This window comes from Caballeronia novacaledonica, assembly GCF_900258035.1.
Taxonomy (GTDB): domain Bacteria; phylum Pseudomonadota; class Gammaproteobacteria; order Burkholderiales; family Burkholderiaceae; genus Caballeronia; species Caballeronia novacaledonica.
Map to the genome: position 1 here is coordinate 343,875 of NZ_OGTP01000002.1, position 55,454 is coordinate 399,328.

At 65.4% G+C, this 55,454-nt stretch carries 57 protein-coding genes (2 of these 57 cut by a window edge); 26 read left to right on the forward strand and 31 right to left on the reverse strand.

Annotated elements, in window-relative coordinates:
* The 9 genes from tssH to NOV72_RS05390 form a co-directional block, all read right to left on the reverse strand.
* On the reverse strand, positions 1-1,751 hold the 5' portion of the coding sequence (gene tssH, locus NOV72_RS05350) for a type VI secretion system ATPase TssH (protein WP_106853552.1). 856 nt of this gene lie to the left of the window's left edge; 1,751 of the gene's 2,607 nt are visible here — the first part of the coding sequence; the start codon lies at positions 1,749-1,751; its stop codon lies beyond the left edge, outside the window.
* Between the two features lie 4 nt (positions 1,752-1,755).
* Complete coding sequence (gene tssG / locus NOV72_RS05355; protein WP_106853553.1) at positions 1,756-2,772, reverse strand: type VI secretion system baseplate subunit TssG; 1,017 nt, start codon at positions 2,770-2,772, stop codon at positions 1,756-1,758.
* On the reverse strand, positions 2,757-4,610 hold the full coding sequence (gene tssF / locus NOV72_RS05360; RefSeq protein ID WP_106853554.1) for a type VI secretion system baseplate subunit TssF: 1,854 nt from the start codon (positions 4,608-4,610) through the stop codon (positions 2,757-2,759). Before tssF ends, tssG begins: the two co-directional genes overlap by 16 nt.
* Complete coding sequence (gene tssE, locus NOV72_RS05365; RefSeq protein ID WP_106853555.1) at positions 4,607-5,110, reverse strand: type VI secretion system baseplate subunit TssE; 504 nt, start codon at positions 5,108-5,110, stop codon at positions 4,607-4,609. The genes tssF and tssE overlap by 4 nt, the downstream gene beginning before the upstream one ends.
* 13 nt (positions 5,111-5,123) lie before the next feature.
* Positions 5,124-5,615 carry an Hcp family type VI secretion system effector gene (locus NOV72_RS05370; protein ID WP_106853556.1) on the reverse strand — a complete coding sequence of 164 codons (492 nt, stop codon included), beginning with the start codon at positions 5,613-5,615 and terminating at the stop codon, positions 5,124-5,126.
* Between the two features lie 51 nt (positions 5,616-5,666).
* Complete coding sequence (gene tssC / locus NOV72_RS05375; protein ID WP_181290850.1) at positions 5,667-7,175, reverse strand: type VI secretion system contractile sheath large subunit; 1,509 nt, start codon at positions 7,173-7,175, stop codon at positions 5,667-5,669.
* A 10-nt stretch (positions 7,176-7,185) separates the two neighbouring features.
* Positions 7,186-7,704 carry a type VI secretion system contractile sheath small subunit gene (tssB, locus tag NOV72_RS05380; protein ID WP_106853557.1) on the reverse strand — a complete coding sequence of 173 codons (519 nt, stop codon included), beginning with the start codon at positions 7,702-7,704 and terminating at the stop codon, positions 7,186-7,188.
* A 42-nt stretch (positions 7,705-7,746) separates the two neighbouring features.
* Positions 7,747-8,763 (reverse strand): type VI secretion system protein TssA, encoded by a 1,017-nt coding sequence (gene tssA / locus NOV72_RS05385; protein WP_106853558.1) that lies wholly within the window; start codon positions 8,761-8,763, stop codon positions 7,747-7,749.
* Positions 8,764-8,921: 158 nt separating this feature from the next.
* Positions 8,922-9,377, reverse strand: coding sequence for a DUF3455 domain-containing protein (locus NOV72_RS05390; protein ID WP_425428714.1), 456 nt, complete (start codon positions 9,375-9,377; stop codon positions 8,922-8,924).
* 230 nt (positions 9,378-9,607) lie between these two features.
* Here NOV72_RS05390 and NOV72_RS05395 point away from each other — a divergent pair, with 230 nt between their 5' ends.
* Positions 9,608-10,294: a hypothetical protein gene (locus NOV72_RS05395; protein ID WP_106853559.1), complete on the forward strand. Its 687-nt coding sequence runs from the start codon at positions 9,608-9,610 to the stop codon at positions 10,292-10,294.
* A 121-nt stretch (positions 10,295-10,415) separates the two neighbouring features.
* On the opposite strand, the gene NOV72_RS05400 is transcribed toward NOV72_RS05395, so the two are convergent.
* The 6 genes from NOV72_RS05400 to NOV72_RS05425 all read right to left on the reverse strand — a co-directional run bounded on the left by NOV72_RS05400 (position 10,416) and on the right by NOV72_RS05425 (position 15,314).
* Positions 10,416-11,690, reverse strand: coding sequence for a hypothetical protein (locus NOV72_RS05400; protein WP_106853560.1), 1,275 nt, complete (start codon positions 11,688-11,690; stop codon positions 10,416-10,418).
* Between the two features lie 159 nt (positions 11,691-11,849).
* Complete coding sequence (locus NOV72_RS05405) at positions 11,850-12,368, reverse strand: hypothetical protein (protein ID WP_106853561.1); 519 nt, start codon at positions 12,366-12,368, stop codon at positions 11,850-11,852.
* A gap of 38 nt (positions 12,369-12,406) precedes the next feature.
* Entirely contained in the window at positions 12,407-13,327 is a 921-nt protein-coding gene (locus NOV72_RS05410) for a CsgG/HfaB family protein (protein ID WP_106853562.1), read from the reverse strand.
* 16 nt (positions 13,328-13,343) lie between these two features.
* Positions 13,344-13,781: a curli assembly protein CsgF gene (locus tag NOV72_RS05415; RefSeq protein WP_106853563.1), complete on the reverse strand. Its 438-nt coding sequence runs from the start codon at positions 13,779-13,781 to the stop codon at positions 13,344-13,346.
* A 53-nt stretch (positions 13,782-13,834) separates the two neighbouring features.
* Complete coding sequence (locus NOV72_RS05420) at positions 13,835-14,458, reverse strand: CsgE family curli-type amyloid fiber assembly protein (protein ID WP_181290852.1); 624 nt, start codon at positions 14,456-14,458, stop codon at positions 13,835-13,837.
* A gap of 337 nt (positions 14,459-14,795) precedes the next feature.
* Entirely contained in the window at positions 14,796-15,314 is a 519-nt protein-coding gene (locus tag NOV72_RS05425) for a winged helix-turn-helix transcriptional regulator (RefSeq protein ID WP_106853565.1), read from the reverse strand.
* 190 nt (positions 15,315-15,504) lie between these two features.
* Between NOV72_RS05425 and NOV72_RS05430 the strand changes: the two genes are divergently transcribed.
* From NOV72_RS05430 to NOV72_RS05450, 5 genes are all read left to right on the forward strand, one after another.
* Positions 15,505-16,686, forward strand: coding sequence for an MFS transporter (locus NOV72_RS05430; RefSeq protein WP_181290854.1), 1,182 nt, complete (start codon positions 15,505-15,507; stop codon positions 16,684-16,686).
* Between the two features lie 46 nt (positions 16,687-16,732).
* A complete protein-coding gene (locus NOV72_RS05435) occupies positions 16,733-16,993 on the forward strand; it encodes a DUF1272 domain-containing protein (protein ID WP_106853567.1) in 261 nt (86 codons plus the stop codon).
* 124 nt (positions 16,994-17,117) lie between these two features.
* Positions 17,118-18,413 carry a sugar efflux transporter gene (locus tag NOV72_RS05440; RefSeq protein ID WP_106853568.1) on the forward strand — a complete coding sequence of 432 codons (1,296 nt, stop codon included), beginning with the start codon at positions 17,118-17,120 and terminating at the stop codon, positions 18,411-18,413.
* A gap of 59 nt (positions 18,414-18,472) precedes the next feature.
* On the forward strand, positions 18,473-19,384 hold the full coding sequence (locus NOV72_RS05445; RefSeq protein WP_106853569.1) for a LysR substrate-binding domain-containing protein: 912 nt from the start codon (positions 18,473-18,475) through the stop codon (positions 19,382-19,384).
* 82 nt (positions 19,385-19,466) lie between these two features.
* On the forward strand, positions 19,467-20,720 hold the full coding sequence (locus NOV72_RS05450; RefSeq protein ID WP_106853570.1) for an MFS transporter: 1,254 nt from the start codon (positions 19,467-19,469) through the stop codon (positions 20,718-20,720).
* Here NOV72_RS05450 and NOV72_RS05455 read toward each other — a convergent pair.
* The 7 genes from NOV72_RS05455 to NOV72_RS05485 all read right to left on the reverse strand — a co-directional run bounded on the left by NOV72_RS05455 (position 20,717) and on the right by NOV72_RS05485 (position 25,833).
* Positions 20,717-21,544: a serine hydrolase family protein gene (locus NOV72_RS05455; RefSeq protein WP_106853571.1), complete on the reverse strand. Its 828-nt coding sequence runs from the start codon at positions 21,542-21,544 to the stop codon at positions 20,717-20,719. The two genes, NOV72_RS05450 and NOV72_RS05455, sit on opposite strands and share 4 nt — an antisense overlap.
* Before the next feature lie 139 nt (positions 21,545-21,683).
* Positions 21,684-22,916 (reverse strand): MFS transporter, encoded by a 1,233-nt coding sequence (locus NOV72_RS05460; RefSeq protein ID WP_106853572.1) that lies wholly within the window; start codon positions 22,914-22,916, stop codon positions 21,684-21,686.
* A 179-nt stretch (positions 22,917-23,095) separates the two neighbouring features.
* Complete coding sequence (locus NOV72_RS05465) at positions 23,096-24,019, reverse strand: LysR family transcriptional regulator (protein ID WP_106853573.1); 924 nt, start codon at positions 24,017-24,019, stop codon at positions 23,096-23,098.
* A gap of 70 nt (positions 24,020-24,089) precedes the next feature.
* A complete protein-coding gene (locus NOV72_RS05470; protein WP_106853574.1) occupies positions 24,090-24,506 on the reverse strand; it encodes an organic hydroperoxide resistance protein in 417 nt (138 codons plus the stop codon).
* Positions 24,507-24,542: 36 nt separating this feature from the next.
* Complete coding sequence (locus NOV72_RS05475) at positions 24,543-24,815, reverse strand: hypothetical protein (protein WP_106853575.1); 273 nt, start codon at positions 24,813-24,815, stop codon at positions 24,543-24,545.
* 56 nt (positions 24,816-24,871) lie between these two features.
* Positions 24,872-25,090: a DUF4148 domain-containing protein gene (locus NOV72_RS05480; protein ID WP_106853576.1), complete on the reverse strand. Its 219-nt coding sequence runs from the start codon at positions 25,088-25,090 to the stop codon at positions 24,872-24,874.
* A gap of 212 nt (positions 25,091-25,302) precedes the next feature.
* Entirely contained in the window at positions 25,303-25,833 is a 531-nt protein-coding gene (locus NOV72_RS05485) for a thioredoxin family protein (RefSeq protein WP_106853577.1), read from the reverse strand.
* A gap of 239 nt (positions 25,834-26,072) precedes the next feature.
* Here NOV72_RS05485 and NOV72_RS32190 point away from each other — a divergent pair, with 239 nt between their 5' ends.
* The 4 genes from NOV72_RS32190 (at position 26,073) to NOV72_RS05500 (ending at position 30,571) form a co-directional block, all read left to right on the forward strand.
* Positions 26,073-26,216 (forward strand): hypothetical protein, encoded by a 144-nt coding sequence (locus tag NOV72_RS32190; RefSeq protein ID WP_181290856.1) that lies wholly within the window; start codon positions 26,073-26,075, stop codon positions 26,214-26,216.
* Positions 26,203-26,946 carry a response regulator gene (locus NOV72_RS05490; protein ID WP_106853578.1) on the forward strand — a complete coding sequence of 248 codons (744 nt, stop codon included), beginning with the start codon at positions 26,203-26,205 and terminating at the stop codon, positions 26,944-26,946. The genes NOV72_RS32190 and NOV72_RS05490 overlap by 14 nt, the downstream gene beginning before the upstream one ends.
* Entirely contained in the window at positions 26,943-28,271 is a 1,329-nt protein-coding gene (locus NOV72_RS05495; RefSeq protein WP_106853579.1) for a HAMP domain-containing sensor histidine kinase, read from the forward strand. The genes NOV72_RS05490 and NOV72_RS05495 overlap by 4 nt, the downstream gene beginning before the upstream one ends.
* A 287-nt stretch (positions 28,272-28,558) precedes the next feature.
* A complete protein-coding gene (locus NOV72_RS05500; RefSeq protein WP_106853707.1) occupies positions 28,559-30,571 on the forward strand; it encodes a glycoside hydrolase family 28 protein in 2,013 nt (670 codons plus the stop codon).
* Here the strand turns inward: NOV72_RS05500 and NOV72_RS05505 are convergent.
* The 6 genes from NOV72_RS05505 to NOV72_RS05530 all read right to left on the reverse strand — a co-directional run bounded on the left by NOV72_RS05505 (position 30,555) and on the right by NOV72_RS05530 (position 35,507).
* Complete coding sequence (locus tag NOV72_RS05505; protein WP_106853580.1) at positions 30,555-31,331, reverse strand: glycosyltransferase family 2 protein; 777 nt, start codon at positions 31,329-31,331, stop codon at positions 30,555-30,557. The two genes, NOV72_RS05500 and NOV72_RS05505, sit on opposite strands and share 17 nt — an antisense overlap.
* 61 nt (positions 31,332-31,392) lie before the next feature.
* Positions 31,393-32,202 carry a lysophospholipid acyltransferase family protein gene (locus tag NOV72_RS05510; protein WP_106853581.1) on the reverse strand — a complete coding sequence of 270 codons (810 nt, stop codon included), beginning with the start codon at positions 32,200-32,202 and terminating at the stop codon, positions 31,393-31,395.
* A complete protein-coding gene (locus NOV72_RS05515) occupies positions 32,195-33,037 on the reverse strand; it encodes a MipA/OmpV family protein (protein ID WP_106853582.1) in 843 nt (280 codons plus the stop codon). The genes NOV72_RS05510 and NOV72_RS05515 overlap by 8 nt, the downstream gene beginning before the upstream one ends.
* A complete protein-coding gene (locus NOV72_RS05520; protein ID WP_106853583.1) occupies positions 33,037-34,356 on the reverse strand; it encodes an NAD(P)/FAD-dependent oxidoreductase in 1,320 nt (439 codons plus the stop codon). The genes NOV72_RS05515 and NOV72_RS05520 overlap by 1 nt, the downstream gene beginning before the upstream one ends.
* 19 nt (positions 34,357-34,375) lie before the next feature.
* Positions 34,376-35,092, reverse strand: a complete 717-nt coding sequence (gene fabG / locus NOV72_RS05525; RefSeq protein ID WP_106853584.1) for a 3-oxoacyl-ACP reductase FabG — start codon at positions 35,090-35,092, stop codon at positions 34,376-34,378.
* Positions 35,093-35,246: 154 nt separating this feature from the next.
* The gene (locus NOV72_RS05530) at positions 35,247-35,507 is read right to left on the reverse strand and encodes a phosphopantetheine-binding protein (RefSeq protein WP_061145949.1); all 261 of its coding nucleotides are present in this window, start codon (positions 35,505-35,507) and stop codon (positions 35,247-35,249) included.
* Between the two features lie 421 nt (positions 35,508-35,928).
* Between NOV72_RS05530 and NOV72_RS05535 the strand changes: the two genes are divergently transcribed.
* The 10 genes from NOV72_RS05535 to NOV72_RS05580 all read left to right on the forward strand — a co-directional run bounded on the left by NOV72_RS05535 (position 35,929) and on the right by NOV72_RS05580 (position 46,316).
* Positions 35,929-36,582: a COG4648 family protein gene (locus tag NOV72_RS05535; protein ID WP_106853585.1), complete on the forward strand. Its 654-nt coding sequence runs from the start codon at positions 35,929-35,931 to the stop codon at positions 36,580-36,582.
* A gap of 20 nt (positions 36,583-36,602) precedes the next feature.
* Positions 36,603-38,264, forward strand: coding sequence for an ApeI family dehydratase (locus NOV72_RS05540; protein WP_106853708.1), 1,662 nt, complete (start codon positions 36,603-36,605; stop codon positions 38,262-38,264).
* A complete protein-coding gene (locus NOV72_RS05545; RefSeq protein WP_106853586.1) occupies positions 38,261-39,235 on the forward strand; it encodes a lysophospholipid acyltransferase family protein in 975 nt (324 codons plus the stop codon). Before NOV72_RS05540 ends, NOV72_RS05545 begins: the two co-directional genes overlap by 4 nt.
* A 4-nt stretch (positions 39,236-39,239) precedes the next feature.
* Positions 39,240-39,824, forward strand: a complete 585-nt coding sequence (locus NOV72_RS05550) for a LolA family protein (protein WP_106853587.1) — start codon at positions 39,240-39,242, stop codon at positions 39,822-39,824.
* A gap of 7 nt (positions 39,825-39,831) precedes the next feature.
* Positions 39,832-42,195: an MMPL family transporter gene (locus NOV72_RS05555; RefSeq protein WP_106853588.1), complete on the forward strand. Its 2,364-nt coding sequence runs from the start codon at positions 39,832-39,834 to the stop codon at positions 42,193-42,195.
* Positions 42,192-43,016, forward strand: coding sequence for a polysaccharide deacetylase family protein (locus NOV72_RS05560; RefSeq protein WP_106853589.1), 825 nt, complete (start codon positions 42,192-42,194; stop codon positions 43,014-43,016). Before NOV72_RS05555 ends, NOV72_RS05560 begins: the two co-directional genes overlap by 4 nt.
* A gap of 33 nt (positions 43,017-43,049) precedes the next feature.
* Positions 43,050-43,772 (forward strand): class I SAM-dependent methyltransferase, encoded by a 723-nt coding sequence (locus tag NOV72_RS05565; protein WP_106853590.1) that lies wholly within the window; start codon positions 43,050-43,052, stop codon positions 43,770-43,772.
* An 80-nt stretch (positions 43,773-43,852) separates the two neighbouring features.
* Positions 43,853-45,058 carry a beta-ketoacyl-[acyl-carrier-protein] synthase family protein gene (locus NOV72_RS05570; protein ID WP_106853591.1) on the forward strand — a complete coding sequence of 402 codons (1,206 nt, stop codon included), beginning with the start codon at positions 43,853-43,855 and terminating at the stop codon, positions 45,056-45,058.
* Positions 45,055-45,852: a beta-ketoacyl synthase chain length factor gene (locus tag NOV72_RS05575; RefSeq protein ID WP_106853592.1), complete on the forward strand. Its 798-nt coding sequence runs from the start codon at positions 45,055-45,057 to the stop codon at positions 45,850-45,852. Before NOV72_RS05570 ends, NOV72_RS05575 begins: the two co-directional genes overlap by 4 nt.
* Positions 45,849-46,316: a hotdog family protein gene (locus NOV72_RS05580; protein WP_106853593.1), complete on the forward strand. Its 468-nt coding sequence runs from the start codon at positions 45,849-45,851 to the stop codon at positions 46,314-46,316. The genes NOV72_RS05575 and NOV72_RS05580 overlap by 4 nt, the downstream gene beginning before the upstream one ends.
* Here the strand turns inward: NOV72_RS05580 and NOV72_RS05585 are convergent.
* From NOV72_RS05585 to NOV72_RS05595, 3 genes are all read right to left on the reverse strand, one after another.
* The gene (locus NOV72_RS05585) at positions 46,289-47,065 is read right to left on the reverse strand and encodes a class I SAM-dependent methyltransferase (protein ID WP_106853594.1); all 777 of its coding nucleotides are present in this window, start codon (positions 47,063-47,065) and stop codon (positions 46,289-46,291) included. The two genes, NOV72_RS05580 and NOV72_RS05585, sit on opposite strands and share 28 nt — an antisense overlap.
* Before the next feature lie 63 nt (positions 47,066-47,128).
* Positions 47,129-47,761, reverse strand: a complete 633-nt coding sequence (locus tag NOV72_RS05590) for a hypothetical protein (protein WP_245932908.1) — start codon at positions 47,759-47,761, stop codon at positions 47,129-47,131.
* A gap of 325 nt (positions 47,762-48,086) precedes the next feature.
* Complete coding sequence (locus NOV72_RS05595) at positions 48,087-48,668, reverse strand: flavin reductase family protein (RefSeq protein WP_106853595.1); 582 nt, start codon at positions 48,666-48,668, stop codon at positions 48,087-48,089.
* Positions 48,669-48,823: 155 nt separating this feature from the next.
* Here NOV72_RS05595 and NOV72_RS05600 point away from each other — a divergent pair, with 155 nt between their 5' ends.
* The 6 genes from NOV72_RS05600 to NOV72_RS05625 form a co-directional block, all read left to right on the forward strand.
* A complete protein-coding gene (locus NOV72_RS05600; RefSeq protein ID WP_425428712.1) occupies positions 48,824-49,555 on the forward strand; it encodes a PadR family transcriptional regulator in 732 nt (243 codons plus the stop codon).
* A 16-nt stretch (positions 49,556-49,571) separates the two neighbouring features.
* A complete protein-coding gene (locus tag NOV72_RS05605; RefSeq protein ID WP_106853596.1) occupies positions 49,572-50,402 on the forward strand; it encodes a siderophore-interacting protein in 831 nt (276 codons plus the stop codon).
* A gap of 70 nt (positions 50,403-50,472) precedes the next feature.
* The gene (locus tag NOV72_RS05610; RefSeq protein WP_106853597.1) at positions 50,473-52,218 is read left to right on the forward strand and encodes an IlvD/Edd family dehydratase; all 1,746 of its coding nucleotides are present in this window, start codon (positions 50,473-50,475) and stop codon (positions 52,216-52,218) included.
* A 185-nt stretch (positions 52,219-52,403) separates the two neighbouring features.
* The gene (locus NOV72_RS05615; RefSeq protein WP_106853598.1) at positions 52,404-53,240 is read left to right on the forward strand and encodes a hypothetical protein; all 837 of its coding nucleotides are present in this window, start codon (positions 52,404-52,406) and stop codon (positions 53,238-53,240) included.
* A 323-nt stretch (positions 53,241-53,563) separates the two neighbouring features.
* The gene (locus NOV72_RS05620) at positions 53,564-55,087 is read left to right on the forward strand and encodes a GGDEF domain-containing protein (protein ID WP_106853710.1); all 1,524 of its coding nucleotides are present in this window, start codon (positions 53,564-53,566) and stop codon (positions 55,085-55,087) included.
* A 110-nt stretch (positions 55,088-55,197) separates the two neighbouring features.
* On the forward strand, positions 55,198-55,454 hold the 5' portion of the coding sequence (locus tag NOV72_RS05625) for a LysE family translocator (protein WP_106853599.1). The gene runs 391 nt beyond the window's last position; only the first 257 of its 648 coding nucleotides appear in the window; the start codon lies at positions 55,198-55,200; its stop codon lies beyond the right edge, outside the window.

The following is a 55,454-nucleotide window of genomic DNA, read 5'->3' on the forward strand; positions in this document are numbered from 1 at the left end:
ATCATGCGCGTCGCGTGCTGCTGACCGACGATGCGGCGATCGAGCAATTCGTTGAGACGCAACACGTTGCCGATTTCGTTCTTCAGCATGTTGAGCACGGGCACGCCGGTCCAGTCCTGCACCACCGCCGCGACCGCGTGACGATCGACGCCCGGCAGAATCAGCGGCGTTTCGCCCTGATGTTCGGCGAGCCGCGTCTGACGTTCGCGCAGTGCCGCGAGATCCGCGCCGGGCGCGTTGTCGCGCAAGGCGTCGCGGCGCGCGAGAATGTCGCGCACCATGTCGCCCTCGATGCGCCAGCGCGCTTCCAGTTCGGCGAGACGCGCGCGCTCCTGCTCCAGCGCCGCCGCTGCCGCTTCGTGGCGCGCAGCCGTATCGATGCCGATGGCCGCCTCGCGCGCGATCACGTCGAGTTCCGTATTCAGCGTTTCGATGCGGCGTTGCGCATCGTCGACGGCGGGCGGCGTCGCGTGCTGGCTCACCGCGACGCGCGCGCAAGCGGTATCGAGCAGACTCACGGACTTGTCCGGCAACTGCCGCGCGGGCAGATAGCGATGCGAGAGCTTCACGGCGGCTTCGATGGCTTCGTCGAGAATCTGCACGCCGTGATGCGCTTCGAGCGCGGAGGCGACACCGCGCATCATCGCGACGGCGCGCGTTTCGTCGGGTTCATGCACCTGCACGACCTGAAAGCGCCGCGTGAGCGCCGGATCTTTCTCGATGTGCCGCCGATACTCCGACCACGTCGTCGCTGCGATGGTGCGCACCGCGCCGCGCGCGAGCGCCGGCTTGAGCAGATTGGCCGCGTCGCCGGTGCCCGCCGCGCCGCCCGCGCCGATCAGCGTGTGCGCCTCGTCGATGAAGAGAATCACCGGCTTCTCCGCCGATTGCACAGCTTCCAGCACTTGCCGCAACCGCGTTTCGAATTCGCCCTTCATGCTCGCACCGGCCTGCAACAGCGCGACGTCGAGCGTGCGCAGGCTCACGTGCCGCAGCGCCGGCGGCACCTCGCCCGCGACGATGCGCAGCGCGAGCCCTTCCACCACCGCCGTCTTGCCGACGCCCGCTTCGCCCGTGAGAATCGGGTTGTTCTGACGGCGACGCATGAGAATGTCGATGACCTGCCGAATCTCCTCGTCGCGGCCGACGATCGGATCGAGCTTGCCGGAACGCGCGTCTTCGGTGAGATCGACCGTGAAGCGCTGCAACGCGTCGTCCGCTTGATGTGGCGTGGCCGGCGCCTTTGCCTGCTGCGCCGGGGCATCGCCCGATGTTTCCGGCGAGCCGTCGAGCACGTCGGCGAAGGCGTCGATCAGATCGTCGGCCTTCACGCGGTCGAACTCGCGCGAGATGCCGCGCAACGCATTGCGCAACGCGGGCGTGCGCAACATGCCGACGAGCACATGCGCGCTGCGCACCTTCTGCGCGTCGAAGAGCAGCGACGCATGCACCCAGCCGCGCTCCACCGCTTCCTCCAGTTGCGACGAGATATCCGTGACCGACGACGCCCCGCGCGGCAGGCGATCGAGCGCATCGGTCAGATCGCGCGCGAGCGCCGCCGGTTCGATGCCGGCATGCCGGATCACGCGATGCAGGTCCGAATCGGGCAACTGCACGATCTGATGCAGCCAGTGCGCGACCTCGACATACGGATTGCCGCGCAAACGGCAGAACGTGGCCGCGCTTTCCATCGCGCGGAAGCTGAGCGTATCGAGTTTGCCGAACATGACGGCGCGGCTGATGTCTGCCATTGAACTAGTCCTTTGCGTGAGATGAGGCGAGCGGACGCAGCATGAGCTGCGTCGCGTCGCGCACGGCGGCGCGCGCGTGCAGCCACGTCGTATAGCCGAGCCGCCGATGCCGCCCGAGCGCGAGACGCGGCACGTCCGCGCGTTGCAGTTGCAGGTTCACGTCCCAGTCGAGCGGATCGCGCACATAGAGACGAACCCAGTCGACGAGTTGCGTGAGGCTCGCGCCGCCCGGCAGGAAGCGCTCGTAATCGCGCATCGAAAGCGGGCCGAGCACGACGCGGAACTTGTGCTGACGGTCGAACACGCGCGCGCCGAGCATGGTGCCGACGCCCATGCGCGCGCCGTCGTCGCTTGCGCCGAGACGTGACAGCGAATGGGCGGGCAGCTTCATCCAGTGGCCGACGTTCTGCGTGACGTTCACCGGCAAGCCGAAGTAGCGCGCCAGCACAAGACGCAGACCGGCCGCGTGACGGGTCGGTCCGGAAAGCAGTCCGGCGAAATGCAGCTTCGCGAAGTCGGGCACGGCGTCGCGATTGCGCAGCGAAGCCTCGTTAAGGCCGAACGTCGTGCCGACATACGCGGACATGCGGTCGTCGTCATCGCGATCGAGACTCACGGCCGGCTGCGCCGCCGCCCACGCGCGATAGAACAGCGACGCCATGCGGTGATGGAACACGTCGAGAAAGCGCGCAAAGGTCGGATCGGCCGCGTTGCGCGCGCGGTCGCGCGCATATTCGGTCAGATGCATGGGCATCGGGCCGTTCGGGCCGAGCAGGCCGAAAAAGTTGATCGCGAGCTTCGGCGCGGCTTCCTGCGCGTTCGCGAAGTGCTTGAGCGTCGTCGGGAAAAAGATCAGCTCCGGCTCCTGAACGAAGCGCACCGCGTCATCGCGCGGACGCATCGATGCGCCCGTGCGCGGCAGCATCGGATGCGCGCATTCGACGAGCCGCACCGCCTGAAAGAAGTCGAAGCGATTCGCGTCGGCGGAAAAACGCTCGAAGAGCATCACAGCGTCCGGCATTGCCCGCTCCCCGGCGCCCAGCGCATGATTTCACCGCGCGTCGTCGACGACACGATGGTTTCCGTGAAGGAATTCAGCGACACGTATTGCTCGAAGAAGCGCGCGAGCACCGCGCCGAACAGAAACGCGCTCGCGCCTTCGAAGCCGGTTTCGTCGAGCAGCACGTCGAGCGCGAGGCCGCGTCCGAACACGATCGGTCCGCGCGACGGCAAGCGGCGCGTGACGGCGCGCGAGCGGATCGAGCGCAGACCGTCGATCTGTCGCGCCGCGGCGCTGTCGCCGTCGGGCGCATAGAGCGCGAGCAGATCGCGCATGGCGCGCGCGCCGCTGCCGTCGTGATCGTCGACGAGCGATGCGTAGTTCAGCGACAGATGGCTCAGCAAGCGCCACGCGACCGCGCCTTGCGCATACGAAGGCAGCGGACGGCTCGGGGCCGTGACGCATCGCACGCTCGACACGGGCGCTTCGAGTTCGAGCGTGAAGTCGGTTTCGCCGCGTCCGAGCGGCATCGTGATCGTGAGGTCGCGATTGGTGCAGAGCACGCCGATGCCGAGTTGATGCAGATCGTCGGCATACGGCGCTTCGCGCGTGTCCACCAGAGCGATCCACGTTTCGCTGCCCGCGTACGACGAGCGCGCGCCGCGCTCGTCCTCGCGCGCGGACGGCAGACGCTTTTCGCGCCGCACCTGATAGAACGCGGCATCGGCATGTTCCACGCCGAGATCGCGCATGCGATAGAACGGCTGAAACACGATCTCCTTGCCGCCGCCCGAGCGATAACCCGTCACGCCCTGCACGCGATAGACCTCGAAGTCGCGTGGGCGCGTGCGATCCACGACGACGTGATGCTCGAACTGCTCGCCCGTCACCGCGACGCGATCCGCGCGGCGCGCGAACAGGTTGATCGCGGGCGTGCAATGGAGCGCGAAATTCGCCTGATCGACGAGCCGTTCGAGCGCGGCATCGGCTTTCGAGAGCAGCACGGTCAGCTCGATTTCGTTGTCGTCGCAGCGCGCGAAATGCGAACGCAGGCCGTCGATGCCCAGGAACATGAAACGCTGCGGGCACGCGAAATACTCCTGCAGCAAGCGATAACCCGGAAACGATTGCTCGCTCACCGGCAGCAGCGCTTCGTCGTCCGAAAAGCCGAGCGGACGCAGCGACGAAGGCGGCAGCACCGCATCGCGCGTGGCGATGCCGAGCGTCGAACCGATCAGCAATTCGTAGAGCTTCGCGGCGATGCCGTCGTTGCCGCGCAAATAAATCGGCAGATGATCGATGGCAAAGTCGCTGATCTTGCGCTCGCCGATGGCACGCAGCTTCAGACGCAAGCCGCCCTTCACGCCGCGCGGCAGCGCCGCTTCGACGCCGTGCAACGCGCCGCTGTGCGTGAAAAGCCGCGCCTCCGACAGTTCGACGGGCGAAAGAGTCAGCGCGTGTGCGGTGCGGAACTCGCAACGCGTCGCGCGCTCGCCGTCGAGCCTGCCGTGAAGCGCCGTGCCGCGCGGCACCGCGACGCCATCCGCGAGCGCGGGATGGGTCATGTCGGGCTGCAGCTGCACGACGGTCATCGCGGGCGTGGGCGCGAGATAGTGCGGATACACCAGTTCCGCGAGATGCTGCGTGAAGCGCGGAAACTCCGCGTCGATCTTCATCTGCACGCGCGCCGCGAGAAAGCCGAAACCTTCCAGCAGACGCTCGACGTAAGGATCGGCGCAATCGAAGCCTTCGAGACCGAGCCGTCCCGCGATCTTCGGAAACGCCTTCGCGAACTCGCCGCCCATCTCGCGGACGTGCTGCAACTCGCGGCTGTAGTACTGGAGGAGATCGGGGTTCATCGCTGCAAAGTCCCTTCGAACACGCTGGCCTTGCCGGCTTCGAGATCGAATTCCGTGCGCAGATAGAGCCGCTCCGGAACCGGATGCGCATGCAGATCGCCTTCGACGATGAACGCGAGCGCGTTGTGCTGGATCGCCGCGTCATCGGATTGAATGGCGCGCACGCGCAAGGTGCCGGACACGATGCGCGGCTCGAACGCGATGATGGCCTCGGTCATCAGCCGCTCGATGCGCGCGACATCGAGATTCGACGCGCTCTTGCCCGCGAGATCCGCAAAGCCGAAGTTGAGCACCGAATCGGCCACGCCCGGATGGCGCGCGATGTCCTGCGCCGATGCGATGCCCTGCGCATTCAGCAGCCAGCCGAGATCGCGCATGACGCTCTTGCGGTGCGCGCGCGCCGAGCTGGCCCGATGCTCGCGCCCTTCGCGTGTCGCGTCGGGCGCGTGATCGGTGAGGCGCTCGAGCAGCGAGGGCTGAAGACGGTCTGCGTTTCTCATGGGCGTGGCGCGCTCATGCGGTCGCGTTGGCGGGAATGTTCCACTTGCTCTCGACCACGCCGCCTTGCGCCGAACCGGTGGTCGGATCCTGCTGCTGGTAGGTCACGTGGAACTTCTCGAAGTTGAGCGTGACCGTTTCGGTGAAGCGGTCTTCGCCGTCCGAGCCGCCCGTCGAATAGTTCGTGACGAGCACCTTTTCCAGTTCGATCGTGTAGTACTCGAGCGGCTTGGTGCCGCCCGCCTTGCGCACGGTGAGCTTGCCGGTGGGAAAGTGCTTGCCTGTCGAACATGCGGAGATGATCGAAGGCGTCGCGCGATCGGTGTACTTCGTGATCGACAGATCGTGCACCGCGACCTTGCCGCCGCCGCCGCCGGTGCCGAGGTGCATCGTGCCCGATTGCGACAGGCCCCAGCTCCACGAGAGTATGTCGATCTCGTCCTTGTGCTGGGAATCCAGCGACTCGCCCTTGACCGTGCCCAGGTCCAGAAAAATATCGACTGCCATGACGTTTCCTTATCGATGAATGTTTGACTGCGTGCGAAAAAAATTAAGCGCTCATGCGGCTTTTGCAGAAGGCAGCTTGGAGACGAGCCGCAACGAAACGGTCAGGCCTTCGAGCTGGTAATGCGGACGCAAAAAGAACTTCGACGTGTAATAGCCAGGATTGCCCTCCACTTCTTCCACCACGACTTCCGCCGCCGCGAGCGGCCGGCGCGCCTTGGTCTCTTCCGACGAGTTGGCCGGATCGCCATCGACGTACTGGAGAATCCAGTCCTGCAGCCAGCGCTGCATGTCGTCCTTTTCCTTGAAGCTGCCGAGCTTGTCGCGCGCGATGCACTTGAGGTAGTGCGCGAAGCGGCTGCACGCGAACAGATACGGCAGACGCGCGGCGAGATTCGCGTTGGCGGTCGCGTCCGGATCTTCGTATTCGATCGGCTTGTTGAGCGACTGCGCGCCGATGAACGCCGCGAAGTCGGAGTTCTTCTTGTGGACGAGCGGCATGAAACCGTTCTTCGCGAGCTCGGCTTCGCGCCGGTCGCTGATGGCGATTTCCGTCGGGCACTTCATGTCGACGCCGCCGTCGTCGGTCGGAAACGCGTGGACCGGCAGGTTCTCCACCGCGCCGCCCGACTCGATACCGCGTATGCGCGAGCACCATCCCCAGGTCTTGAAGGAGCGGTTGATGTTGGCGGCCATCGCGTACGCCGCGTTCGACCACGCATATTTCGATGCATCGGTGCCGGCGGTGTCTTCTTCGAAATCGAACTCCTCGACCGGATTCGTCTTCGCGCCGTACGGCGTGCGCGCGAGGAAGCGCGGCATCGCGAGACCGATGTAGCGTGAGTCCTCCGAGTCGCGCAGCGAGCGCCACGCGGCATGCTCCGGCGTCTGGAAGATTTTCGTCAGATCGCGCGGATTGGCGAGTTCCTGCCACGAGTCCATCAGCATCACCGCCGGATCGGCGCCCGCGATGAAGGGCGCATGCGCGGCCGCCGAGATCCGTCCCATCTGCGTCAGAAAATCGACGTCGGGGGCGTTGTTGTCGAAGTAATAATCGGCCACCAGCGCGCCGTACGGCTCGCCGCCGAACTGGCCGTATTCCTCCTCATACAGCTTCTTGAAGAGCGGGCTTTGATCCCACGCGACACCCTTGTACTTGCGCAACGAGCGATGCAGGTCGGCCTTCGACACGTTCATCACGCGCAGCTTGAGGCTCTCGTCGCTCTCGGTGTTGGTGACGAGGTAATGCAGGCCGCGCCACGCGCTTTCGAGCTTCTGGAACGGCTCCGCGTGCAGGATGACGTTGATCTGCGCGCTGAGCTTCTCGTCGATGCGCGCGATCAGCGCTTCGATGGTCGCGAGCGCGTCATCGGAGATGCGGTGCGTGTCGAGCAGCGCCTGCTCGGCGAGCGTGCGCACGGCGCTTTCCACCGCTTCGCGCGCCTTGTCCGAACGCGGACGGAACGCCTTCTGCAACAGCCGCTGGAACTCGCCGGATGCGTCGGCTTCCTGCGTTTGCGCCTGTTGCAGCCCGGCGGATGGATCGAGGTTGGTGTCTGCCATCGTGATTCCTTTATTCAGAGTCGGACGCGTTGTCTTCGGGCTTCGGCGCGGCGGCGAGCGCATTCATCAGCGCGGGGTCGTCGAGCAATCGAGCGACGAGCTTTTCCGCGTCGGTCTTGCCGTCCATGTAGGTCAGCAGGTTGCGAAGCTGGCTGCGCGCTTCGAGCAGCTTCGCGAGCGGTTCGACCTTGCGCGCGATCGCGGCGGGCTCGAAGTCGTCCATGCTTTCGAAGGTCATGTCGACGCCGATCTTGCCTTCGCCGGTCAGCGTGTTGTCGACCTGCATCGCGACGCGCGGCTTCATCGAACGAAGGCGTTCGTCGAAGTTGTCGATATCGACCTCGAGAAACTTGCGGTCCGCGACGGGCGGCAGGTCTTCCCGCGCCTGGCCCGAGAGATCGGACAGCACGCCCATCACGAACGGGAGGTTGATCTTCTTTTCCGAGCCGTAGACTTCGACGTCGTACTCGATCTGCACACGCGGCGCCCGATTGCGCGCAATGAATTTCTGACTGCTCTCCTTGGCCATCTGACGGTTCTCCTGGTTGATAGGCGATACGGTGTGCGCGCGTTACTCGACCGCCGCCGTTCCGATCACCTGGGTAAGTTGCCCGAGCCCTTCCGGCGCGAGGTCTTTCATCAGTTGCACGAAAGATTTGTCGATGAGGCTGCGCGCCCGATCGAGCAGCAACGGCACGGGGCTCGCGGGTTCGTGACGCGCGTAGTACGCGCAGATGCGCTCCAGCGCGGCGGCGACGTCCGCGCGGCTGCCGATGACATCGCCCGATGCGGCGACCTGCAATGGCTTCGATTCGATCGCCGGCGGTTGCGCATCCGGCTGTTCGACCACGCACGCCTTCAGCAGCGACGACGCCTTTTGCAGCATGCTTTTCAACGCGCCGAAATCCGGAGCGTGCTCGGCGCCGACGCGTGCGCTCATGATTTGCTCGATCGCCGTGGCGTGCTTCAAGGCAGCGTCGAGCGCGGCGTTCGCGCGATGCGCATCTTCGGCGTTTGCCGCGATGGCTGCTTCCATCTCCGCGACGCTCGTCGTCACGCGGCCATCCGGCGCGATCGCATCGCCGTTCGCATACGACCACTCGCGCAACGTCACAACGGGTCCGCGATGCAGGAGCGGCGCATCCGCGAGTTCCGCGAGCATGCCGCGTGCATCGATCCATGAAGCGAGCGCGTTGATGCGCGCGGTCGGATCGTTGTCGTCGGCGGTATCGAGCTGCGGATGCACGTGATCCCACTGGCTTTCGAGCAACGCGGCGCTCAACGCGAGTCCGTCCGCGATGCCTTCGACGCCATCGAGCGCCAGCCTCGCCCGCGAAAGATGCGCGATCACGCGAAGATCATGCGTGCGAGCCATCAGCGCCGTGGCAATGGCCTCAGCGGTTTTCCAGTCCGGCGGCACGGCGGCGACCAGCGTGTCGCCGTATTCGGCGTCGGGGCGTCCGCTGACGGCTTCGTCGAGTTCGCGGAACTGCGCGTCGAATTCGAGATCAGGGCCGCACGGTGCGTCGTGATCGAGCGGAGCCAGCCATGCATTCCAGTCGTGATGTGCAGTGAGTTCGGTCGACATAACAGGTTGGTTGGAGCGTGATGCAAACGATTGACGTGCCTCTTGCTGATCAAAACATCTGGGCAGCGCGTTTATTCCGTCATTGTTTTTAGAGTCGCACTACTAACGATTTCGATGCGAACCACATCGATGCCGATCCGGTTCGTCAGGCGATACGGCTACTGATAAAACACGTAAGTGGCGAGATACGGCGAGCTTCCGGATTCATGCTCCGCCGTGCATGGCGCGGACGGCTTCATGCCGCCCATCGTCTTCACGCGTTGCACGTAGCGCACGGGGGAAAGCGTTCCTTGCGCGCCCGTCGAGCGCGCGCGCAGCAAAAGTTGCGGCACGCTGTCGGGCGTATTGCTCGGGCTCTGCGCGAGCACGCGTCCTTCGATGCGGCTGCCGTCGCGTGCTTCCCACGACGGTCCCGCCGAATGCTCGATCACCGCGGCGCCGCGATCGTCGAACAAAGTCGCGCGCGGCTCTTTATAGACCCAGCCGAGTGCGTGATTCGCGTCGTATTCGCAGGCGTAAATCTGCACGCCTGATGCTTTGGCGCTGAAGCTCGCATGTGCATCGGGTGGGTCGATCGATTCCGCTCGCGCCGACCACGCGCTCGCCGCCAGCATCAAGCCGGCTCCTATCGAAAGACGTGTTCCCAATTTCGGTCCGGTCGTCAGGCGAATCATGGCCATGCTCCTTGCTGGTGCTTGCGTGTGGGCGGGTACGGATCGGACTGCTCTTTCACAACACCTCAAACCGACGAACTATTCCGCGCACGCGAGGGAATAGTTCGCGCCCGCCGGCTGTTTCTGTTCAGTTGCCATTTTTAGCGGATGAAACGACGATGAGGGCCAGAATGACGATCTCCAACCTTTCGATTCCCTCCGAACGCATCGACATGGTCGGCGGGCGTCTGACGACGGCGCCGGCGGGGCATCACTTCGATCTGAGCTTTCGCGTCGAGGTGAAGCCGCGCATGCTTGGGCGCATCTCGGGCGAGGACATCGAATGTCCGGTGCTGCAATGGAACGAGCGCATCGAATGGTTCGACTACGACAGTGCGACGCAGAAATGGCGTTTCGTCGGCGATAATTCGAAGGATATGTACGAGTACAAGCCGACCTCGCATACGTTCAGGGTGTGGCATTCGTACCGTTACCTGCTGGCGACCGACGTCACGAACAACCCTCCCGCGGAACTGAAGGCCCTCTCGTCGGACGAGGAAGCGAAGCGCTGGATCGCGCGCAACGGCTTCGCGTGGAATCTCGCCATCCGCGACGTTCCGGCGATGGGGATTCTCGGCGGCTCGGGCGGCGGTGGCGGCGACAGCCTTGTCACCGGCGATACGCGGCGGCGCGTCATCTACTTCGATCTCGGCTTTTCGGGTCACGCGCAACGCGCGCGCTGCGTGCAGATTCTGGAGACGCAACAAGGGCAGCTCACGATCTGCCACTTGATACGCGGCGAGATTCAGAAAGCGACGGTGGATCATCCGGACAATCTGGAGCGCTGGCGGTTCCAGTTGCGCACAGGGCATCAGTGACGCGATTGCGCCGCACCGCGCACTCGTCATGACCCGAAGGTGACGGCCAACGAAAAAACGGACGGTGAGCCGCTCTGAAAAGCCGCTCCCCGCCCGCCAATATTTATAACCTTCGTTATCCTTACTTCTGAACGATGTTCGTCTTGTTGAGCGCACCGGCCTGGTTGACGAGCGTCGCGTTGCCCACGCCGCTCTGTGCCGTCGTGGCCGTGTTGGCGAAGCCGACTTGCGTAATCAACGCCGTGTTGTACGAACCCGCTTGCGAAGCGTTCACGCTGTTGAGGTCGCCGACCTGTGCGATGGTCATCTCTTCCTTCGTGCCCGACTGCGACGCCGTGATGTTGTTATAGCCGCCGATCTGGCCTGCCAGCAGCGTGGATTCGAAGGCGGCCTGCTGCGTCAGATCCATCTTGTTGTGTCCACCGACTTGCGCCGCGATGACGGTGTTGCCGCCGCCGAAGTTCTGACGCGCCGCGGCCTTGTTGGTGTCGCCGTCCTGGACCAGGAGCGCCGTGTCGTTCGACGAACGGATCTGGTCGACGTAGCCTTCGTTGTATTGCGAGCCCGTTTGAATGATCGTCGTCGTGTCGTTGGTGGCGTAGCTCTGGTTGATCTGAGCGTAGTGCGGTGCATTGGCGCCGCTCTGCACGATCGTGTTCGTGTTGTTGCCGCCGTATTCCGAGTGGATGCGCGAACGGGCCGCGTCGCTTTCCTTGATCGATGCGTGATCGCCCACTTCCGACCATTGTTCGATCGTCGCGTCCGTACCGCCGCCCGTCTGCTCGACGCGCGCATGGTTGTAGCCGCCGTCACGCTGCTCGATCGTCGCGATGCCCGACTTGTTGCCTTGCAGGATGTCGACCGTGTTGGCAACCGTGTTCGTCTGCGTGACCGTCGCCTTGGCGCCGTCGGTCTGACCCGAGGTCATGCCCGTGCCCTGGTCGATGTTGACCGTGTTGTAGCCCGAGCCGGTGCGCGTGATCGTCGCCGATGCGTTCTTGCCGGCCTGCTTGACCGTGTCGGTGTCGTACATCGACGACGTTTGCGAGATCGTCGCGGTGAGGCTGTTGCCGTTTTGACGGACCGTCGTGTTTTCGCCGACCGTCTGCTTTTGCGTCACGGTCGCGTTCAGCTTCGACATGCCCTTGACGTTTCCGTTTTGCTGGATGTCGGTCACGTTGTAGCCGCCCGCTTCCGAGCTGACGCTGGCGGTCGCGCCGTCCGCGGTTTGCAGCACGTTCACCTTGTCGTTGTGCGAATTCGTCTGCGTCACGCCTGCGGTGTTGGCGTTGCCGAACTGATTGACGGTTGCGCCTTCGAAGCTCGAATCAGCGTATGCCGACGTCGATGCCAGTGCTGCCAGACCCATAGCGATGGTGATTGCCTTGACTTTCATTTTTATGCCTCGTTGATTGATGTTTTGATTACAGCAATTAGTTACCCTAAAGGTCGCCAGCCCCCGCCGACGACCGATTCCACCCTACCCAACACATCCACACCGAAACCGGATTGCCTGGTCTCCTCGCCCCGGCATATCGCCGGGAAGGATCGCTGCCTACTTCATGAGGACTGCCGCTCTCGCACCACCGGTCTGCGTGACCGACAGTCCCGAGCCACTCCGGCCCTGCAGAATCGAGATCTCGTTGTTGGCGCCGAGCTGCGTCACTTGCGACGACATCGAGTTTCCGATCTGCGTGACCGTTGCTTCGTTACCGCTGCCGTTCTGCACCGCGATCGAACGGTTGTACTGGCCCGCCTGATAGCCGGCGTACTGGTTGGCGACGCCGCTTTGCTGCAGCATCGTCCAGTTGTCGCTGCCCGCCTGCGCCGTCGCCGCCGCGTTGGCGATGCCCATCTGGTTCGCCATCAAACCATTCTGTCCGGCCTGAATCGCGTTGAGCCGATTGCCTTCGCCGCGCTGCGATACACGAGCGACTTGCGTCGCGCCGCCGAATCCCGGTTCAGGCGGACCGAAATCCGACACCGACGACAGATCCGCCGCATACACCGCGAGCGACACGGCCGCGCCGAGCGCTGCACACAGCGCGGCTTTCGAGGCGCGCAGTGATTTCATGCTGGTCTCCTCCTTTTCAAATGGGTTCAACTACCGGTTCAACTGCCGATGGTCTTCGGCGGATCGACCCGCTCCGGGCTATACGGCGGATTCACACTTTCCATCGTTTGTGCGTAGCCCTGGTTCTCTTGCAAATAGCGCTGCATCGTCGGGTCGTACCAGTCCTTCATGTCCTTGAGCGCCCATGTCTGGTTCGCCACGCCCTGCACGATCAGATGCACGAGCGCCGATTCGATCGCCTCGTTCACGCACAACTGCTGCGGCTCGTTGCGCGTCATGCCGGCTTCGGCCTGCAACAGATCCTTGAAGCCGATGAAGCGGTACACGCCGGTATCGATCTGAATCGAATAAATCGTCTTGGTCGTCGATACGCTGTTCAGGATCGTGCCGTTGCGGATATCGACCGCGCGCAGGTTCACCGTCACCTGATCGACGCGATATTGCTGCGAAGCCGAGATCCCCAGATACGCGACGCCCGCGCCGCCCGTGCGGATGTTCGTGTCATACCCGACGATGCCGCCTTCCAGCACGATGCTCGCGGGCGCCAGCGCGCCGATTTGCGGGATCGCGTTCTTCTTGTCGTCGGGCGTTTCCAGCGCTCGCATGATCTTGCGCTCGGTCAGCAGGTCCTGAAGGTTCTCGCGCTCGACCGGCGTGAACCAGCCGGAATCGCGCATTGCCTTGACGAGGAACGACGCGCCGCCCTGCGTCACCTGCGACGAAAACGAGCTGTCCGGCGAGGGCTTGTACTGCCCGGTCAAATCGCGAAAGCCGTACACGGCCGCGACGATCCTGCCCTTCGGCGACGGCAGATGCGTGAGGTCTCGCGTGACGCGCGTCGGCGGCGTGAGCGTGGCGTTGCCGGCGGAGGGCATCGGTGCGGTGACGCAACCCGTGAGCAGCGCCGATGCGACGATGACGGCGCCCAGCGCGGCGGTCCTGAAAGCGTTCTTGTTCATTGCGTGTGTGCTCTCGTTACTTGCCGTTGCCGACGACGAACGTCGTGGATGCGCCCGTGGTCTTGTCGGTCGTCGTCACTTGCAGATTGCCGCCCGTGACTTGCGTGATCGCGATCGAGAAGTTGCCCGTGTTGATCGTGCCCGGATGCAGCGTGCCGTCCGTGCCGACGATCGAGCTCGAAATCGACGACGCCACGCGCGACAGGATCGCCTGCTGCAATTGCGTGTTGAACTGATCGAGCGTCGACTGGCTGCTTGCACCGAAACTCTCGGCCGACGGATCCTTGTACTTGTTCTGCGCGTTCGCTTCGTTGAGCAAATTCGTGCCGTTCAGCGGATTGCCGCCGAAGTTCGGATTAACCGGCTCGTACACGAGCGCGGTGGCGTTCGCGGCGAGCGGCATCGCGAGGGCGCAAGCGATCAGCGCGCGTTGCGGGAGCGCATTCGTTTTCATCGTGATTCCCCGTATGTTTTTTTGGCCTTGCTGCTTTATTTTTTGATGCGTTTTTATAGTTCGTCCGTGGCCATGTCGGCGTCACGGAACAGCAGGCGGGTCAGATCCGCCTGCATGACATTCTGAAAAGCGATCTGCGCCGCGCCTTCCGCCACCGGCTTCACGTTCGAGCGGGCAATCGGCAGGAAAGCCTGGAACACGCGGCGCTGGTTGTACTCGACCCACACGAGGCTGCCGTAGCGCGCGGACGGCCGCTCGTGCACCGAGACGATGTATCGGTCGGACAACGGAATCGTGCCCCACGCCTGCGCGAACCACGTGTAGAAGTCCTGGCCCGCGAGCGTCACCGTGTCGGTTGTCACGACGCCGCCGAGTTCGTCGGCGAGCGGCTGCTTGCCTTCGATGTCCGCGGTGCGGGCGCGCGGCGTGCCCGAGAGCGTGGCGCTCTTGTCGAGCGACGACGCCGCATTCACGGTGCCGCGCGGCGTGAGCGGCGCGCCGTTCGCGGCAGGCTGCGCGGTGGTGTTGCCGACCGGACTGGGAGTCGGCGTGCTGGGCAGCGAAATGAGCGGTTGAGCCTGAGGCGTCGAATTGATATGCACGGCCGGCGGCGCTTCCGCATCCTGCGCCATCGAATGCGTAGCGACGGCCGATGCGCCGACGCACACCGCAATCACACATCCTTTCAAGCGTAGATTATTTTTTTCTCGCTGCATGACTTCCCCGTTTGCCCATGACCGCTATGGTGCGGTCTTCGGACGTTCTGTCTTAAGCGCTTCTTTTTGTATTTGTACGATGGAACGGATTCTCCGTAATAACCGGTAATTGCAATGTTGTCTGGCCCACATTCGAGCGACGAAAATTGCAAGGAACCATGCAACAACGGAAAGCGCTTTGTCGACGGATTAAATCCGATACGTAAGGAAACGTTTGCGAGTGGGTTGTAGCTATGCGGTCCGCCGATGTGGGACCGTCGGGATAACACGCGACGAGCGGCGAGATCCTCGCCGCCATTCAGCGCTTCTTGACGTCATCCCCCAACACCCGCCGATTCCGATCCTCGATGACACTCCGCGTAGCGGACGTCGCCCCCGGTCCCGGCGCGAACCGCACGTCGCGGAACGACAACGCCTTGCCGCTCTTTCCATGCACCGCCATCGGCTTGACGGGCTGACCGCTCGCATGATCGACGAGCGCGACGGGCGGCTTGCCCCTGGGCGCGAGCCAGCGGTCGCCCCATTGCATGAGTGCAACGAGCACGGGATATAACTCGTCGCCCTTTTCCGTCAGCCGATAACCATAAGTATTGGCCCGCTCGGCCAGCGGATAGCGCTCGAGAATGCCGAGTTCGATCAACCGTTCCAGGCGCGCCGTCAGCACGTTGCGTGCGATGCCCAGTTGCGTCTGGAATTCATCGAACCGCGTGGAGCCTTGCGTGCACTCCCGAACGATAAGCAGCGTCCACCACTCGCCGACCTCATCGAGGGCGCGAGCGATCGAGCAATTCATTCCATCGAAGCGTTTTCTATACATGCTTTCGACTCTATCACCGAGAGTTTCTTCAAGCAACTTTCACCGGACGCGACTTCCCCACTTTTCGATTAACTGCTCCTCACTATTGAAAGTAGCTTGAGAAAACTCTGTTGCGTATAGTTTCGTCACGCAACCCAATGCACTTCTATCAAATAACGCAGCAAACGCCCTTTTTCCGAGAGGATTCGTTATGGACCGCCGTCTTCTGACGCTCGCCCTAGGCATGTTCGCGCTAGGCACCGACAGCTTCGTATTCGGAGGCATCCTGCCTTCGATCGCACAATACTTCCACGTGAGCATCGGCGCTGCCGGGCAACTGATCACCGTCTACGCCCTGACGTTCGCATTGCTCGCGCCGACGATCGCCGCGCTCGCAGCCGGCATCCCGCGCAAGCATCTGCTGCTCGGCGGCATGGGGCTTTTTATCGTCGCCAATATCGGCACGATTCTGTCGCCCAATCTCGGCATCGCGCTCGCGACGCGCGCGCTCGCGGGCGTCGGCGCCGCGATGTTCTCGCCCACGGCGAGCGGCACCGGCACCATGCTCGTACCGCCCGAGCGTCGCGGCTTCGCGCTGTCCGTGATCGTTGCGGGTCTCACCACGGCGACCGCGCTCGGCACGCCGCTGGGCGCGGTGATCGGCGGACTCGCGGACTGGCGATGGACGCTCGCGTTCGTGGCCGCGCTGGGCGTCGCGGGCTTCGCCGGCGTGTGGGCGCTGCTGCCCGAAGTGCCGCTGCCGCCCGCCATTTCGCTCGGCAAGCGTTTCGCGCCGCTCGCCGATTCGCGCGTCGGCCTGATCCTCGCGACGACCGTGCTCGCGCAGATCGGCACGTTCATCATCTACAACTACTTCGCCGTCGTCTTCGATCGCGCCACGGGCGGCAATGCGAACGTGCTGGGCGGCCTGCTCGTCCTGTGGGGGCTGGCCGGCACGTTCTCCAATCTCGTCGCGGGCCGCGCGCTCGACAAGATCGGTCCGCGCAAGGTCGTCATTTTCATGTTGATCGCCGTGATGACCATCATCGTGACGATGCCGTGGACCAGCACGCATCTCGCCAGCGCCGCAATCGCCGTCTTCGTCTGGGGCGTCTGCTGCTGGGGCGTGCTGGTTCCGCAGCAATACCGCCTCGTGTCGCTGAATCCTTCGATGGCCGCCGTGCTCGTCGGGCTCAACACGTCGGCGACTTACGTGGGCGTGTCGATCGCGGGCGTGGTCGGGGCGGCCGCCATTCCGGTGATCGGAAGTCATAATCTCGGTTATCTCGCGAGCGCGCTCGTCGTCCTGGCGCTGGTGTTTTCGGAGGTTGCCAACTGGCGTGTCAGCGCCGCCGGTCACGCGAAATGCGCGAAGGCAGCGGCGACGGTCTGACGCGACGAACGCCCCACATCGACATGCCCGTCTCGAGGAGAACGCCATGCTGGAACTACGCCCCGGATGCGAATGCTGCGACAAGGACTTGCCGCCGGAATCGACCGATGCGCTGATCTGCTCGTTCGAGTGCACCTTCTGCCGTGACTGCACGGAGAACGTGCTGAAGGGCACTTGCCCGAATTGCGGCGGGGAACTCGTGCCTCACCCGCGACGGCCCGCCGCGAAGCTGGCCAAGTTTCCGCCCTCGACCGAACGTGTATTCAACGCCTCGTGCAAGGAACGGGCAGCGGGCGCAACGGACTGAAAGCGCACTGAGGCGACAAGCGCGGTAACGAGCAATTTCATGAGCGACCGATTGCCACACATATCGGCGGTCGAGGTGGCAAACTGCCCGCACACCTGTCGCTCACAAGCCGCCCGACGTCCCGATGAACACACGCCTCCTCAGTCTCACCCGCATTCCATTTTTTCTGCCGCTCTCCGGCGCGACGTTGATGCTCGGCGTCGCGATGTCGTTCACCGCGCCGTATCTGTCGTTGTTCAGCGTCGAGCAGGCCGACATGAGCCCCCTGCGGCTCGGCGTCTTCATGACGGTCATCGCTGCGAGCGGCGTCGTTGCCAGCGCGTTCGCGGGCAAGTGGTCCGACAGGCACGGTCATCATCGCGGATTGTTGCTGGCGGCGCTCATCGCGTCGGCGCTCGGCTTTTTGCTGCTGTGTCTGGTGCGCAATTACGCTGCGCTGGTCGCGATCGGCGTCGTGTTTCTCGGCGCGGGCGGCTCGGCCATGTCGCTCGTGTTTTCCTTCGCGCGCGCCGCACTGCCCGTCGATGACGAAGCCGAGCGGTCCCTCGCCCTCGCGACGCTGAGAACCGTGCTTTCGATGGCATGGGTATTCGGTCCTTCCGTCGGCGCGCTCGTGCTGGCCGCAGCCGGTTTCTACGGCCTCTTTCTGTTCGCGGCGGCGTGTTTTATCGCGTGCGGCGGCATTGTGTGGCGCATGCACGATTCGCCCAAAGGCGATCCGCACAGCGCGCCCGCGCACTATGCGGGCGACCCGTCGTCGCTGCTCGAAGTGACCGCGCCCGATACCGATGAACTCGTGCCGCCGCACGCGGGCGTATCACACTCGCGCGCGGAGATATGGCGCGCCACGGTCGCGATGACGCTCATCGGGCTCGCGGCGAGCGCGACCATGATCGTCCTGCCGCTTTACGTCGTGCACGGCATGCATGGCACGCGTATCGACGTGTCCGTGATGCTCGGACTCGGTGCGCTCCTCGAAATCCCGATGATGCTCGCGCTCGGCGCACGCGGTTCGCGTCTCGACAAGCAGCGCTGGCTCGCGTCGGCGGCGGCCGTGCACACGATTTACTTCATCGCGGTCGCGGCATCGCAAAGCGTCCACTTCCTGATTCCGATGCAGGCCTTCAACGCGTTCGTCGTTTCGGTGATTTCGTGCCTCGGCATGACGTACATGCAAGATCTCATGCCCCGAACGCCGGGCGCGGCGACGGCGTTGTTCTTCAACGCATCGCGCGTCGGATCGATTCTTTCCGGCGTGCTGTCCGGCGCGCTCGTGGCGGCGCTCGGTTATCGCGGCACGTTTCTCGTCTGCGGCGGCATCGCGCTGGGCGCGGCGGTGCTGTTCGCCAATCCGCCGTTCGCGCTCATCGCAGAGCGCTCGCTCGCGTGGTGGAAGGCGCGGCGTCAGGCGGCCCGCTGACATCGCCCGCATCGACGATGGCAATATAGACACACACGCCGTCGATCCCACACGCCAACATGCCCCAGCGCCTTCCGCCGCTCAACGCGCTCCGTCTCTTCGAAGCCGCTGCACGCCATCGCAGTTTCAAGCTCGCCGCCGCCGAGCTCAACGTGACGCCGGGCGCGGTGAGCCACGGCATCGGCGCGCTGGAAGACATGCTCGGCGTCGAGCTTTTCGTGCGCGAGCCGCGCGGGCTGTCGCTGAGCGCGGCGGGCGAACACTATCTGCCGTATATCGCCGAAGCGTTCTCGCTCATCGCGATCGGCACGCAGACGCTGCCCGGCAAGCACAAGCGCCGCTCGATCGCGGTCACGTGCGCGCCGACGCTCGCCGCTCGCTGGCTCGTCCCGCGCCTCGCGGATTTCCGCGCGCGCTGGCCCCACATCGACGTGACGATCGACACTTCGCGCCGTCAGGCAGGCTTTCCCGTCGATGGCTTCGACTTCGGCCTGCGCCTCTCGCGCGGTCCCGTGGATGGCGCATCGTGGCAGCGTCTCTTCGGCGAGCGGCTCGTGCCCTTGTGCAGCCCGGCCTATCGCGCTTCGCTGACGGGCGCAAACGGCATCCCCGATCTCGCGCGCGCCGCGCTCATCCATGTCGATACGGCGAGCCAGGACTGGCAGGCGTGGATGGACGGCGCGGGCATCGACGGACTCGATCTCCACGGCGGCCTGCGCTTCGATACGGTCCAGCTCGCGTTCGATGCCGCCGCGGCCGGGCTCGGCGTGGTCATCGGCCGGCGTCCTCTCGTGGATCGCGAACTGGCTGCGGGCACGCTGGTCGAGGCGTCGGCAACGAGCGTCGAGACGCAGACCGCGTACTGGCTCTGCGAGACACCGCAAGCGAGCGCCCGCGCGGATCTCGTCGCGTTCCGCAACTGGCTGCTCGGGCAGGCGGCGGAGTTCGCCGAAAACAACGGCGACGGTTGAACTGCGCTCAACCGTCCGCGAAAACTTTTCGTTTGTCGGCACGGGCGTTCGTTTGCGACGATGACCGCAAGGAGGAAACGCCATGTCGTCCCTGTCGACCACTACTCATACGAACCGCGCAACGACGTGGGCGCTCATCGGCGCCGCCGCGCTGATCCTGAGCGCCGCGATGGGCGTGCGCCAGACTTTCGGGCTTTTCATCGGGCCGTTTTCCTTCGATCGCGGCCTGCCCGTCACGCTGATCGCTTTCGCGATCGCGCTGCACAATCTCGTCTGGGGCTTCGCGCAACCGTTCGCGGGCGCCGCCGCCGACCGGTACGGCGCCGCGCCCGTCGTGGCGATGGGCGCGGCCACGTTCGCGGCGGGACTCGCGCTCGCGGCCGCCGCGACTTCCGGATGGATGCTCGTGCTCGGGCTCGGATTGCTCGTCGGCATCGGCATCAGTTGCACGAGCTTCGGTGTCGTGCTCGCGACGGTCGGACGCGTCGCGTCGCCGCAAACACGCAGCGTCGCGATGGGTCTCGCCAGCGCGGGCGGCTCGCTCGGGCAGGTGCTGATGGTGCCGTTCGCGCAGCAGGTGCGCGTGCATGCGGGCGTGGCGGCGTCGCTATACGCGCTCGCCTTCGTGTTGCTGCTCGCCGCGCCGCTCGGCATCGTGCTCGATCGCGCGAGTCGCCGGAGCAAGGCATCGGCGCCGGTATCGGCATCGGATGAAACTCGCGCGATGCCGCTGCGCGAGACGCTTGCGTATGCGTCGCGTCATCGCGGCTACCGGCTGCTGACGCTCGGCTTTTTCACATGCGGATTTCAGCTCGCGTTCATCGCGACGCATCTGCCGGGTTATCTGATGCTCTGTCACATGCCGGTCGGACTCGGCGCGACGGCGCTCGCGCTGATCGGCTTCTTCAACATGATCGGCAGTTGGGGATGCGGATGGCTCGGCGGACGCTTGCGGCAGCATCACGTGCTCGCGTGGCTCTATCTGATTCGCGGCGGCGCGATCGCCCTGTTCGTTCTGCTGCCGACGACGAGCGTGTCCGTCGTCGTCTTCGCCGCCGTCATGGGGCTGACGTGGCTCGGCACGGTGCCGCTCACCAACGGGCTCATCGCGAAGGTATTCGGCACGCGCCATCTGGGCACGCTGTTCGGCGTCGTGTTTTTAAGTCATCAGCTCGGATCGTTTCTCGGGGCGTGGCTCGGCGGGTATGTGTTCGACACGACCGGTTCGTACTCGCTGATCTGGGGCGCGACGGCCGTGGCGGGCCTCGTCGCGGCGCTGCTGCACTTTCCTATCGACGACCGGCCCGTCGGCGAAGCGGCGCTCGCGGCCGCTTAATGGCGCGGATGCCGCATCAGCCATCCGCGCAAATTCGCCGCATCCTGAAAGTGTGCCTGCGCATTCGGCGCACCGAGAATCACCAAAAGCGCCGGACGTCCATGCACTTGCGTGACGACGACAAGACAATGCCCCGCCTCGTTCGTGAACCCCGTTTTTTGCAATCCAATTTGCCAGGACTCGCGATAAACCAGCGGATCCGTATTGCGATACATCAGCGGCCCCGCGCCGCCGAGCACGAGCTTGTGATGCGAAGTCGCGTATTCGCGAATCGCCGGATAGCGATACGCCGCGCGCGCGAGTTTCGTGAGATCGCGCGCGGTCGATACGTTGTGCGGCGACAGCCCCGTCGGATCGACGAAATGGCTGCGGTTCATATGCAGGCGCTTCGCGGTGCGGTTCATCGCGCGCACGAAGCCCGCGCGTCCGCCGGGATAATCGCGGCTCAACGCGAACGCGGCACGATTTTCCGACGACATCAACGCGATATGCAGCATCGTCCTGCGCAGCAGAAGCGAGCCGACGGGCAAGCGCGAGCGCGACCACTTGAGGCGATCGACGTCGGCATCGGTGATGCGCGCGGGCTTGAGCAGCGAGCGCTTCGAGTCGAGCACGACCATGGCGGTGAGCAGCTTGGTGAGCGATGCGATCGGCACGCGCGCGTCGGCGTTTTTCGCGTAGAGCGTGCGGCCGGTGTTCATATCGACGGCGATCGCGGCGCGCGCCTGCACGACCGGTCTGGCGACGATGCGCTTCGCGTGCGCGATCAGCGGCACCAGACTCGCAAAGATGAAGACGATGAAGAAGAGATGGAATTTGAGCATGACGCGATCAGATGCGCGTCATCGGAACGATTGGCGGCGAATATGGCGGCGCATGTGGCGTCATGAGGCAGCGGCTGGCGAAAGAGTCCGCTACCGTAAGTTGCGCGGCTTAAGTGAAACTTAAACCCCGCAACACGCACTATCGCGTGCGCGCCCAATGCGCGAGTCCCGCGCACGCAATCAGCAGGCTTCCCGTCACGAAGAACACCGAGTGCAATCCGAGCCACACGCCGATCTGCCCGCCGATCAGCGGCCCGGCCACTTGCCCGCTGAACTGCGCCGATTGCAGATAGCCGAGCATCTGTCCGCTGCTGTTTTCATCGACGGCACTGCGCGCGAGTTTCGCGATGGAAGGCAGCAAACCGGCGAGCGTCATGCCCATCAGCATGCGCAACGCGGCGAGTTGCCACCACTGATGCACGAACGCCTGCGGAATCATCGCGATGCCGGTCAGCACGAGACATCCGACGATCACGTTCCAGCTTCCGATGCGGTCCGCCAGCGCGCCGAGCCGCGCCGCCGTCAACATGCTGCCGAGCGCCGAGCACGCCATCACGATGCCCGCGATGCGCGCCACATTGTCGGGCTTCACGCCGAGACTGCCGATATACACCGTGATGACCGGTTCGATCGACATGTTCGCGAGCAGCACCATCATCGCGGTCGCGAGCAACGCGGCGACCACGACGTGGTTCGTGCGATGCGCATGCGTCGAGGCCGTATGCGACGCGCGCTTCTTCGCATCGTCCGGATGAAAATCTTCCTTCACGAGAAAGATGGTCGCCAGCGCGGCCACCGCGATCATCCCGGCGCCCGCGAAAAAAGTCCCGCGAATGCCGATCAATCCCGGCAACATGCCGCCGATCAGCGGCCCGGCGAGATTGCCCGCGAGCGCGCCCGTCGACAGAATGCCGAGCGCCCAGCCGGCGCGTTCGCGCGGCGCCTGCGTGCCGACCATCACCGTAGACGCCGACGCATAGCCGCCGATCAACCCCGCGAGCAGACGCAGCGCAACGAGCTGATGCACCGAATGCGCGACGCCGATCAGCGACATCACGATAGCCATGCCGACCGCCGCGCGCACGAGCATCGGCTTGCGGCCATAGCGATCCGCGAGACGCCCCCAAAGCGGCGCGGTGACGGCGGTGCCGAGAAACGTCGCGCTGAACGCGACGCCCGACCATTCGATCACCGCCGCCTGCGATTGCACGCCGAGCTGCCGGACATACAACGGCAAAAACGGCAGCAGCATGCTGAGACTCACGAGCGTCGTGAACGAACCGAACACGCAGACGGCCAGATTGCGCCGCCAGTGCTGTCCGTTGCGTTCCGCGTAGCCGGGCGGAATGGATGCTGAAATAACCTGGCTCATTTCGACCTCGCAAGCGCACCGGCGAACACGCTGCGCCAGCGCTGGAACTGATTCGAGACTGCGTATCGCATAGCACCTCCACCACGGCTTCGGCGCGGTCTACGCGCCTTTCGATGAAGGCCAGTCTATATTCGATCGAATCGGGAGAGAATCGACGGCGATCGGAAGATAATCTTCCGTTATGCGGTTGAATCGATCTGAAATTGCTTAAAGTGACGCCGCAGACGCGGCGTCGCGAAATCGACAAACGCGCGCACTTTCGGCACCGAGAGCCGTCCGTGCGGCGTCAGCAGATGCACCGGCAACGGCGCATGCTCGCTGTCCGGGAGCACGATCTGCAGCGTCTTGTCCTTCACTTCCTTCGCGACGTGATACGAAAAGAGCCGCGTGAGGCCATGACCATCGACGGCGGAGGCCACCGCCGCCCGCACCGTGTTCACGATGAAACGCGGCGTGAACTGCACGACTTGCGGAATCGTCGAGCCGCTCGACGTCGGGAAGCTCCACGAATCGAGGCCGAAGTGCGTCATCGAGATGATCTGATGCTGCGCGAGATCGGCAGGCTGTCCGATGCGCGGGTGCCGGACGAGATAGCGCGGCGATGCGGCCACGACGCGCCGCACTTCGCCCACGGGAATCGCGGCCAGCGTCGAGTCCGACAGATGCGCGATGCGCAGCGCCACATCGATGCCCTCGTCGATCAGACTCACGGGACGGTCGAGCATTTGCAGGCGCACGGAAACGGCGGGAAAGCGCGCGATGAAATCGTCGAGCATCGGGCGCAGGAAGTCTTCGCCCGCCGCGACGGGCGCGGTGATCGTCAAGAGCCCGCGCGGCGCGGCGCGTTCGTGCGCGATCAGCAAATCGGCTTCTTCGAGATCGATGAGAATGCGGCGGCACGCGGCGGCGTAACGCTCGCCCGCTTCGGACAGCTTGATGGTGCGCGTCGTGCGATGAAGCAAGGCCGTGCCGGTATGCGCTTCGAGAAAGGCGATCGCCCGGCTCACGGCGGCGGGCGAGCGGCCGAGCCGCCGCCCCGCGCCCGCCAGACTGCCCTCGTCCAGCGTGGCGATGAACACTTTCATCGCGTCGATTCGGTCCATGTCGGCTCGGTGCTTCGCTTGATCGATGAAGCGCCAAGTCTACCGGACCGGATCGCATGAACGAAACGCGTCATACCACCGTGATCGTCACGTCGATGTTGCTCTTCAGCGCCTTCGAATACGGGCAGGTCTGATGCGCCAGGTTCGCGATTTCCTCGGCCACCGCGCGCTCGATGCCCGGCAGGCTCACGTTCAGGCGCGCGCGCAGCAGATACGCTTCGCCGGCCATGCCGAGGTCCACTTCCGCATCGACGGCGGTGTCGGCGGGCAGGCGCGTCTTCAGCTTCGCGGCGGCCTTGGTCATCGCGCCGATGAAACACGCGGACCAGCCCGCGGCGAGCATCTGCTCGGGATTGGTGCCCGCACCCGCCGATCCGGGCGTCGAGAGCTTCACGTCGAGACGGCCGTCGGTGCTCTTCGCATGGCCTTCGCGGCCTCCGACGACGCGGGTTTTGCCGGTGTACAGGACGGTGTCGATCTGGGTCATGATGTTTTCCTCGTGTGGGTTCGAACGTTGGATTGCTTAGTGATGCGCGAAGAGCTTGGCCACGTCGTGCGTCGACGTGCCGCGCGCACCCGATTGCGAGACCGTGTCGGTCATGCCGCCGTACGCCTGCATCGGCATCGCGGCGCTTTCGCTGGCGATGGTCTGCGCGCTTACGCCGCGCTGCGAGGCGGGCGCGCCCACGAGCGGGTCGTAGTGCGGCGCGGGACCGTAGCCGCTGCCGGCGAACGCGGAACCGGCGGCGACGGCGCTGACGGCGATGACTGCGGCGGTGACGAATTGCTTGATCATGATTGGCTCTCTATGAGTAATGTCGGTCGATATTTAGTAATAGACTGGCGAGCCGGTTAGCTGCCCTGATACAGGCTGCGCAGCGCGGCGATCTGGCCATCGCGCTGCGCCTGAACCAGTTCACGCTTCACTTCGGCGCGGGTCTTGCCGACATTGTTCTGGCTCGCGGCGGTTTGTTGCGTCTGCACGTTCACCGGGCTGGCCGGCACGGCGGCGTGAGCGACACCCGCGACAGCGCTGGCGACGAGAGCGAAAGCAACGAGAGTGGATTTCATGGTGTTTCTCCTTGGCGGATGGATCGGTCAGTTGAATGAACTGAAAGAGTTGAGGCACTCGGGCTTCGCGGTGTTCGTCTTGCGTTTCACTCGTGAGCCGTCGTTGTGTGTATTTGAAGCCCCGCAGGTATCTGGCTTGTGTCCGGGAACGGGGCCTTGTGCAATGTTTTGTATCGCGTGCGATTCAGATACATTGCGATACGAAGCCCCGTTTAGCGCTCGGCCAGCAGCTTCTGGATCGCCGCTTCGGTCTGCGCGTAATCGCCCTCGCCGACATGCGTGTAGGCCACCTGGCCGTGCTTGTCGATCAGATAGAACGCCGGCCAGTACTGATTGCCATACGCGGCCCAGGTCGCATAACGGTTGTCCTGCGCAACGGGGTACGTGATACCGAAGCGCTCGATCGCGCGCTTCACGTTGTTCGTGTCCTGCTCGAACGGAAACTCTGGCGTATGCACGCCGATGACGACGAGCCCCTTGTCCGCGTACTTCCGATGCCACGACTTCACGGAAGGCAGCGTGTTGACGCAATTGCCGCACGCGAAGGTCCAGAAATCGACGAGCACGACCTTGCCGCGCAACTGCGCGAGCGTGAGCGGCGGGCTGTTGAGCCACGTGTCGATGCCGGCGAATTCCGGCGCGGCGTTGGCGTGCGCGTTGGTGCCGGCGGCGTGCACGGGCGCAATGGCCGCGCAGGCGGCCAGTCCGGCGCATGCGGCAGCGTTCTTGATGGCGGCGAGCATGTTGAAGTCCTCTGAATGCGGTAAGAATCGGGGCGGCGCGACGAGAAGCCGTCGCCCCGGCTGGCCGACGTTCGCATCGGCATGACCGCATTGGACTGCGCGCGCGTATCCCGCTTGTGTCGGGGAAAGGCGGCTCGTGCAATGTTATGTATCGCGCGAGATGCGGGATACACTGCGATACAAAACTTCCGCCGAATAGCGCTATAACGCAGACATCGCATCATCGGCGGGAGCTTCGAATGAAACGCATGCTGGCGGTTCTCGCCTTTCTCGTGGGCGGCATCGCGACGGAAATGGCCCATCCGGTTCAGTGTCTGCTGGTCAGCCCGAGCCGGTTGCAACTCAAGCGACAACGACAACGATCCATCGATGGAAACCACTGATCACGTATTGATCGTCGACGACGATCGCGGCATTCGCGAACTGCTCGCCACGTACCTCGAAAAGAACGGCATGCGTGTGTCGCTCGCGGCGAACGGACGGCAGATGCGCGCCGTGCTGGAGCAGCAAGGCGCGCCGGATCTGATCGTGCTCGATCTGATGCTGCCCGGCGAAGACGGTCTCGTGCTGTGCCGCGAACTGCGCGCGGGCAAGTACCGCGACGTGCCCGTGCTGATGCTCACCGCGCGCAACGAGGAAGCCGATCGCATTCTCGGCCTCGAAATGGGCGCCGACGATTACCTGCCGAAACCCTTCGCCGTGCGCGAACTGCTTGCGCGTATCCGCTCGGTGCTGCGCCGCACGCGCATGTTGCCGCCGGGAATGGAAGTGACGGAGGACGCGCAAATGCTGGCGTTCGGCGACTGGCGCCTCGACACGACCGCGCGCCATCTGCTCGATGCCGAAGGCACGATGGTCGCGCTCTCCGGCGCGGAATATCGCCTGCTGCGCGTGTTTCTCGACAACGCGCAGCGCGTGCTCACGCGCGATCAGTTGCTGAACCTGACGCAAGGACGTCAGGCCGATGCATTCGACCGCTCCATCGACCTGCTCGTGTCGCGTCTGCGTCAGCGTCTGCGCGACACCGCCCGCGAGCCGCGCTACATCAAGACGCTGCGCAGCGAAGGTTATGTGTTTTCGGCCGAAGTCAAACCGATCGAGTCTTCGCAATGAGCACGGTGTCGCCCGCTTCCCTGCTGCACTGGCCGCGCACGCTGTTCGCGCGGCTCGCGCTGATTCTCGTCGTCGGACTGGCGCTCGCGCAGACGTTCTCGTTCCTTCTGACGATGCGCGAACGCGACGATTCGATGACTCACATGATGATGGGCTACGTCGAGCGCGAAGTGGCAAGCTCGGTCGCGCTGCTCGATCATCTGCCGCCGGACGAGCGCGCGCAGTGGCTGCCGCGTCTCGCGCGCCGCAGCTATCAATTCATCCTCGGGCCGGGCGTGACCGGCGCGCCGCCGGATGCCGCGCTGTCGGAGCGTTTCGCGCGTTCGATCGACGAAGGCATCGGCAAGCGCTATCCGCTGACGGTCAACGCCGTGCCCGGCGACAGGGAACGCTTTCAGGTGCATCTGCGGCTGTCGGACGGCTCGCCGCTCACCATCGACATGCGTCCGATGGTCGGCACGCCGCTTTCCAGTTGGCTGCCGCTGGTTCTGGTGTTGCAACTGATCGTGCTCGGCGCGTGCTGCTGGCTCGCGGTGCGCCTCGCGACAGGCCCGCTCAAGCGCCTCGCCAATGCCGCCGACACGCTCGGCCCCGATCTCAAGGCCGAACGCCTGCCCGAATCCGGGCCGGAGGAAGTCGCGCGCGCGGCGAAGGCGTTCAACGCGATGCAGGACCGCGTCTCGACGTACATGACCCAGCGCATGCAGATTCTCGCGGCGATCACGCACGATCTGCAGACGCCGATCACGCGCATGCGCCTGCGCGTCGACGTCATGGACGACGAGGCAGCCGGCGCGAAGCTCCAGCAGGATCTGAAGGAAATGGAATCGCTCGTGAAGGAAGGCGTCACGTACGCGCGCACGCTGCACGGCACGAACGAAGCGCCGCGCCGCATCGATGCGGATGCGCTGTTCGAGAGCATCGTCGACGACTATCTCGACGCCGGGCAGCCGGTGACGTTGCGCGGCGGCATCGGCGGCGCGCTGATGGCGCCTCCGCAGGCATTGAAGCGCGTCGTGGGCAATCTCATCGACAACGCGATCAAGTATTCCGGCGCGGCGGAAATCGAAGTCGCCACGCGCAAGGATGGCCGCGCCGTGATCGCCGTGCTCGATCGCGGGCCGGGCATTCCGGACGAATCGCTGGAGGCGGTGTTCGAGCCGTTCGTCCGGCTGGAAGGCTCGCGCAACCGGCAGACCGGCGGCACGGGTCTGGGGCTCGCCATCGCGCGGCAGCTCACGCTCGCGATGGACGCGTCGCTTACGCTGCATCATCGCGAAGGCGGCGGGCTGGAAGCGCGTCTCGTCCTGAAAAAGGCGGCTTAAAATACGATGTCCTATATCGAACGAGGACTACACGTTAGTCCCGCTTGACGTTCGATGGCGATCTCCGCTAACGTTTGCTCCATGACGCGCGAACCTACGCGCGCACCGGACATTGCTGGAGACGCCATGCCCCGCCCCGCCGATGTTGTACGACATCGTTTGTTTTCTCCGCCGCAGCCGCCCGGCTGACGCCCGCTTCACGCTTCCCTTCGACATTCAAACCGGACGCCGCGCCGTGCGTCCGCGCGCCTGTGCGCGCGCTCAAAATCCGCATCGAGGAGACTTTCATGAAACAACCGAAACATGCATCGGCGGTGCGATCCGCCGCGCGCCGCACGTTCGTCAAATTCGCGGGCATTTCGGCGGGCGCGCCGCTCATCGGGGCGATGGGCGCGCTCGGCACGCTCGCGGGCTGCGGCGGCCACGACGATTCGGATTCCGGCTCCGGCTCGACGCCGCCGCCCGCCGCGCAAGACCCGATCTGGGGCCCGTCCGGTTCGGCGACGCAAATCGTGAACGCGCTGCAAAACGTATCGACGTCGATGTTTCCGGGCCGCCAGTTCCTCGTCACCGATTACGGCGCGAAGCCCTGCGCGGTCGTCGCGGCGGCGAATCCGTACACCGATCCGGCCAAATCGCCCTTGAGCTCCGGCGCCGACCAGACCCACGCGCCCAATTCCTTCGACTCGCGCCCGGCGTTTCTCGCCGCCATCGCGGCGTGCAACGCGGCGGGCGGCGGACATGTGGTCGTGCCGGCGGGCGCATGGTATTGCGCCGGCCCGGTCGTGCTGCTGTCCAACGTCGATTTTCATCTGTCCGCGAACTGCACGATCTACTTCAGCCCGAATCCCGCCGACTACGCGAAGGACGGCCCGATCGATTGCGGCCCGAACGGCAAGCTCTACTACAGCCGCTGGCAGGCGAACGACTGCCTCAACTACGGCCCGCCGGTCTACGCGCGCAACCAGAACAACATCGCGGTCACGGGCGAAGGTAATACGTCCGTGCTCAACGGCCAGGCGATGACGCCCTTCGCCGGCAGCGGCAACACCGCGACGTGCTGGTGGACGTGGAAAGGCAATAACGGCGTCTACGGCTGCGTGAGTTCGTCGACGCCTTCCCAGGCATCGGGCAATGCGAACAACGTCGATCTGAAAACCGCCGTGCCCGGCATCTCCGATGCGCTCTACGCCGAACTGACCAATCCCGCCACGCCCTGGCAGCAGGACCAGAACTATCTGCCGGCGCTGTCGGAGGCGGGCGTCGCGATCGAGAAACGCATCTTCGGCGTCGGCCATTACTTGCGGCCCTGCATGGTGGAGTTCATCGGCTGCACGAACGTGCTGATGGAGAGTTATCGCACGAACAACACGCCGTTCTGGCAGCACCATCCGACCGATTGCACGAATGTCGTGATGCGCGGCGTGACCGTGGACAGCATCGGCCCGAACAACGACGGCTTCGATCCCGACGCCTGCGACAAGGTCCTGTGCGAGAACGTCACGTTCAACACCGGCGACGACTGCATCGCGATCAAGTCGGGCAAGGATCTCGACACGCAATACGGCCCGGCGCAAAACCACGTCATCCAGAATTGCACGATGAACAGCGGCCACGGCGGCATCACGCTCGGCAGCGAAATGGGCGGCGGCGTGCAGCAGATCTACGCGCGCAATCTGCAGATGCTCAACACGTTCTGGGCGACGAATTCGCTGAACATCGCGATCCGCATCAAGACGAACATGAATCGCGGCGGCTTCGTGAAGGATTTCTACGTGGACAACGTCACGCTGCCCAACGGCGTGAGCCTCACGCCTTCCGGCTACGGCAGCAGCCTGCTCGCGGGCAGCCCGATCAACGCGACGGTGCCGCTCGGCGTCGCGACGGCGACGGCGGCGAATCCGTCGGCGGCGCAGGGCGGGATCATCACGTTCGACTGCGACTATCAGCCCTCGAAAGACGCGATCCGCACGCGGCCCGCGCTCGTGCAGAACGTGAACATTTCGAACGTGAAGGCGAGCAATGTCTCGCTGAACGGCGTGAACGGTTCGTGTTTTCAGGCGATCGTCGCGCAAGGTCCGGTCGCGTTCGATTACAACGGCCCCGCGCCCACGCCCGCGATTCCCGCGATCACCGGCGTGACGATCACGGATTGCGATTTCGGCACGCCGGTCGCGGCCGGCCCCGCCAGCGCGACGACGCCCGGCCCGATCTACGCGTACAACGTGCACGACATCGTGTTGAAGAACACCGTGATCGCGGGCGTAACGATGAACTCGACGGTCAGCGATCCGCGCTGAAGCCGAGGCGGCGCCACGCGAGCATCGGCAGGCGCAGCAGAAAGCCGAGGAGGAGGCGCGCGTGCATCCACGTGAGCAGCGCATTGTCGCGGCCATAGCGGAAATGCGAGACGCCGCCCTCTTCCGGCTTGAAATAGCGCACGGGCGCGTCGAGGTTGATCGGGCGCACGCCGCGCCAGCACAGACGCACCACCGCTTCGGGATCGAAGTCGAAGCGGCGCATCCAGGTTTGCTTGCGCATCAGCGCGGCGAGCGGCGCGATCGGGTAGACGCGAAATCCGTACAACGAGTCGCCGATGCCCATCCACAGCGTTTCCAGATTCGCCCAGCCGTTCGAGATGCGCCGGCCCTGCACGCGCAATTGCGGCGCGCTCGCGTCGAAGGTCGGGCGGCCGAGGATCATCGCGTCGGGGGCGCGCATCGACGTTTCCATGAACGCGCCGATCAGCGCGGCGGGATGCTGGCCGTCCGAGTCCATCGTCAGCGCGTGCGTGAAGCCGAGTTTCGCGGCTTCGTCGAGGCCCGCGAGGATCGCCGCGCCCTTGCCGCGATTCTCCGGCAGCACGATCACGCGCAGGCCCGGATCGGCCTGGGCCATTTTCGTGAGGCGTTCTGCGCTGCCGTCCGTGCTGCCATCGACGACGACCCACACCGGATTCCATTGCTCACGCGCGCCGCGCACCGTTTCGTCGACTTTCTCGCCGGGGTTGTAGCTCGGAATGAGGACGAGATGCGTGGACGAAGCGCGTGTCGAAAGCATTGAGAAAAGCGGGGAGCGAAAGAGATACGGCGAATTTTAACGTCTGCCGGCGCGGCGGCTTTCAGTCGCGCGGACGATGCGTGTCGAGTTCGCCCGCATAGAAGCGCTGCAATTCGGCGATGAACGCCTGCAGCGCGGCGTGATCGCGTCCCGGCGGCGCGAAACGGCGGCCGAGCGTCACGCGGTAGGTGATGGGCAGCGCGGGCTTTCGGAAAATCTGCCAGCCCTTGCCGAGAAAGCCCGAATCCGTCTCGATGATGAGCGTCTGCACCGGCACCTGCGCGCGCCCCGCGATCAGCGCAATGCCGCCCTTCAGCGGATTCACCGACGCCTGTTCCGTGCGCGTGCCTTCGGGAAAGAGCAGGAGCGGCGAGCCGCGCTGCAATTCGGCGACGGCGGCGCGGATCAACCCGACGGACGTGTCGTTGACGATATAACCCGCGAGCAGCGCGCCCGGCCCGAGAAACACGTTGCCGGCGACATCGCCTTTCATCACGCAGCAGGTATCGGGGACGCGCGAGGCGATCAAGAGCGCGTCGAGCAGGCACGGATGATTCGGCGCGAGGATCATCGCGGGCTGGTGCGCGAGCGCGTCGAGTTCGGAGAGATCGAAGCGGCATGCGCCGAGCGTGCGCAACAGCACGAAGTAGCCATGCCACACGCGCTGCACGGCAATGCGTCCGACGCGCCGCCCGGCATCGGCGGACAGCACGCGCCGCAAGATCCACGCGAACGGACACCACGCGAGACACACGAGCGCGAGCACGACGAGCGCGAAATAGAACGCCACGCACTGCCGCGCGGATTCGAGCGCCCGGCCAGCCGACACCTTCCCGCCCGCGCCGCCGATTTTCCGATGGGCGTCACTCATCGCTCGCCACCATTTTCGACGACTGCCCGAACACCCACGCCACCGCCACGCCGCCGGACAGCGCGCTCTTTTGCCGGACGAGCGGGCTGTCGGCGAAGCTCGCGCCGGCGAGATTCGCGTAGCGCATGAACGCGCCGACCCAGTAACGGCTGAAGCGCCGCGACATCGACACGAGCGCCTGCGTGCCCGCGTAGCCGCCGTTCGCCTGGAACGCGGGACGGCCGGGCGTCGCGTATTGCGGCGCGACCGTGTAGTAGTGGTCGCTGTATTTGCCGTCGGCGAACATCGGACCGGCGAGCATGCCGACGCGCAGCCCCGGCACGCCCGCGACATCGACGAGATCGAGATTCAGGTTCGGCTCGAACTGCCAGCCGACCGTCTTCGGCGACGATTCCAGCGTGATGCCCATGCGCACCGGCAGGCGCAGATCGAGCAGCACGTCGCGCGACGGCGAGCGCCACAGATGCACTTCCACCGACGGGCCGATTTCGATGGTCGGCTTGAGATCGGGCATGCCGGCGCGCGCGTTGTCGTCGCGGCTGGAAACGGGCAGCGAACCGAGCACGCTGATGTTGAAGTTGACGCGGTCGGTATCGAGCAGTTGGCCGCGCACGCCGTCGCGATCGGCGCGGAAGAACTTGCCGCGATAGATCACGTAGGGAAACGGAAAGGGCCACGCGCGCGTCTGGTCCGAGCCGGGATAATGCGGGAACGCCGCCACGCCCATGCCGATGCCCAGTTCCCACAACGGCTTGCTCGGCGGCGGTTCATCGGCGCATGCTGCCGCGCTCGCGACGAGCAGCATCAGAAACGCAAGACATGATCGCATCGTCATCAATTGGCCGATGGCTCCGCGTCGCTCAGATTGCGCTTGCGCATTCGATACGCCTTCAGCGAATTGCGCCAGTCGAGCGCGGCCGAAACGTAATAGACGCCCTTGAACGCGCGCAGCGAATGCCAGATCGGCGTGCTGCCGAAAATATCGCCCGCGAGCAGCGACAAGAGCGCTTCCTTCATGCGCAACGGGTTGCGCGGGCCCATGAAGAGATTGCGCATGGTCGGCGAGGTCATGCGGTAGATGAACCAGGAAAACTCGCGCGGGCCGTGGCGCACGTCGCGGTCGAACTTCGCGAGCGCGGCGGGCGCGTCGGCGGGATTGCAGAGCGCCGCGTCGATCGCTTCCGCGCCCGCGAACGCGCTTTGCATCGCGAGCATCACGCCGGACGAGAACACCGGATCGATGAACGCGAACGCATCGCCGAGCAGCAGGAAGTTGCGCCCGTGCGTCATGTCGCCGGTGTACGAATAGTTGCCCGTCGCGTGGACTTCGCTGATCAGTTCGGCCTCTTCGAGCCGCTCGGCGAGCGGCGCGCACAGCGCGATGGTGTCGCGAAAAAACGTTTCGACCGATGTGCCCTTCGGACGCCGCTTCAGATACGCGGGCCACACGACCGCGCCGATGCTCGTCGCGCCGTCCGCGAGCGGAATGAACCAGAACCAGCCGTGCTCGAACCAGAACACGGTGATATTGCCTTCGTTCTGCCCGTCGTTGCGGCGGGCATTCCGGAAATGGCCGTAAAGCGCCGACGAATTGTGGCGCTCGTTGCGGCGCTTGGTCTTGAAACGGTTCGCGAGCAGCGTATCGCGCCCGGAAGCATCGACGACGAAACGCGCGCGCACTGCCTCGATGCGGCCGTCGTCGTGCTCGGCGTCGATCGTCGCGCCCGAACCGTCCGGCGCAAACGCGACGTCGCGCGCGCAGCAGCCCTCGCTCACGTGCGCGCCGTGTTTCGCCGCGTTGCGCAGCAGGATTTCGTCGAGTTCGGAGCGGCGCACCTGATACGCGCTCGGCATCGACTTGTCCCAGGCGTCGGCGAAGAGAAAGCGCTGCATGCGATCGCCGTGCTGCGGCGACACGAACTCGGCCGCGAGCTTGACCATGCCGATGGCGCGCACTTCATCGGCGACGCCGAGGCGTTCGAAAAGCCGCAGATTCGCCGGCAGCAGCGATTCGCCGATATGAAAACGCGGATGCCGCGCCTTCTCCAGCACCCGCACGCGATAGCCGCGGTCCGCGAGCAGCGTCGCCGCGGTCGATCCGGCGGGCCCGCCGCCGATCACCGCCACGTCCCAGGTTTGCGTCGCTTCGCTCATTGCACTCCTTTGATTCGATTCATGCGATTCCGCCATTGATCGACAGAACCTGTCCGGTGACATAGGCCGCCGCGTCCGACACCAGATACGCCACCATGCCCGCGACTTCCTCCGCCGAGCCCGCGCGCTGCGCCGGCACCCGTTGCCTGATGCGCTCGGGCGGAAAAGCGCTGCCGAGCATCGGCGAATCGATGATGCCGGGCGCCACCGCGTTCACCGTGATGCCCCGCGACGCGAGTTCCTGCGCGAGCGCGCGCGTCGCGCCGATCAGGCCCGCCTTCGCGGCCGCGTAATTCACCTGCCCGCGATTGCCCGCGACGCCCGACAGCGACGACATGTTGACGATGCGTCCCCAGCGCGTGCGGATCATCGGCATCAGAAGCGGCTGCGTGACGTTGAAAAACCCGTCGAGCGTGACGTCGAGCACGCGTTTCCATTGCTGGCGCGTCATGCCGGCCATTGGCGCGTCGTCGTGGATGCCCGCGTTGTTCACGAGAATCTGCACCGGGCCATCGGCCAGGATGCGCGTAATCGCAACGTTCGTGGCGTCGGGATCGGTCACGTCGAAGGCGATTGCATGCGCCGTGCCGCCCGCCGCGCGGATGGCTTGCGCGCAGCTTTCAGCGCGTTCGATGCCGCCGTTCGCGTGAATCCAGACTTCGTGTCCGGATGCGCCCAGCGCGCGGCCGATCGCCTGTCCGATCGCGCCGCTGCCGCCTGTCACGAGCGCGCGCATCGCGTGGTTCCCGTCATCGATTGCATTGCGCCTGTCCGTTTCCCGTGTTGCGCGGCCGCATCGGCGAGCGCACGAGCGTGCGCGTCGTTAGTCTCGATGCGGCGGATTTCACTTGCATGACAGCGGCTGCCGGCGCGTGAAGCCGCGCCCCGCCTTATTTCGTGCGATGCGCGGCGACGTGCGCCGCGAGCGCGCCGAGGCTCGCGAAGATTTTCTGGTTGTCCGGATTGTCGGAGCGCAGCTCGAAGCCGTATTTCTTCGAGATCAGGAGCGCAATCTCCAGGATGTCGATGGAATCGAGCCCGAAACCTTCTTCATACAAGCGCGTATCGGCCGAGACGGCCTTGGGATCGACGTCTTCGAGATTTAGTTCGGCGACGATCAGCTCGGCGAGCTCTCTTTCCAGTTCGTTCATCGTGTGCGTGCGGGCCGGCGCAAAGACGTGCGCCCCGGGTTCTCCGCACGCCATCGGCTGCCTGTTTCGAGATAATTGCAGTGGCGAAATTCTAGACGATGCCCTCTGGCCCGCCTAGTAGGAAAGGTAACCGGCCGGAATGAATGCCGCACGGCGAAATTTCCGAGAAAAATCAGCGGTTTCGCCGCCGGGCGGGACCCCTGCGCCGGTAGGGTAAAATCCGCCGCTCCGACGAATGTAAGATCATCGAACAATCGGTTACAGACCGGGCGCGCACCCGCGCGGGAAAATGATCGTCAGCCGGGCGACTGCCGGGTTTTTGTTCAACAACTAAGCGTTCCGTAACGAGCGCCGCAGCCGCATTCATGTTGCGTACCTTTTTCCTTCTTTCAGGCGCCCCGCGCGCAGCGGAATTACGCCGATGAACGCCGCCCGATTTCTGCGCGCGGCGGGCGTCGTCGGCGCGATCGCCGCGTACCAGCTTGCCGCGCATCACGCCGCTTCCACGCCGGGCGCGCACGCGCTGGGGCTGGCGCTCGTCCTCGCGCCGATCCTGCTGATCGCGCTGAACGCCTCGACGCGCTCGCCGGCACGCGCCTGGCTGCTGCCGCTCTGGGCGCTCGCCTGCGCTGCGTTGTGGGTGGAGCGCGCGCCGCTCACCGCGCATTTCGGCTGGGGCCTGTGGCTCGAACACGCGTGCTTCAATCTCGCGCTCGCATGGATGTTCGGCCGCACGCTCGTTCACGGCCGCGAGCCGCTGTGCACGCAGTTCGCGACGCTGGTCCACGGCAAGCTTGAACCGCGCGCCGCGCGCTACACGCGGCGCGTCACGGCGGCGTGGACGCTTTTCTTCATCGCGACCGCGCTCGTGTCGACGGTGCTGTTCGCGTGCGCCTCCATCGTCGCGTGGTCCACCTTCGCCAACTATCTCGCGCTGCCGCTCGTCGGGCTGATGTTCGTCGCCGAATACGCGTGCCGCCGCTTCGCGCTGCCGGATATGAAGCCGTCGAGCATCATGGACGCCGTTCGCGCCTACACGCATTCGATGCAAATGCGTCGCAGCGGAGCGCAGTGATGTCGTCGAATTCATCGCGCATGCAGAATTTTCCGCTCGTTTTTCACGCGTCGCCGGATCAGATGATCGCGTGGCGCAACGGCGCGCCCGTCTCCGTGCGCGCGTTTCTCGCCGACGTGCGCGCGCTCGCCGATGCGCTCCCCGAAGGCGGACACGTGTTCAACGTCTGCACGGATCGCTATCGATTCACGGTGAGCCTGTGCGCGACGCTCGTCGCGGGCAAGACGAGCCTGTTGCCGTCGACGCATACGCCCGAAATGGTCCGCGCGCTCGCCTCGTTCGCGCCGGACGCGTTCTGCCTGCACGACAACGACGATTGCGCGATCGACCTGCCGCGCTTCCGCTATCCGGAGCTGGCCGCGTCGCGCGTGGAGAGCGAGGCGAAAGTCCCGCACATCGACGGCGCGCGCGTCGTGGCCTACGTGTTCACGTCGGGTTCGACGGGCGTGCCGGTGCCGCATCGCAAGACCTGGGGCTTTCTCGTGAAGAACGTTCGCGCGGCGGCGGCGCGTCTCGGGCTGCTCGGCCAGGCGGGCGCGACGCTCATCGGCACCGTGCCGCCGCAGCACATGTACGGCTTCGAATCGACGGTGCTGCTCGCGCTCATCGGCGGCCTCGCGTTCAGCAACCGCCAGCCGTTCTATCCCGTCGATATCCGCGCGGAACTCGCGGCCGTGCCCGAGCCGCGCGTGCTCGTCAGTTCGCCGATTCATCTGCGCGCGCTGTTCGCGAACGAGGAAGCCTTGCCGCGCGCGTCGCTCGTGCTGTCGGCGACCGCGCCGCTCGCCGAAAAGCTCGCGCTCGACGCCGAAACGCGCCTCGAAGCGCCGCTGATGGAAATCTACGGCAGCACCGAAACCGGCCAGATCGCGACGCGCCGCACCGCGCGCACCGCCGCGTGGGAACTGTTTCCGGACATCGTGCTGACGCCGCGCGCCGACGATTCCGGCGAACAGACGATGTGGGCGTCCGGCGGCCACGTCGAAGTGCCGGTGCCCATGGGCGACGCGCTCGAACTCATCGACGGCACGCATTTTCTGCTGCACGGGCGCAAGGCGGATCTGATCAACATCGCGGGCAAGCGCACGTCGCTCGCGTATCTGAATCATCAACTGAACGCGGTGCCCGGCGTGATCGACGGCGTGTTCTACATGCCCGACGAAAGCGACGCCGACACTGACACCGTGCGCCGCCTGATGGCGCTCGTGGTGGCCCCGGAACTCGCGGCGGCGGATTTGCAGCGTGCGTTGCGCGAGCGCATCGATGCCGCGTTCATGCCACGGCCGCTGCTGTTCGTCGATTCGCTGCCGCGCAACGCGACCGGCAAGCTGCCGCGCGAAGTGCTGACGCAATTGATCGAACAGGAACGTAACCGCAAGGCCGCGCTGACCTTCACCGTGCCGCCGGCGCATCCCGCGCTCGCCGGACATTTTCCCGGACGCCCGATCGTGCCGGGCGTCGTGCTGCTCGATCACGCGCTCGATGCAATCGGCTCTGCGCTCGGAACGAACTTCGGCGCCTGCCGGATCGAATCCGCGAAATTCCTGAGCCCGGCCGTTCCGGGCGAAGCGCTCGACATCACCTACGAAACGTCCGCGAGCGGCGCGATCCGCTTCACGATTCGCGCCGGCGTGCGCGCGGTGGCGAGCGGCGCGCTCGCCAGGGACATGCAAGCATCGTGAACGAGCCGCGCAACCGCGACGACTGGGCCGACCGTCAGGAACGCAGCAACCTCGCGTTGCTGCGCTTCATGACGTGGGTGTCGCTGCGCTTCGGGCGGCGCGCCGGGCGCGTGTTGCTGCGGATCATCACCGCGTATTTCGTCGTGTTCGCGCCGCGCGCGCGGCGGGCGTCGCGTGCTTATCTGAATCGCGCGCTCGGGCGGCATGCGGGCTGGCGCGATGGTTATCGTCACGTGTTCTCGTTCGCGTCGACGATTCACGACCGCATCTATCTGCTCAACGAACGCTTCGATCTGTTCGATATCCGCACGCATGGCGTCGATAATGTCGAGGCCGCGCTCGCCGATGGACACGGCGCGTTCCTGATGGGCGCGCATCTCGGCAGCTTCGAAGTGGTGCGCGCGATCGGGCGGGCGCAGCCGCATATCCGCATCGCGATCACGATGTACGAAGAAAACGCGCGCAAGATCAACGCGATTCTCGCCGCCGTGAATCCGGCCGCGCATCACGACGTGATCGGGCTCGGCAAGGTCGATGCGATGCTCAAGGTGCGCGAGCGGCTCGATGCGGGCGCGCTCGTCGGCATGCTCGCGGACCGCACGCTGCGCCAGGCCGGCGACGCGCTGAAGGAACGCGATTTCCTCGGCACGCCCGCCGCGTTTCCGCTCGGGCCGCTGCATATGGCGGCGGTGCTGCGGCGGCCGGTCGTGTTTATGACGGGGCTATATCTCGGCGGCAATCGCTACGATATCCACTTCGAAACGCTCGCCGATTTTTCGAAAATCGGCCGCGCCGAACGCGCCGCCGCCGTCGATGCCGCGCTCACGCGTTACGTCGCCTTGCTGGAAAAATATTGCCGCGCGGCCCCGTACAACTGGTTCAACTATTTCGACTTCTGGCAGGCGAACGCCGCGCGGGAACCGGCGCAAGCGCGCGTCGCCCCGCTGCAGGAAGTCACGAGGGATTCCTGATCTCATGCGAGTTTTCTATGCGGCGCTGGCCGCCGCCGTTCTTTGCGTCACGTCGGCGCCGGCTTTCGCCGCCGATGCGCCCTGGACGCTCGATCGCCTGATGAACACGCTCGGCGCGAAGAAATCCGGCCGCGCGCATTTCACCGAGACGCGCTATCTGAAGATCGCGCAGGAACCGCTCGAATCGTCGGGCGAACTGGTGTTCGTCGCGCCCGATCATCTGGAAAAACACACGGTCAGCCCGAAGCCGGAGAATCTCGTCGTCGATGGCGACATGCTCACCGTCGATCGCAATGGCCGCAAAGTCACGATTGCGCTGCGCAACTATCCGGAACTGGGCGCGTTCATCGAAAGCATTCGCGCGACGCTCGCGGGCAACCGTTTCGCGCTGGAAAACGCGTACACCGTGTCGATCGACGGCCACGGCGACGACTGGACGATGACGCTCGTGCCGACCGATTCGCGCATGAAGCAGAAAGTCAGCTCGATCACGCTCGCGGGCAGCGGCGCGGCGCTCGCGCGCGTCGAAATCAGACAGGCCGACGGCGACCGTTCGCTGATGCGCCTGCAAGACGCATCGGCGCACTGAACGCGGCATGCGCACGGTTCTTCGTCAGCCTGCGGTCATCGTCTGGCTGTGCTTTCTCGCGGCGTGCGCCGCGATCATCGCGCGCGCGAGTTTTTCCGCCGATCTCTCCGCGTTCCTGCCGCGATCGCCGAGCGAGCAGCAACGCGTGCTCGTCGAGCAATTGCGCGACGGGCTCGTTTCGCGGCTGATTCTCGTCGGCATCGACAGCGGCGACGCGAACGGCCGCGCCGATGTCTCGCGCAAAGTCGCGGCGAAGCTGCGCCAGGATCCGCGTTTCTCCGCGATCAACAACGGCGAGCCGGTGGGCGCGGCGCGCGACGAGCGTTTCGTGTTCGAGCATCGCTATCGCTTGAGTCCGGCGGTGACGCCGGAGCGCTTCAGCGTCGCCGGACTGACCGCCGCCCTCGCCGACAGCCTCGATCTGCTGAGCTCGTCCGCCGGCATGATGACGAAGGACTTGCTGCCGCACGACCCGACCGGCGAAGTCACGGCGCTCGTCAGTCAACTCGACAGCGGCGCGCAGCCCGCGATGAACGACGGCGTGTGGACTTCGCGCGACGGCCAGCGCGCCGTGCTGCTCGCGCAGACCGCGAGCGCCGGTTCCGACACCGATGCGCAAGCCCGCGCGATGGCCGCGATCCGCGCTGCGTTCGCGCAAGCCGCGCCGGGCGCATCGCCGTATCGGTTGCTGATGACGGGGCCGGGCGTATTCGCCGTGCAAACCCGCGACACGATCATGCACGACGTGCGCTGGCTGTCGGCGGCGAGCATCGTGCTCATCGTCGTGTTGCTGCTGGCGGTGTATCGCTCGGTGCCCACGTTGCTGCTCGGTCTGATGCCGGTGCTGTCCGGCGTCGCGGCGGGCGTCGCCGCCGTGAGCCTCGCGTTCGGCACCGTGCACGGTCTCACGCTCGGTTTCGGCACGACGCTGATCGGCGAAGCCGTCGATTATTCGATCTATCTCTTCGTGCAGTCGGCGGGCGTGCAGCGGCGCGAATCGCTCGCGGACTGGGTCGCGGGCTTCTGGCCGACGATCCGCCTCGGCGTGCTGACGTCGATCTGCGGCTTCGCGTCGATGCTCTTCTCGGGCTTTCCGGGCCTCGTGCAACTCGGGCTGTATTCGATCGTCGGTTTGTCGACGGCGGGCATCGTCACGCGCTTCGTGCTGCCGCATGCGTTGCCGCAAGGTTTTGCCATCCGCGACGTCTCGCGTCTCGGCAACCGGCTCGCGCGTTTCGCCGCGCGCGCGCCGCGGCTGCGCGCGGCGCTCGCCGTGCTGCTGCTGGCGGCGGCGGCCACGTTATTGATGCAGCGGCACGGACTCTGGAGTCAGGAGTTGTCGGCGCTGAGTCCCGTTCCGAAGGCGAGCCAGGATCTCGACGAACGCCTGCGCGCCGACGTCGGTGCGCCGGACGTGCGCTATCTCGTCGTGGTGTCGGCGGCGAGCGAGCAGGCGGCGCTCGAACGAGCGGAAGCGGTCGCGCATCGGCTGCAGCCGCTCGTCGATGCCCACGTGATCGCCGGCTATGAAAGTCCGGCGCGCTATCTGCCGAGCGACGCCGCGCAGCGCGCGCGGATCGCGAGCCTGCCTTCCGCCGAGGATCTGCGCACGCGCCTCGCCGTCGCGCTGCGCGATCAGACGATTCGCGTAAAACCCGAAGTCTTCGAGCCGTTCATCGCCGATGTCGAAGCGGCTCGCGCGCAGCCGAACCTGCGCCGCGCCGATCTGCAAGGCACGTCGATGGCGCTTGCCGTCGATTCGCTCCTCACCGGACGCGACGGCCGCTGGACCGCGATGCTGCCCTTGCGCGCGGCCGAAGGCACCGATGTCGAGGCGCAAAAGATTCGCGCGGCGGTGGCGGCGTCGCAGGTGCCGGACGCGCTTTTCGTCGACATGAAAGCCGAAGCCGACCGCCTCTATCAGAACTACGTGCACGAGGACATTCGCCTGTCGCTGGGCGGATTCGCCGCGATCGTCGTGCTGCTCGTGGTCGCGCTGCGCTCGCCGGTGCGCGCGGCGCGCACGCTCGCGCCGCTCGTCGCGGCGGTGATCGTCGTGATCGCGGGGCTCGCGCTCGCGGGCAAGTCGCTGACAATTCTGCATCTGATCGGCATGCTGCTGATCGTCGCGGTCGGCTCGAATTACGCGCTCTTTTTCAACTATCGCGCGCACGCCGAACGCAACCCGATTTCCCCGCAGACGCTCGTGTCGCTCGTGATCGCGAATCTCGCGACCGTGCTCGGCTTCGGCCTGCTCGCGCTTTCCAACGTACCCATGCTCAAGACTTTCGGCCTGACGGTCGGCCCTGGCGCGATTCTCGCTCTCCTGTTCTCCGCGATCCTCGCGCCACGTTCGGAATTCCCGCGATGAACGCAGCCGTCGCCGCACCCGGCCAGCCGCGCCGCTGGATTCCGACGCCCCTGATCGGCGGCGCGGCCGCCGTGCACGCGGGCGCGCTCGCGGCGCTCGCCGTATCGCCCGCGACGTGGCCGTGGGCGGCGGGCGGCGTGATCGCGTCGCACGGCGCGCTGGCGTGGGCGGGACTCTGGCCGCGCAGCGCGCTGCTGGGCCACAACTGGACGACGCTGCCGGAATCGGCGGGCGCAAGCATCGCGATCACGATCGACGACGGTCCCGATCCCGATGTCACGCCGCGCATGCTCGATCTGCTCGACGCGCATTCCGCGCGCGCGACGTTCTTCTGCATCGGCGAGCGTGCGCGGGAACATCCGCGCATCGTCGAGGCGATCGTCGCGCGCGGGCATGCGGTGGAGAATCACAGCCAGCGGCATCGGCATCATTTTTCGCTGACGGGACCGGGCGCGATGCGGCGCGAAATCGACGCGGCGCAAACGACGCTCCGCGAGATTACGGGCGTGCGGCCGCTCTTCTTTCGCGCGCCGGCCGGGCTGCGCAATCCGTTTCTCGAACCGGTGCTGTGCGGTCTCGGGCTTCATCTCGCGAGCTGGACGCGGCGCGGCTTCGACACGTGCACCAGCGACGCGGCGCTCGTCGCGCAACGTCTGCTGAACGGATTCGCCGCGCGCGACATTCTGCTCGTCCACGACGGCCACGCCGCGCGCGACGCGAACGGCGCGCCCGTCGCGCTGGCCGCGCTCGACACGGTGTTGCGCGAGGCGGCGCATCGCGGACTCGCGACCGTGACCTTGCGCGAGGCGATCGTAGGCTAGACTGCACGAGCCCTCCGTTCATCCGTCGCCCGCATGGTGCCGAACGCGCTCGTCGAAACCGCCAGCCGTCCCTATCGCGCCGCAGGCCGCTTCGCGTGGCACTTCGCGTCGGCGAAACTGCGTCACGATCCGTTCTTCGCCCACGTTCTCGCGCACGGCCTGATTCCCGATGACGCGCGCATCCTCGATCTCGGCAGCGGCCAGGGTTTGCTCGCCGCGTGGCTGGTCGGCGCGCACGCGTGGCATCGCGACGAGGCGCAGCGCGCGTGGCCTGCGCGCTGGCCCGCGCCGCCCGCGCCGCGATCGATTCACGGCATCGACCTGACGCCGCGCGACGTCGACCGGGCGCGCATCGCGTTGCGCGAGCACGCGGCGCGCATCCGCTTCGTCTGCGACGACATTCGCGTGGCACCGTTTCCGCAGGCGGATGTCGTCGTCGCGTGCGATGTGCTGCATTACGTCGATTCGGACGCGCAGGAAGCCGTGCTGCGCCGCGTGCGCGCGAGTCTCGCGCCGGACGGCGTGCTTCTGCTGCGCGTCAGCGACGCCGGCGCGGGCTGGCGTGCGAGCGTCGATCGCGCCGTCGATTTCGGCATGCAGCTCGCCCGTTCGGGGCGCACGAACGGGCTGACGGTGCGCAGCGAGTCGCAATGGCTCGCGCTGCTCGCCGGCCTGCGCTTTCACGTGACCATTCGTCCGATGGGCAACGGCACGCACGCGGCGAATCGTCTGCTGATTGCGCGGGCCTCCGACTGACGCGCGCCGGGTCCGAAAGGTCTCGTTTGTTACAATTCATCGGATTCGAACGCCATCGGACTTTTAGGCTCCAGCCCGTAGTGAACCCTCTTCTGCTAACGCATTTCACCGCCACGAGCTGCGCGGGCCGCGGCCTCGACGCGACGCTCGCCGCCCTCTCGGAGGCACGCGGCGGACTCGCGCCGTGCGATTTCGAAGGCGCCGCGCTGCGCACGTTCACGGGCCGCGTCGCCGGCATCGAAGACGCGCCGGTACGCGCGGATCTCGCCGAATTCGACTGCCGCAACAACCGCCTCGCGCAACTGGCGATGACGCAGGACGGCTTTCACGAGCGCATACGCGAAGCGATCGCGCGCTACGGCGCGCCACGCGTCGGCGTTTTCATGGGCACGAGCACGGCGGGCATTCTGGAGACGGAACTCGCCTACCGGCGGCGCGATGAAAAAACCGGCGCGCTGCCCGCCGACTTCAACTACGCGACCACGCACAATCCCTATTCGCTCGCCGGTTTCGTGCGCGCGTACTTCGGGCTGCGCGGGCCGGCGGTGTCGGTGTCGTCGGCGTGTTCGTCGGGCGCGAAGGTGTTCGGCTCGGCGCGGCGCATGCTGGAAACCGGTCTGATCGATGCAGCCGTGGTCGGCGGCGTCGATACGCTCTGTCTCACGACGCTCTACGGCTTCAACTCGCTCGAACTGCTCGCGCCGGGGCCGTGCAAACCGTTCGACGTGAAGCGCGACGGCATTTCCATCGGCGAGGCGGCGGCGTTCGGGCTGCTCGAACGCGACTCGGCCAGCCACGCCCATGACGACGCGATCCGCCTGCTCGGCATCGGCGAATCGAGCGATGCGTATCACATGTCGTCGCCGCATCCCGAAGGACTCGGCGCGCGCATGGCGATGGAACAGGCGCTCGCGAACGCCGGACTCGACGCGCGCGATATCGGCTACGTGAATCTGCACGGCACCGCCACGCCCAGCAACGACGCCGCCGAAAGCCGCGCGCTCACGAGCCTGTTCGACCGCGTGCCGTGCAGCTCGACCAAGGGCGCGACGGGTCATACGCTCGGTGCGGCGGGCGCGCTCGAAGCGGTGATCGCGGCGCTCGCGTTGCGGCACCAGATGATTCCGGCGGGCGCCAACACGAGCGAGCCGGACCCCGCGCTCGGCCTCGACTACGTGCTCACGACACGCGACGCGCCGTTGCGCGCGGTGCTGTCCAACTCGTTCGGCTTCGGCGGGACGAACTGCAGTCTCGTGTTCGGACGCAAGGGAGCGGGCCCGGCATGACTCCATTGCGTGCTTATATCGAAGGCGTCGGCGTGATCGGGCCGGGACTCGCCGACTGGCCTCGCACCGCCGATGTGCTGACGCATCGCGCGTTGCGGACCGTCGCGCCGACCGTATTGCCCGCGCCCGCCGCCTTGCCTTCCGCCGAACGGCGCCGCACCGGGCCGGTCGTGCGCGCGGCGCTCGCGGCGGCGCACGAAGCGGCCGCTCAGAGCGGGCGCGATGCCGCGACGCTCGCCGCCGTGTTCGCGGCATCCGGCGGCGACGGCGGGAATTTTCATGCGATCTGCGAAACCCTCGCGAGCGACGATCCGCAAATTTCGCCGACGCGCTTTCACAACTCCGTCCACAACGCGCCCGCGGGCTACTGGAGCATCGCGACGCGCGCGATGGCCGCATCGAACGTGCTGTGCGCGTACGACGGCAGCTTCGCGGCGGGCTTGCTGGAAAGCCTCGCGCAAGTGAGCGTCGATGGCGCGGCGACGCTGCTCGTCGCGTATGACACGGACTATCCGGAGCCGTTGCGCCACGCGCGCCCGATCGCGGACGCGTTCGGCGTCGCGCTCGTGCTCGCGCCGCAAAAGAGCGAGTGCACGCTCGCGCGCATCGAGGCGCATCTCACCGACGCGCACGCGTTCACTTTCGCCGATGCCGGTCTCGAAGCGCTGCGTCTGTCGAATCCCGCCGCGCGCGCTTTGCCGTTGCTCGAAGCGCTGGCGTGCGGGAAGGCATCGGGCGTCGTGCTCGATTATCTCGACGACACGCGCCTCGCCGTGAATATCGATCCATCATGACGGCCGCGCACATTTTCGATCGCGAGTGGATCGCCGCGCGCATTCCGCACAGCGGCGCGATGTGTCTGCTGGATGGCGTCGTCGCGTGGGATGCGCAACACATCCGCTGCGCCGCGACGAGCCATCTTCGCGCGGACAATCCGCTGCGCTCGAAGGGGCGGCTCGCGTCGGTGTGTGGCATCGAATACGCCGCGCAGGCGATGGCGACGCACGGCGCGCTCGTCGGCGACGAAAGCAAGCGCCCGCGTGTCGGCATGCTGACGAGCGTGCGCGGCGTGCAAACGCACGTCGACAGGCTCGACACGCTCGACGGCCCGCTCGATATCGAAGCCGAGCGCCTGGGCGGCGACGAGAACACGGTGCTCTACCGCTTCACCGTTCACTGCGCCGGACGATTGCTGTTGAACGGACGCGCCGCCGTGATTCTCGACGCTGCTCAGGCTGCCGGTTTCGTCGCGCAATAAGCGGAGAAAATGCCGAGCTCGACGTCGCGGCGCACGTTCACGAAGCCCGCGCGCTCGATCGCCGAGATGACCGTGTCCGGCGGCACGCAAGCCTCGATCGTGTCCCAGTAATAGCGCATCAGCTCGACGCTTTCCCCTTTCTTCCCGACGATGCGCGCGATCATCGGCACGACGCCGCGCATGTAGAACTTCAGTGCCGCGACGCCCATGCCATGCGCGGGCCGCGTGATTTCGAGCACGCAAAGGCGTCCGCCGGGCGCGAGCACGCGAAAATATTCATCGAAGGCTTTGGCGAGATCGCCGACGTGGCGCAGCGCGAAACCCATGCTGAGGAAGTCGTAGGCGGCGCTTTCGCACGGCAGATCCTCCGCGGTGCCGATGCGCGTCTCCACGCCAACCGGCAAATGCGCCTCGCCCACCATGCCCGGACTCGGATCGACGCCCGTGACGAGCGCCGGATCGCCCGTGATCGCGACTGCTTCCTTCGTGACGATCCCGGTGCCCATGCCGACGTCGAGCACGCGCATGCCACGCGCGAGACCCGCCGAACGCAACGCCCGGTTGCGATACCACGGGCCGGAGCCGAAGGCCATCGCGCGTTCGATGGCGTCGTAGTCCGAGGCGGTGCGATCGAACATGCCGCGCAGCCAGAGACGCCTTCCGGATTCGTCGGCGTAGTAGGAAGTGAGCGGCTCGTGCGGGGCTTTATGGTCGATCGGGTCGATCTCTTCGCGCCGGGGTGAAGTCATCGCGTCTCCTGTGACTGTTCGTGTGCCTGCAAGCCGCCGTGCACGTTTTTATCACAGGACAGTTCATTCGGCGATCGCGGCCAGCACTTCCGCCGTCGCACTCGCGACGACCGCTCGCGGCGCGGCGATATCGGGTGCGGGCAACGCCAGCGTCATCGCCTTGCGCGCGCGCATCAGCGAGTTGCGCACGCGGCGCTCCGGGCGGCTGAACATGCCGCCGCCGACCAACGCGACGAACGATGCGATGAGCGGCACCGCGAGCAGCATCGTCGCGAACTTGAAGAGACCGAGTTTCAGCGGACTTTGCGACGCCCACGCGGACCACGCGATCGCGAATCCCATGTAAGCGACGCCCGCCGGCGCACCCGCCAGTTCGGGCATGCCGATACGTTGCGCGAGCGGCATCGGAAAAATCAGAACCAGGAGGACGATGCTCGACATCGCGTGAACGAGCAGCGCGCGCCGCTGCTTCAGGAGCCCGGTGACCGACCAGAACGCGAGCACGAGCACGAAAGGCGGACACGCCGCCACCACGGCGGCGAGCGCGAGATAGACCACGACGCCGCTCATCAGATTGCGCAAGTAACCTTCCGACGACGCGTAAAACACCATGTACCCCGCCGCCATCGCCGCCACGCACGCGACGAACGCGATGATGCCACCCTCTCCCGCCGGCGAAACGGCGAGTCTCAGCATTAGAAGACTCGTGAAGCCGATCAGAAAAATCAGGAACCGCACAACCGAAAAACGCTGCTTCATACCTCACCCCTTTCCCCGGATGGTGCGAGCGGTCGCCGGTACGGTCGCTCTGCCGCGCGCCGGTGGCGTGGCGCGCCGCTGCAGACCTTATGGCACCTGTCTTCGCCCATCTATCGCTCGCGTCCGCATTCGAATGACGGATCGCGCGCTCAAAAGCGCCGCCGCGAATAGCCTTTCGGTCTTTCGCGGTCGACGTCTCTTTATCGACGGGAAAACGGGGAATCTTTAGCCCGTGTGCGTCGGGCTTCGGCGGGGATGAATGTCAGCGCGTGAGCGGCTTCGCGAATTCCATGGACGACGCGCGCACGAACTTGCCCGCGCCCAGATGGTGGATCGTGTGCAGCGGCTGATTGGTTTCGTCGATGTTCCAGTGCCCGTCGACGAACACGCGCGAATCGGCGGCGGCCGCGACGACTTCCGCGAAACAGGTGTCGTAGGCGTCTTCCGTATGCTTTTCGTCGATCAGTTTGCATTCGAGCCACGCCGCACAGCCGGTCTCGATGAGCGGCAGGCCGAGCACCGGCCCTTCCATCGTTTCGATGCCGAAGGCTTCGAACTTGTCGATCTCGCGGCCGCTCGTCGAGCCGACCGCGTACGTGACGTCGATCATCGCCGCGCCCGGCACGATCACGCCGAACGTGCCGCTCGCCGCGGCCAGTTCGCGCGTGTAAGTGCGCTTGTCGATCACGACGGCGATACGCGGCGGCGTGAATTCCACCGGCATCGACCAGGCGGCGGCCATGACGTTGCGGCGTGAGCCGTGCGCGCTGGTGACGAGGACGGTCGGTCCGTGGTTGATGAGACGGCTGGCGTGCTCCAGCTTGACGGGACGAAAGTGGCTCATGGCTTTATGCATGCAAAGGACAATTCGCGTGATTGTATGTGGCATTCAAAATGCGCGCGTCGGTGGGTGGTCGAATCCGGTTCGAGATTCGCTTGACAGACGCTCTTACGATATATATCTTTAGATATGTTTTACGACATATCTGGAGTGTTCCTATGAAATCCCGTTGCTTTCAACGCGCGCGTGAAGCCGGTTTCCGCGCATTCGGATCGGCTTTTCCCTTCGATGCGCCCGAGTGGGCCGAGCGCTCGATTTTCGAACGCTGGGGCATGATCGGCCGTCATCGCCACGGTGGCGGCGGTCGTTTCGGCGGCGGCCCCGGTGGAATGGGCGGCATGGGTGGATTCGGCGGCGAAGACGGCATGCCGCGCGGCCGCAAGTTCTCGTCCGACGATCTGCAACTGCTGCTGCTCGCGATGCTCGCCGAAGCGCCGCGTCATGGCTATGAACTCATCAAGGCGCTTGAAGACCGCTCGAACGGCTTCTACGCGCCGAGTCCCGGCATGGTCTATCCGGCGCTCACGTATCTGGAAGAACTGGGCTATGCGACCGTCGAACTGGAAGGCAATCGCAAGCGCTACGCGCTCTCGGATGCGGGCCGCGACTATCTCGCGTCGAACCGCGAGCGCGTCGACATCATGCTCGCGAAGCTCACGCATTTCGCACGCAAAATGGATCTCGTGCGCCGCGCCTACATGGGCGAGGAAGTCGACGACACGGCCAGCGACAGCGCCTGGGCGCCCGAGCTGATCGCCGCGCGCCGCGCGCTGAAAAAAGCGCTGCTGTTGCGTACCGATGCATCGCCGGACGAGCAACGCCGCATCGCCGCGATCCTTGCCCGTGCGACGGCCGAAATCGAACAGAATCCCGCGCCGAAGCAGGTATAAAAAGGAGCCATTCACGATGACAGATTCCATCCTGCAAGACCGGCCCGATCTCGAAGTCACGCGCGTACGCCACGCGCTCAAGTTCCGCCTGCTGCACGTTACGCGCGTGAAGCCGCTCACTCCGTCTCTCGTGCGCGTGACTTTCACGGGCGATTCGCTCGACGATTTCGTCAGCGCCTCCTTCGACGATCACGTGAAGCTGTTCTTCCCGCAACCCGGCGAGACGATGCCCGCAATCCCGCAAGCCGGCCCCGATGGCCCCACGTTCGATCCCGCGAAGCCGCGTCCGATCGCGCGCGATTTCACACCGCGCCGCTTCGACCGCGAAGCGCGCGAGCTCGATATCGAATTCGCGCTGCACGAAGCCGGGCCCGCGACGGCATGGGCCGCGCAAGCCGCGCCGGGGCAGTGTCTCGGCATCGGCGGACCGCGCGGGTCGTTCGTGATTCCGACGCAGTTCGACTGGCATCTGATGATCGGCGATGAAACCGCGCTGCCCGCCATCGCGCGTCGTCTGGAAGAACTGCCTGAAGGCACGCGCGCCGCGACGCTGATCGAAGTTGCGGATCAATCGGCGCGCATCGAATTCGATACGCGCGCCGATCTTTACGCGCAATGGCGCTATCGCAACGAGAGCGAGCATCCCGGCGGCGCGCTGCTGCTCGCCTTGCGCGAAACCTACGTGCCCGATGGCGAAGGCTACGTGTGGGCCGCGGGCGAAGCCACGCTGATGCGCGCGGTCCGCAAGCTGCTTTGCGATGAACGCGGCGTCGACAAAAAGCGCATTCGTGCTTCCGCTTACTGGAAGCGTGGCGAGCAAGGCGTGCACGAAACGATCGACGGATGATTCGCTGAGCGCAAAACCGCGATAATGGCGGCACGGAGACATTCAACGCTCATCAAACGGTGGCGCAACCATGACCGACACGTTCAAGAAAAAGCCCGCGCAATCAGGCGGCCTGCGCAAATCCCTGACGAGCTATGGAGACAACGGCTTCTCGCTGTTCTTGCGCAAGGCGTTCATCAAGGGTGCGGGTTATACCGACAGCGCGCTCGATCGTCCGGTGATCGGCATCGTCGATACGGGCAGCGCGTATAACCCGTGTCATGGCAATGCGCCGCAACTGATCGAAGCGGTGAAGCGCGGCGTGATGCTGGCGGGCGGCTTGCCGATGGACTTTCCGACGATATCGATCGCCGAATCGTTCTCGCAGCCGACGAGCATGTACTTGCGCAACCTGATGTCGATCGACACGGAAGAGATGATTCGCGCTCAACCGATGGACGCAGTCGTGTTGATCGGCGGATGCGACAAGACCGTACCGGCGCAACTCATGGGCGCGGCATCGGCGGGCATTCCCGCGATCCAGCTCATCACGGGCTCGATGCTCACGGGCGCGCATCGAGGCGAGCGCGTCGGCGCATGCACGGATTGCCGCCGCTACTGGGGCCGTTTTCGCGCGGAGGAAATCGACGCGGAGGAAATCGCCGCCGTGAACAATCAACTCGTCGCGAGCGTGGGCACCTGTTCCGTGATGGGCACGGCAAGCACGATGGCCTGTATCGCCGAAGCGCTCGGCATGACGATGCCGGGCGGCGCATCGCCGCCCGCGGTCACGTCGGATCGCATGCGCATCGCCGAGCTTACCGGCACGCAAGCGGTGCGGATGGCGCACGATGACCTCAGCATCGACAAGATCCTCACCGCCGAGGCATTCGAGAACGCGATGCGCGTGCTGCTTGCGATCGGCGGCTCGACGAACGGCATCGTGCATCTCACCGCAATCGCGGGACGCATGGGTTATGACGTCGATCTAAAGGCGCTCGATCGCATGGGACGCGAAACGCCCGTGCTCGTCGATCTGAAGCCGTCCGGCTCGCATTACATGGAGGACTTCCACAAGGCGGGCGGCATGGCGACGCTCTTGCGCGAATTGAAACCGCTGCTCAACCTGAACACGTTGACCGTAACCGGGCGCACGCTTGGCGAAGAGATCGAAGCCGCGGGGCCGGCATTCGAGCAGGATGTCGTGCGTCCCTTCGACAAGCCGATCTATCCGCAAGGCGGCATCGCGGTGCTCGAAGGCAATCTTGCGCCGGGCGGCGCGATCATCAAGCAATCGGCGGCGGATGCGAAGTTGATGGAGCACGAAGGCCGCGCGGTCGTGTTCGAGAATGGCGCGGATCTCGCGGCGCGCATCGATTCCGACGATCTCGACGTCACGCCCGACGATATTCTCGTGCTGAAGAACATCGGACCGAAGGGTGCGCCGGGCATGCCGGAAGCCGGCTATATCCCGATTCCGCGCAAGCTCGCGGTGAAGGGCGTAAAGGATATCGTGCGCATCTCCGACGGACGCATGAGCGGCACGGCCTTCGGCACCATCGTGCTGCATGTGACGCCGGAATCGGCGGTGGGCGGACCGCTCGCGCACGTTCGAAGCGGCGATCGCATTCGGCTCAGCGTGTCGAAGCGCGAGATCAGCCTGCTCATCAGCGATGAAGAACTCGCTGCGCGTGCGAAGGAAGCGCCCGTTGACGTGCCGGGTGCGGATCGTGGTTATCGGAAGTTGTTTTACGACACGGTGACGCAGGCGGACAAGGGCGTCGATTTCGATTTTCTGCGCGCAACGCAGACGCGAGGCGTGATTCCGCGCGGATGATGGAGCGCGGCATCACGACGTCCGACAGGCACCTCGTCCAGCGATGCGACGAACGCGGCAGTATCGGCGATGAGCATGCGCGGACCATTTGCATTCAATATGTCGCATGCAAGATGCCGATCCGCGCGCTTCGTTTTAAGATAGCCACTTCTTCGCAACCGGCTCGATGCGCCAGGAGCGGCAGGGTGTTTCTATTCAAATGTGGACATGGCGCGGCGCTGTGCCTGAGCTTCGCGTTGGCATGCGGAACCGTGTGCGCGCTTGCAGCCACACCGCGTGCTGGCCAGGCGGCGAGTGCCGTGGAAGCCGCGAGCGGCATATCGATGCAAGGCATCATGTCCGCCGATGCGCTTCCGCCCAACTTCACCGGCGACGATCCCGAGCACGTCCGCGACGCGCTCGCGGGGCATCCTGCGCCGGGACAGCCGGCGTCGATCACGAACCGCGTGCGGGCGTTTCTCTCGCGTCCGTTTCGCAAGCCGCAAGGCGCGTCCGCGCCTGCGGGCGCCAGTCAGCCGCCCGGGCAGACCGATCGCACGTTCACGTTCGTGATTCCGGTTTCGTATGGCGTGCGCTATTTGTCGAAGAAGAAGGTGCTTTCGGTGAACGTGTCACTGGCGGCGCCCGAAAATCCCGACGCCATTCTGCTCAAGCAGACGGTGAAGGGGCAAAGCGGCCGCAAGCTCGTCGTCGCGCCCGAGGCCAAGGAGAAGGGCTTCGTTCAGACCGTCGACGTCATCCAGTTGAAGCCGGAAAGCGGCCTCAAGACGACCGTCAGCGGCCGTGTCATGCTGCCGCGTTTCGATCATGAACGCGGTAACGGCGACTTCGCAATCGTGCTCATCTGCTCGCTCGCGCCACCCTATCTGACCGACGACATCGAGCACAGCGCTCCCACCGACGAAGAGCCCACGGACATCACCCGCAGGACATCGACGTTGAATGGAAGGGTCGACGCGGCGTGGCTCATCGACAGCAAGGAAGGCACGATCATCACGAAGCGCTTGCACCTCGTGAAATAGGTCGGAGTAGACGACTTTGTCTACCTGTCCGTCAGCATGCTCGCACCATCGCCAGGAACTTGACATCACGCGCGAACGCATGAGCGGACGTCCGTGCGAAACCATCGCGACCCGAACGACTACAATCGAGTGCGAACACGCTCAGCGCTATTCATCAGATGCACGTCATAGGCAAATGAGCCCTTGAATCACGATGTTTTCGATGCGAAGCGTCGCCATTGCCGCGCGCCAGATCGTGCGGCAATGGCGTCACGCGGAGAACCTGAATGCCCGCCAGATTGAACGCCGTTCGCAAGACCGGACGCATGGTCAGTCGCCGGCTGATGCGACGCAACAGCACCGCCGCGATGCGCTTCGCCGATGCGTTCTCGCGATTTCCGGCGCTCGCCGGGCTCATCGGCACGGCCATCGCCATTTCCATGGCCGTGTTGTCGTTTGCCGCGCTATGGCAAGGACGCGCGCAGGCGCTGCAGAACGCGCATCAGGCGGCGGCCAACCTGGTCGCCACCTTGAGCGCCGATATCGCGCGCAACGTCGAAGCGAGCGACCTCTCGCTGCGCACCATCGTCAGCGGCATGCAAAATCCCGCAGTGATGGCGCTTCCTCCCGACCTGCGCAAGCTCGTCCTGTTCGACGGCGCCACCGGCATGAACTATGTCGGCGGCGCGTTCGTGATGAATCGCGAAGGACGCATCGTCGTCGAACGCGATCCTTCCAAGCATGCGGACCTGCTCTTCAACGATCGCGAGTACTTCAAGGTTCACGCCGACCATCCCGACGCCGGCCTCTTCATTTCCGGGCCCTACGCGTCGCGTCTGCGCAACGGCGCGGACTCGCTCGCGTTGAGCAGGCGCATCGATGCGCCGGATGGTTCGTTCGCGGGCGTCGCCGTGATCGCGTTGAACGTCGCCTATTTCAAGAACCTGCTTTCGCGCGTGGACATAGGCCGGTCGGGCTCGGTATTCATTGTGCAGCAGGACGGCGTGATGATCGCGCGCAAGCCTGCGCTGCCCTCGGACGGAGGCGGGTATGTCGCCAGGTCGCCGACCTTCGCCGTGATGCGGGACGCACCGTCCGGCTCGTATATATCGAGATCGCCGCTCGACGGCGTGCGGCGGCTTTATACCTTCCAGCACGTGCCCGGCACGCAACTGATCGCGGCGGTCGCGCCCGCGGAGGATGAAGTGCTGGCCGCGTGGCACGAGCGCAGCATCGTCATTGGCGGCTTGACGATGATGTTCGGCGGCGGCTTCGTCGTCATCTCCTGGCTGCTCGCGATCTCGCTAAGGTCGCGCGCGATCGCGCAAGTGAAACTGCAACGGCTTGCCGGCACCGATTCGCTCACGGGCTTGAGCAACCGCCGCGCGCTGGACCGCCGGCTCGACGAAGAATGGCGGCGTGCCCGTCGCGCCGATCAACCGTTGTCCGCGTTGTTCGTCGACGTCGATTACTTCAAGCTCTACAACGACACCTACGGTCACGCGATGGGCGACGATGCGCTGGTCGCTGTGGCCGATTGCATACAAAATTCCGCCAAACGGCCCGGCGACATCGTCGCGCGCTACGGCGGCGAGGAATTCGTGGTCGTGCTGCCGGGCGCCGACGCGAGCGGCGCGCTCACGTTCGCCGAACGCCTGCGCGTGAAGGTGGAAGATCTCGCCATCGCGAACAGCGCGGCGCCGAGGGGCGTGCTGACGATCAGCATCGGCATCGCGACCGGCTCGCCGCGTCAGGTGGAAGACGCGCTCAAGCTGCTCAATAATGCCGACGCGGCGCTCTATCTCGCCAAACGAACCGGACGCAATCGCTCGATCCATGAAGACAGTGTCGCGAGCGGCGGCGCGTAGAGCGAGGCACGCAACATCGCGCGTATCATGCATCGTGAATGCAATCGTGCATTTTGCATGCCGCATTCAAACTACATTCGAGCGTATTCAGCACAGAAGGAGACACTCCGATGCCTGCATCCACCGCCGTATTCGCGATACTGTTCTCGCTGTTGCTTGGCGCGATGATTCCCGGCCCGAGTTTCGTGGTCGTGGCGCGCAATGCGATCGGCATATCGCGCGCCGATGGTCTCGCGACCGCGCTCGGCATGGGCGTCGGCGGCATCTTCTTCGGCGGAATTGCGCTCGCGGGACTCTATACGCTGCTCGTCGCCGTCGAGTGGCTCTACGTCGGGCTGAAGGTCGCGGGCGGCCTTTATCTGATCTA

Excerpts from the sequence above, each read along its gene's own strand:
- tssC (WP_181290850.1), bottom strand. The coding sequence starts at position 7,175 with ATGGCAGACACCAACCTCGATCCATCCGCCGGGCTGCAACAGGCGCAA.
- NOV72_RS05435 (WP_106853567.1), top strand. The coding sequence starts at position 16,733 with ATGCTGGAACTACGCCCCGGATGCGAATGCTGCGACAAGGACTTGCCG.
- NOV72_RS05415 (WP_106853563.1), bottom strand. The coding sequence starts at position 13,781 with ATGAAAACGAATGCGCTCCCGCAACGCGCGCTGATCGCTTGCGCCCTC.
- NOV72_RS05560 (WP_106853589.1), top strand. The coding sequence starts at position 42,192 with ATGAACGCAGCCGTCGCCGCACCCGGCCAGCCGCGCCGCTGGATTCCG.
- NOV72_RS05395 (WP_106853559.1), top strand. The coding sequence starts at position 9,608 with ATGACGATCTCCAACCTTTCGATTCCCTCCGAACGCATCGACATGGTC.
- NOV72_RS05540 (WP_106853708.1), top strand. The coding sequence starts at position 36,603 with ATGCAGAATTTTCCGCTCGTTTTTCACGCGTCGCCGGATCAGATGATC.
- NOV72_RS05555 (WP_106853588.1), top strand. The coding sequence starts at position 39,832 with ATGCGCACGGTTCTTCGTCAGCCTGCGGTCATCGTCTGGCTGTGCTTT.
- NOV72_RS05430 (WP_181290854.1), top strand. The coding sequence starts at position 15,505 with ATGGACCGCCGTCTTCTGACGCTCGCCCTAGGCATGTTCGCGCTAGGC.
- NOV72_RS05460 (WP_106853572.1), bottom strand. The coding sequence starts at position 22,916 with ATGAGCCAGGTTATTTCAGCATCCATTCCGCCCGGCTACGCGGAACGC.
- NOV72_RS05450 (WP_106853570.1), top strand. The coding sequence starts at position 19,467 with ATGTCGTCCCTGTCGACCACTACTCATACGAACCGCGCAACGACGTGG.
- NOV72_RS05585 (WP_106853594.1), bottom strand. The coding sequence starts at position 47,065 with ATGACTTCACCCCGGCGCGAAGAGATCGACCCGATCGACCATAAAGCC.
- NOV72_RS05400 (WP_106853560.1), bottom strand. The coding sequence starts at position 11,690 with ATGAAAGTCAAGGCAATCACCATCGCTATGGGTCTGGCAGCACTGGCA.
- tssF (WP_106853554.1), bottom strand. The coding sequence starts at position 4,610 with ATGAACCCCGATCTCCTCCAGTACTACAGCCGCGAGTTGCAGCACGTC.
- tssA (WP_106853558.1), bottom strand. The coding sequence starts at position 8,763 with ATGTCGACCGAACTCACTGCACATCACGACTGGAATGCATGGCTGGCT.
- NOV72_RS05505 (WP_106853580.1), bottom strand. The coding sequence starts at position 31,331 with ATGCTTTCGACACGCGCTTCGTCCACGCATCTCGTCCTCATTCCGAGC.
- NOV72_RS05370 (WP_106853556.1), bottom strand. The coding sequence starts at position 5,615 with ATGGCAGTCGATATTTTTCTGGACCTGGGCACGGTCAAGGGCGAGTCG.
- NOV72_RS05575 (WP_106853592.1), top strand. The coding sequence starts at position 45,055 with ATGACTCCATTGCGTGCTTATATCGAAGGCGTCGGCGTGATCGGGCCG.
- NOV72_RS05425 (WP_106853565.1), bottom strand. The coding sequence starts at position 15,314 with ATGTATAGAAAACGCTTCGATGGAATGAATTGCTCGATCGCTCGCGCC.
- NOV72_RS05445 (WP_106853569.1), top strand. The coding sequence starts at position 18,473 with ATGCCCCAGCGCCTTCCGCCGCTCAACGCGCTCCGTCTCTTCGAAGCC.
- NOV72_RS05470 (WP_106853574.1), bottom strand. The coding sequence starts at position 24,506 with ATGACCCAGATCGACACCGTCCTGTACACCGGCAAAACCCGCGTCGTC.
- NOV72_RS05390 (WP_425428714.1), bottom strand. The coding sequence starts at position 9,377 with ATGCTGGCGGCGAGCGCGTGGTCGGCGCGAGCGGAATCGATCGACCCA.
- tssE (WP_106853555.1), bottom strand. The coding sequence starts at position 5,110 with ATGAGAAACGCAGACCGTCTTCAGCCCTCGCTGCTCGAGCGCCTCACC.
- NOV72_RS05410 (WP_106853562.1), bottom strand. The coding sequence starts at position 13,327 with ATGAACAAGAACGCTTTCAGGACCGCCGCGCTGGGCGCCGTCATCGTC.
- NOV72_RS05440 (WP_106853568.1), top strand. The coding sequence starts at position 17,118 with ATGAACACACGCCTCCTCAGTCTCACCCGCATTCCATTTTTTCTGCCG.
- NOV72_RS05405 (WP_106853561.1), bottom strand. The coding sequence starts at position 12,368 with ATGAAATCACTGCGCGCCTCGAAAGCCGCGCTGTGTGCAGCGCTCGGC.
- NOV72_RS05600 (WP_425428712.1), top strand. The coding sequence starts at position 48,824 with ATGAAATCCCGTTGCTTTCAACGCGCGCGTGAAGCCGGTTTCCGCGCA.
- NOV72_RS05605 (WP_106853596.1), top strand. The coding sequence starts at position 49,572 with ATGACAGATTCCATCCTGCAAGACCGGCCCGATCTCGAAGTCACGCGC.
- NOV72_RS05565 (WP_106853590.1), top strand. The coding sequence starts at position 43,050 with ATGGTGCCGAACGCGCTCGTCGAAACCGCCAGCCGTCCCTATCGCGCC.
- tssG (WP_106853553.1), bottom strand. The coding sequence starts at position 2,772 with ATGCCGGACGCTGTGATGCTCTTCGAGCGTTTTTCCGCCGACGCGAAT.
- NOV72_RS05515 (WP_106853582.1), bottom strand. The coding sequence starts at position 33,037 with ATGACGATGCGATCATGTCTTGCGTTTCTGATGCTGCTCGTCGCGAGC.
- NOV72_RS05485 (WP_106853577.1), bottom strand. The coding sequence starts at position 25,833 with ATGCTCGCCGCCATCAAGAACGCTGCCGCATGCGCCGGACTGGCCGCC.
- NOV72_RS05480 (WP_106853576.1), bottom strand. The coding sequence starts at position 25,090 with ATGAAATCCACTCTCGTTGCTTTCGCTCTCGTCGCCAGCGCTGTCGCG.
- NOV72_RS05490 (WP_106853578.1), top strand. The coding sequence starts at position 26,203 with ATGGAAACCACTGATCACGTATTGATCGTCGACGACGATCGCGGCATT.
- NOV72_RS05595 (WP_106853595.1), bottom strand. The coding sequence starts at position 48,668 with ATGAGCCACTTTCGTCCCGTCAAGCTGGAGCACGCCAGCCGTCTCATC.
- NOV72_RS05535 (WP_106853585.1), top strand. The coding sequence starts at position 35,929 with ATGAACGCCGCCCGATTTCTGCGCGCGGCGGGCGTCGTCGGCGCGATC.
- NOV72_RS05610 (WP_106853597.1), top strand. The coding sequence starts at position 50,473 with ATGACCGACACGTTCAAGAAAAAGCCCGCGCAATCAGGCGGCCTGCGC.
- fabG (WP_106853584.1), bottom strand. The coding sequence starts at position 35,092 with ATGCGCGCGCTCGTGACAGGCGGCAGCGGCGCGATCGGACAGGCGATC.
- NOV72_RS05530 (WP_061145949.1), bottom strand. The coding sequence starts at position 35,507 with ATGAACGAACTGGAAAGAGAGCTCGCCGAGCTGATCGTCGCCGAACTA.
- NOV72_RS05475 (WP_106853575.1), bottom strand. The coding sequence starts at position 24,815 with ATGATCAAGCAATTCGTCACCGCCGCAGTCATCGCCGTCAGCGCCGTC.
- NOV72_RS05465 (WP_106853573.1), bottom strand. The coding sequence starts at position 24,019 with ATGGACCGAATCGACGCGATGAAAGTGTTCATCGCCACGCTGGACGAG.
- NOV72_RS05510 (WP_106853581.1), bottom strand. The coding sequence starts at position 32,202 with ATGAGTGACGCCCATCGGAAAATCGGCGGCGCGGGCGGGAAGGTGTCG.
- NOV72_RS05455 (WP_106853571.1), bottom strand. The coding sequence starts at position 21,544 with ATGCTCAAATTCCATCTCTTCTTCATCGTCTTCATCTTTGCGAGTCTG.
- NOV72_RS05590 (WP_245932908.1), bottom strand. The coding sequence starts at position 47,761 with ATGCTGAGACTCGCCGTTTCGCCGGCGGGAGAGGGTGGCATCATCGCG.
- NOV72_RS05495 (WP_106853579.1), top strand. The coding sequence starts at position 26,943 with ATGAGCACGGTGTCGCCCGCTTCCCTGCTGCACTGGCCGCGCACGCTG.
- NOV72_RS05500 (WP_106853707.1), top strand. The coding sequence starts at position 28,559 with ATGAAACAACCGAAACATGCATCGGCGGTGCGATCCGCCGCGCGCCGC.
- tssB (WP_106853557.1), bottom strand. The coding sequence starts at position 7,704 with ATGGCCAAGGAGAGCAGTCAGAAATTCATTGCGCGCAATCGGGCGCCG.
- NOV72_RS05580 (WP_106853593.1), top strand. The coding sequence starts at position 45,849 with ATGACGGCCGCGCACATTTTCGATCGCGAGTGGATCGCCGCGCGCATT.
- NOV72_RS05620 (WP_106853710.1), top strand. The coding sequence starts at position 53,564 with ATGCGACGCAACAGCACCGCCGCGATGCGCTTCGCCGATGCGTTCTCG.
- NOV72_RS05520 (WP_106853583.1), bottom strand. The coding sequence starts at position 34,356 with ATGAGCGAAGCGACGCAAACCTGGGACGTGGCGGTGATCGGCGGCGGG.
- NOV72_RS05550 (WP_106853587.1), top strand. The coding sequence starts at position 39,240 with ATGCGAGTTTTCTATGCGGCGCTGGCCGCCGCCGTTCTTTGCGTCACG.
- NOV72_RS32190 (WP_181290856.1), top strand. The coding sequence starts at position 26,073 with ATGAAACGCATGCTGGCGGTTCTCGCCTTTCTCGTGGGCGGCATCGCG.